This is a genomic window from Prolixibacteraceae bacterium (assembly GCA_019720755.1).
GTDB classification, from domain to species: domain Bacteria; phylum Bacteroidota; class Bacteroidia; order Bacteroidales; family Prolixibacteraceae; genus Halosquirtibacter; species Halosquirtibacter laminarini.
On sequence record CP081303.1, the window covers coordinates 2,710,557 to 2,768,227 of the forward strand.

49 protein-coding genes (2 of these 49 cut by a window edge) are annotated in these 57,671 nt (G+C 35.8%); 15 read left to right on the forward strand and 34 right to left on the reverse strand.

Going from position 1 to position 57,671, the window contains the following annotated elements:
• A protein-coding gene (locus K4L44_10570) for a hypothetical protein (GenBank protein ID QZE13032.1) crosses the window boundary here: on the reverse strand, nucleotides 1-222 show its 5' end (the start). Its footprint begins 768 nt before the window's first position; 222 of the gene's 990 nt are visible here — the first part of the coding sequence; it begins with the start codon at nucleotides 220-222; its stop codon lies beyond the left edge, outside the window.
• 222 nt (nucleotides 223-444) lie between these two features.
• Here K4L44_10570 and K4L44_10575 point away from each other — a divergent pair, with 222 nt between their 5' ends.
• Entirely contained in the window at nucleotides 445-1,536 is a 1,092-nt protein-coding gene (locus K4L44_10575; GenBank protein ID QZE13033.1) for an ISAs1 family transposase, read from the forward strand.
• Here K4L44_10575 and K4L44_10580 read toward each other — a convergent pair.
• The 5 genes from K4L44_10580 to K4L44_10600 all read right to left on the reverse strand — a co-directional run bounded on the left by K4L44_10580 (nucleotide 1,529) and on the right by K4L44_10600 (nucleotide 7,740).
• A complete protein-coding gene (locus K4L44_10580) occupies nucleotides 1,529-2,296 on the reverse strand; it encodes a hypothetical protein (protein QZE13034.1) in 768 nt (255 codons plus the stop codon). The two genes, K4L44_10575 and K4L44_10580, sit on opposite strands and share 8 nt — an antisense overlap.
• A 1,086-nt stretch (nucleotides 2,297-3,382) precedes the next feature.
• On the reverse strand, nucleotides 3,383-4,483 hold the full coding sequence (gene ychF / locus K4L44_10585) for a redox-regulated ATPase YchF (protein ID QZE13035.1): 1,101 nt from the start codon (nucleotides 4,481-4,483) through the stop codon (nucleotides 3,383-3,385).
• Nucleotides 4,484-4,714: 231 nt separating this feature from the next.
• The gene (locus K4L44_10590; GenBank protein ID QZE13036.1) at nucleotides 4,715-5,923 is read right to left on the reverse strand and encodes an anaerobic sulfatase maturase; all 1,209 of its coding nucleotides are present in this window, start codon (nucleotides 5,921-5,923) and stop codon (nucleotides 4,715-4,717) included.
• A gap of 424 nt (nucleotides 5,924-6,347) precedes the next feature.
• On the reverse strand, nucleotides 6,348-7,061 hold the full coding sequence (locus K4L44_10595; protein ID QZE13037.1) for a tRNA threonylcarbamoyladenosine dehydratase: 714 nt from the start codon (nucleotides 7,059-7,061) through the stop codon (nucleotides 6,348-6,350).
• A 22-nt stretch (nucleotides 7,062-7,083) separates the two neighbouring features.
• Complete coding sequence (locus tag K4L44_10600; protein QZE13038.1) at nucleotides 7,084-7,740, reverse strand: TatD family hydrolase; 657 nt, start codon at nucleotides 7,738-7,740, stop codon at nucleotides 7,084-7,086.
• Between the two features lie 196 nt (nucleotides 7,741-7,936).
• Between K4L44_10600 and K4L44_10605 the strand changes: the two genes are divergently transcribed.
• The gene (locus K4L44_10605; GenBank protein QZE13039.1) at nucleotides 7,937-8,494 is read left to right on the forward strand and encodes a 1-acyl-sn-glycerol-3-phosphate acyltransferase; all 558 of its coding nucleotides are present in this window, start codon (nucleotides 7,937-7,939) and stop codon (nucleotides 8,492-8,494) included.
• Between the two features lie 50 nt (nucleotides 8,495-8,544).
• Nucleotides 8,545-10,236 (forward strand): tetratricopeptide repeat protein, encoded by a 1,692-nt coding sequence (locus K4L44_10610; GenBank protein QZE13040.1) that lies wholly within the window; start codon nucleotides 8,545-8,547, stop codon nucleotides 10,234-10,236.
• 176 nt (nucleotides 10,237-10,412) lie between these two features.
• On the opposite strand, the gene K4L44_10615 is transcribed toward K4L44_10610, so the two are convergent.
• The 6 genes from K4L44_10615 to K4L44_10640 form a co-directional block, all read right to left on the reverse strand.
• Nucleotides 10,413-10,877: a MaoC family dehydratase gene (locus K4L44_10615; protein QZE13041.1), complete on the reverse strand. Its 465-nt coding sequence runs from the start codon at nucleotides 10,875-10,877 to the stop codon at nucleotides 10,413-10,415.
• Between the two features lie 240 nt (nucleotides 10,878-11,117).
• Complete coding sequence (locus K4L44_10620; GenBank protein ID QZE13042.1) at nucleotides 11,118-11,294, reverse strand: (2Fe-2S)-binding protein; 177 nt, start codon at nucleotides 11,292-11,294, stop codon at nucleotides 11,118-11,120.
• A gap of 133 nt (nucleotides 11,295-11,427) precedes the next feature.
• A complete protein-coding gene (locus K4L44_10625) occupies nucleotides 11,428-12,549 on the reverse strand; it encodes an AhpC/TSA family protein (GenBank protein QZE13043.1) in 1,122 nt (373 codons plus the stop codon).
• Between the two features lie 96 nt (nucleotides 12,550-12,645).
• Nucleotides 12,646-13,794, reverse strand: coding sequence for an endonuclease/exonuclease/phosphatase family protein (locus K4L44_10630; GenBank protein QZE13044.1), 1,149 nt, complete (start codon nucleotides 13,792-13,794; stop codon nucleotides 12,646-12,648).
• A 21-nt stretch (nucleotides 13,795-13,815) separates the two neighbouring features.
• Nucleotides 13,816-14,535, reverse strand: a complete 720-nt coding sequence (locus K4L44_10635; GenBank protein QZE13045.1) for a 16S rRNA (uracil(1498)-N(3))-methyltransferase — start codon at nucleotides 14,533-14,535, stop codon at nucleotides 13,816-13,818.
• 61 nt (nucleotides 14,536-14,596) lie between these two features.
• Nucleotides 14,597-15,094 (reverse strand): hypothetical protein, encoded by a 498-nt coding sequence (locus K4L44_10640; protein QZE13046.1) that lies wholly within the window; start codon nucleotides 15,092-15,094, stop codon nucleotides 14,597-14,599.
• Between the two features lie 301 nt (nucleotides 15,095-15,395).
• On the opposite strand from K4L44_10640, the gene K4L44_10645 reads away from it, so the two are divergent.
• Complete coding sequence (locus K4L44_10645) at nucleotides 15,396-15,971, forward strand: PhnA domain-containing protein (GenBank protein QZE13047.1); 576 nt, start codon at nucleotides 15,396-15,398, stop codon at nucleotides 15,969-15,971.
• 202 nt (nucleotides 15,972-16,173) lie between these two features.
• On the forward strand, nucleotides 16,174-18,006 hold the full coding sequence (locus K4L44_10650) for a DUF3413 domain-containing protein (GenBank protein QZE13048.1): 1,833 nt from the start codon (nucleotides 16,174-16,176) through the stop codon (nucleotides 18,004-18,006).
• A gap of 339 nt (nucleotides 18,007-18,345) precedes the next feature.
• On the opposite strand, the gene K4L44_10655 is transcribed toward K4L44_10650, so the two are convergent.
• From K4L44_10655 to K4L44_10710, 12 genes are all read right to left on the reverse strand, one after another.
• Complete coding sequence (locus K4L44_10655; protein ID QZE13049.1) at nucleotides 18,346-21,528, reverse strand: DUF4981 domain-containing protein; 3,183 nt, start codon at nucleotides 21,526-21,528, stop codon at nucleotides 18,346-18,348.
• Nucleotides 21,529-21,749: 221 nt separating this feature from the next.
• Nucleotides 21,750-22,106, reverse strand: a complete 357-nt coding sequence (locus K4L44_10660) for a hypothetical protein (GenBank protein ID QZE13050.1) — start codon at nucleotides 22,104-22,106, stop codon at nucleotides 21,750-21,752.
• Nucleotides 22,107-22,961: a hypothetical protein gene (locus K4L44_10665; protein QZE13051.1), complete on the reverse strand. Its 855-nt coding sequence runs from the start codon at nucleotides 22,959-22,961 to the stop codon at nucleotides 22,107-22,109. It abuts the gene before it with no gap.
• Nucleotides 22,962-22,986: 25 nt separating this feature from the next.
• A complete protein-coding gene (locus K4L44_10670; protein QZE13052.1) occupies nucleotides 22,987-23,715 on the reverse strand; it encodes a hypothetical protein in 729 nt (242 codons plus the stop codon).
• Between the two features lie 5 nt (nucleotides 23,716-23,720).
• Entirely contained in the window at nucleotides 23,721-24,209 is a 489-nt protein-coding gene (locus K4L44_10675) for a T9SS type A sorting domain-containing protein (GenBank protein QZE13053.1), read from the reverse strand.
• Nucleotides 24,210-24,633: 424 nt separating this feature from the next.
• Complete coding sequence (locus K4L44_10680; protein ID QZE13054.1) at nucleotides 24,634-25,110, reverse strand: DUF4268 domain-containing protein; 477 nt, start codon at nucleotides 25,108-25,110, stop codon at nucleotides 24,634-24,636.
• Between the two features lies 1 nt (nucleotide 25,111).
• A complete protein-coding gene (locus tag K4L44_10685) occupies nucleotides 25,112-25,651 on the reverse strand; it encodes a hypothetical protein (GenBank protein ID QZE13055.1) in 540 nt (179 codons plus the stop codon).
• Nucleotides 25,652-25,777: 126 nt separating this feature from the next.
• Complete coding sequence (ftsY, locus tag K4L44_10690; GenBank protein QZE13056.1) at nucleotides 25,778-26,731, reverse strand: signal recognition particle-docking protein FtsY; 954 nt, start codon at nucleotides 26,729-26,731, stop codon at nucleotides 25,778-25,780.
• Between the two features lie 124 nt (nucleotides 26,732-26,855).
• The gene (locus K4L44_10695) at nucleotides 26,856-27,008 is read right to left on the reverse strand and encodes a DUF4295 domain-containing protein (GenBank protein QZE13057.1); all 153 of its coding nucleotides are present in this window, start codon (nucleotides 27,006-27,008) and stop codon (nucleotides 26,856-26,858) included.
• An 8-nt stretch (nucleotides 27,009-27,016) separates the two neighbouring features.
• The gene (gene rpmG / locus K4L44_10700; GenBank protein QZE13058.1) at nucleotides 27,017-27,199 is read right to left on the reverse strand and encodes a 50S ribosomal protein L33; all 183 of its coding nucleotides are present in this window, start codon (nucleotides 27,197-27,199) and stop codon (nucleotides 27,017-27,019) included.
• A 14-nt stretch (nucleotides 27,200-27,213) separates the two neighbouring features.
• Entirely contained in the window at nucleotides 27,214-27,456 is a 243-nt protein-coding gene (gene rpmB, locus K4L44_10705; protein QZE13059.1) for a 50S ribosomal protein L28, read from the reverse strand.
• 565 nt (nucleotides 27,457-28,021) lie between these two features.
• Entirely contained in the window at nucleotides 28,022-32,149 is a 4,128-nt protein-coding gene (locus K4L44_10710) for a DEAD/DEAH box helicase (protein ID QZE13060.1), read from the reverse strand.
• A gap of 277 nt (nucleotides 32,150-32,426) precedes the next feature.
• On the opposite strand from K4L44_10710, the gene K4L44_10715 reads away from it, so the two are divergent.
• On the forward strand, nucleotides 32,427-32,666 hold the full coding sequence (locus K4L44_10715; GenBank protein ID QZE13061.1) for a hypothetical protein: 240 nt from the start codon (nucleotides 32,427-32,429) through the stop codon (nucleotides 32,664-32,666).
• 578 nt (nucleotides 32,667-33,244) lie between these two features.
• Here the strand turns inward: K4L44_10715 and K4L44_10720 are convergent.
• The 5 genes from K4L44_10720 to K4L44_10740 all read right to left on the reverse strand — a co-directional run bounded on the left by K4L44_10720 (nucleotide 33,245) and on the right by K4L44_10740 (nucleotide 40,972).
• Nucleotides 33,245-34,249 (reverse strand): SDR family NAD(P)-dependent oxidoreductase, encoded by a 1,005-nt coding sequence (locus K4L44_10720; GenBank protein QZE13062.1) that lies wholly within the window; start codon nucleotides 34,247-34,249, stop codon nucleotides 33,245-33,247.
• Between the two features lie 49 nt (nucleotides 34,250-34,298).
• The gene (locus K4L44_10725) at nucleotides 34,299-35,417 is read right to left on the reverse strand and encodes a GNAT family N-acetyltransferase (GenBank protein QZE13063.1); all 1,119 of its coding nucleotides are present in this window, start codon (nucleotides 35,415-35,417) and stop codon (nucleotides 34,299-34,301) included.
• Nucleotides 35,402-36,580, reverse strand: a complete 1,179-nt coding sequence (locus K4L44_10730) for an aminotransferase class I/II-fold pyridoxal phosphate-dependent enzyme (protein ID QZE15995.1) — start codon at nucleotides 36,578-36,580, stop codon at nucleotides 35,402-35,404. The genes K4L44_10725 and K4L44_10730 overlap by 16 nt, the downstream gene beginning before the upstream one ends.
• Nucleotides 36,581-36,677: 97 nt before the next feature.
• Nucleotides 36,678-38,507 carry a sulfatase-like hydrolase/transferase gene (locus K4L44_10735; protein ID QZE13064.1) on the reverse strand — a complete coding sequence of 610 codons (1,830 nt, stop codon included), beginning with the start codon at nucleotides 38,505-38,507 and terminating at the stop codon, nucleotides 36,678-36,680.
• A gap of 11 nt (nucleotides 38,508-38,518) precedes the next feature.
• Nucleotides 38,519-40,972 (reverse strand): DUF5686 and carboxypeptidase regulatory-like domain-containing protein, encoded by a 2,454-nt coding sequence (locus K4L44_10740; protein QZE13065.1) that lies wholly within the window; start codon nucleotides 40,970-40,972, stop codon nucleotides 38,519-38,521.
• 1,207 nt (nucleotides 40,973-42,179) lie between these two features.
• On the opposite strand from K4L44_10740, the gene K4L44_10745 reads away from it, so the two are divergent.
• Both K4L44_10745 and K4L44_10750 read left to right on the forward strand, forming a co-directional pair.
• The gene (locus K4L44_10745) at nucleotides 42,180-42,386 is read left to right on the forward strand and encodes a hypothetical protein (GenBank protein ID QZE13066.1); all 207 of its coding nucleotides are present in this window, start codon (nucleotides 42,180-42,182) and stop codon (nucleotides 42,384-42,386) included.
• A gap of 542 nt (nucleotides 42,387-42,928) precedes the next feature.
• The gene (locus tag K4L44_10750; GenBank protein QZE13067.1) at nucleotides 42,929-43,390 is read left to right on the forward strand and encodes a hypothetical protein; all 462 of its coding nucleotides are present in this window, start codon (nucleotides 42,929-42,931) and stop codon (nucleotides 43,388-43,390) included.
• A 134-nt stretch (nucleotides 43,391-43,524) separates the two neighbouring features.
• On the opposite strand, the gene K4L44_10755 is transcribed toward K4L44_10750, so the two are convergent.
• Entirely contained in the window at nucleotides 43,525-43,893 is a 369-nt protein-coding gene (locus K4L44_10755) for a type II toxin-antitoxin system RnlB family antitoxin (GenBank protein QZE13068.1), read from the reverse strand.
• Between the two features lie 600 nt (nucleotides 43,894-44,493).
• Here K4L44_10755 and K4L44_10760 point away from each other — a divergent pair.
• From K4L44_10760 to K4L44_10770, 3 genes are all read left to right on the forward strand, one after another.
• Nucleotides 44,494-45,438 carry a hypothetical protein gene (locus K4L44_10760; GenBank protein ID QZE13069.1) on the forward strand — a complete coding sequence of 315 codons (945 nt, stop codon included), beginning with the start codon at nucleotides 44,494-44,496 and terminating at the stop codon, nucleotides 45,436-45,438.
• Entirely contained in the window at nucleotides 45,435-46,532 is a 1,098-nt protein-coding gene (locus K4L44_10765; protein ID QZE13070.1) for a DUF3696 domain-containing protein, read from the forward strand. Before K4L44_10760 ends, K4L44_10765 begins: the two co-directional genes overlap by 4 nt.
• A 122-nt stretch (nucleotides 46,533-46,654) precedes the next feature.
• Nucleotides 46,655-47,455: a hypothetical protein gene (locus K4L44_10770; protein QZE13071.1), complete on the forward strand. Its 801-nt coding sequence runs from the start codon at nucleotides 46,655-46,657 to the stop codon at nucleotides 47,453-47,455.
• Between the two features lie 204 nt (nucleotides 47,456-47,659).
• On the opposite strand, the gene K4L44_10775 is transcribed toward K4L44_10770, so the two are convergent.
• The 3 genes from K4L44_10775 to K4L44_10785 form a co-directional block, all read right to left on the reverse strand.
• Nucleotides 47,660-47,848: a hypothetical protein gene (locus K4L44_10775; GenBank protein ID QZE13072.1), complete on the reverse strand. Its 189-nt coding sequence runs from the start codon at nucleotides 47,846-47,848 to the stop codon at nucleotides 47,660-47,662.
• A gap of 726 nt (nucleotides 47,849-48,574) precedes the next feature.
• Nucleotides 48,575-48,775: a hypothetical protein gene (locus K4L44_10780; protein ID QZE13073.1), complete on the reverse strand. Its 201-nt coding sequence runs from the start codon at nucleotides 48,773-48,775 to the stop codon at nucleotides 48,575-48,577.
• A gap of 1,393 nt (nucleotides 48,776-50,168) precedes the next feature.
• On the reverse strand, nucleotides 50,169-50,834 hold the full coding sequence (locus K4L44_10785; protein QZE13074.1) for a hypothetical protein: 666 nt from the start codon (nucleotides 50,832-50,834) through the stop codon (nucleotides 50,169-50,171).
• A gap of 700 nt (nucleotides 50,835-51,534) precedes the next feature.
• Here K4L44_10785 and K4L44_10790 point away from each other — a divergent pair.
• Together K4L44_10790 and K4L44_10795 are read left to right on the forward strand one after the other, a co-directional pair.
• Nucleotides 51,535-52,362, forward strand: coding sequence for a CPBP family intramembrane metalloprotease (locus tag K4L44_10790; GenBank protein ID QZE13075.1), 828 nt, complete (start codon nucleotides 51,535-51,537; stop codon nucleotides 52,360-52,362).
• Nucleotides 52,363-52,376: 14 nt separating this feature from the next.
• On the forward strand, nucleotides 52,377-53,972 hold the full coding sequence (locus K4L44_10795; GenBank protein QZE13076.1) for a TIGR00366 family protein: 1,596 nt from the start codon (nucleotides 52,377-52,379) through the stop codon (nucleotides 53,970-53,972).
• Between the two features lie 630 nt (nucleotides 53,973-54,602).
• Here K4L44_10795 and speA read toward each other — a convergent pair.
• Nucleotides 54,603-56,501: a biosynthetic arginine decarboxylase gene (gene speA, locus K4L44_10800; protein ID QZE13077.1), complete on the reverse strand. Its 1,899-nt coding sequence runs from the start codon at nucleotides 56,499-56,501 to the stop codon at nucleotides 54,603-54,605.
• 266 nt (nucleotides 56,502-56,767) lie between these two features.
• On the opposite strand from speA, the gene K4L44_10805 reads away from it, so the two are divergent.
• Nucleotides 56,768-57,373, forward strand: a complete 606-nt coding sequence (locus K4L44_10805) for a hypothetical protein (GenBank protein ID QZE13078.1) — start codon at nucleotides 56,768-56,770, stop codon at nucleotides 57,371-57,373.
• Between the two features lie 2 nt (nucleotides 57,374-57,375).
• Nucleotides 57,376-57,671 carry the 5' portion of a uracil-DNA glycosylase gene (gene ung, locus K4L44_10810; protein QZE13079.1) on the forward strand. Its footprint extends 367 nt past the window's final position, so only the first 296 of its 663 coding nucleotides appear in the window; the start codon lies at nucleotides 57,376-57,378; the stop codon falls past the right edge of the window.

Sequence of the window (57,671 nt, forward strand, 5' to 3'; positions counted from 1 at the left end):
AACGTCAGATGCTGCAATACGAAATTTTAAGTCTTCAGGTGTAGAATCCGTCTCTCCTCCACGGAAAAACAAAAACCTAAACACAAAGTCATCACCAGACCAGAATTTTTCAATTAATTTTTTACCTCGAGCAAATCCACCACCTCGTTCTGTAAAACTTGTTCTGAGTTTCGGATCCTGAGGTTCATAATCGAGACCATTAACATCGTGTAATTGATTCAAACTTTTACATTTTAAAGCTGGAGAAATTCTAAAAGCAAACAACTCCTCTCTTATATTATTATTGACAGATGAAATGGTAGTATTTTTACTGTTTAAATCATAATACAGGGCTTTTCCATAAAAACTAAAAAAGTCATCAAAAAGTGTTTTATTTGAATAACGACAAACATATAAAACCTTTAAGATGACTAAAAAAACGAAGTTAAGGAATACTATGAATATTTGAAAGAAAATTTAGTAGATCCTAGAGATACACGAGGGAAGAAGCATGATTTAGAGTTTGTCCTTGTAGGTATCACTCTATCAATTATTACTGGAAATACCTTGCTGTCTGAGATTTCTCGTTTTCTAGAGAATTATCATTCTATATTACGCAAGATCGTTGGACTGCCAAAATGTAAACCTATATCATATAGTCAATTACGTCGTATAATATCCTTTTTAGCTTCAACTAATTATCAAGAGGTTCAATCAAGCTATTTTGGATGGCAGAACACAAAAGATGATGATGACTGGATTTCTTTAGATGGCAAAGAGCTACGAGGAACAATAGCTAAGAGTCTAGGGCAAAAACGAGGTCTAAATATTGTATACGGCATAAGTCAAAAGGATAAAATATCTACAGCCGCAACATTTTATGAAGGAGCTAAAGAAAGTGAAATAACGACGGTAAGAGAGCTCTTAAATGATCTATCTTTGGCATCTTCGAACTTAACATTTGATGCGCTTCATACACAGTTTGAGACTCTTGAGAAATGTGAAAGTGCCAAAGGAATCTACATTGCACAAGTAAAGAATAACCAAAAGAATTTGAATGTAGAATTACGGAATCATGAACAGTCAAGTGTTGAGTTTATGAGCCTTTCAATTGATAATAAAGGACATGGAAGAAAAGAAACAAGAACTTACTCTTTTTATGACATCAGAAAGGTTACACTTGATGAAAAGTGGGTTCATTGTGGAATCAAGAGTTTAATTAAAGTCGATAGAGATCGCCTAATAGTAAACTCGAATAAAAGGTCGATAGAAACCTCATATTATATTAGTAACCGAGATTGTAATGAAATACATCCACATAAATATGCGAAAGCTATTAGGGGACACTGGACGATAGAAATGAGTAATTATATAAGAGATGTTCTATTCTCTGAAGATAATATACGATGCTCCAATAGAAATCAAGCAAAAGGAATGGCAATATTAATTACAACGGTAGTTAATTTAATACAACGAAATAAACCTAAAAACATTAAGGCTCAGAGAGAAAAGTTCTTATCTGATATTAGAAAGATGGCTTCTCTTTTTGTCATTTAACATTTTTATGAAAATGCCCTGAATCATAATAGAGATATTCTCTTGGATATAAAACAGGATGCTTCTCATTATATGCATCAATTAATCTTTGATCTATGACATCTGTACTAAGATATAGATACGGCTCAAAGCCCATATCATAACCGACAGTATCAGCTCTATATTTTTCATGATAATATTTCGATTTTGTAGACGTAGTATTATATGCTGGGTTGTAACAATCATCAACAAAGTCATAAACAGCCTCACTTGATTTGGTAGCAGGAGATCGCAACACGACTCTTGTATTATTTTTTACAACCAACAATGGGTTCGTTGGAACTTCTGTTGACAACAAAGCATACACAGAATCCCCATTACCAAATACGGTGTTCGATTCGTTTCCAAGATCAGGAACAACACCGACATGATTATCCGAAATATCCCATTCTTCAGCACTAAAGCCTCCAAGATAGGCCATATCAGGGATATGAATATTGATTAGAGGAGCACTCTTTTCTATTTGATCTAATGTGTTTACATCTTCAGCATACACGTCTAATGCTTGTTTGAAAGTGACACCAGCTTCTACCTCCATATTTTTTACTTTACCATAAAGAACATGATAAGCATTATCAAATTTCTTGAGTGACTCACGATGGATAAAAGATCTTACAGCTTCGTTATTATAAACAGCCTTCGAAAGTATCTGTGCAAATTTTCTTTGTGCTTCCCCCTGCGATATCGGCTTTATTACCTCAAAAGCACTCTTATCCACCATTGGACTTTCGGAGTTTATCTCTTCTTGTTGACAGGATAACAATCCCCCCCTAACACAAATAGTGTTAAAATTATTTTTTTCATATTAAACTATATTAAATGTAATCGATTGCAAATCTAATTTATTTAATATAATTAACAAACAATTTATAATAAAAATAAATCTTAACATACTGATTTAATACGAGCCAATGGGGTACAAACACACAAGGCCTCTAATTATATTTAGAAAATAGTTGAATATTGAAACAGACAATTCGTTTGGAGTTCTAACGATAAAAAGGCACTGCAACATCAAACCCGATTCCTTCATTACGAAACATATGAAGTATTGTTATTTCAAGTTTCATACAGGATGAACAGAATCTTGGATCGGATAGATCAAATATAGGGATCAGTTACCCTTTGATTACCCTGAGAGTAACCAAAGGGTAAAGGAAAGGTAAAGGAAGGGTATAGGAACCCCGAAGCAAACTAGTTTAAATTTATAATCAAATGATTATAATATAGAGAAGTATTCTATCCAAAAAAGAGCATTGGGATGGGGTATTTTATCGAATAGCAATAGATTCGTCTAAAAGTTACACCTTCCTAATTTAATCTAAAGTGAACCCAAGGTGTTGACACTTCTATATGTTGAGATATCAATGGTAGTATCGTAGCTGCACACCAATATGTTTGCCATGATGTTTCAATCCATTGTGTCATCCAATATGATATATTACTTTTGTGGTTCTGCATTAAAATTTGACGAAGCGAGGGCAAACACGTCGGTTTGCAACTATCCTATATGAATAAAAAGAAATCTGTGTGTATCTGTATTATCTGTGGATAGATCCATCTAAATATTAAATAATGGAAGAACATATAGCTATGTTTGTACAATGCTTTAATAAAACAAGTGATTACTGTGACTTGATAAAGGCTTCCTAAACTTGTCTAAAGGCTTAGCAATCGATATTGAGATCAGTCCACCTAAAAGAATCCCTGACCTCATATTTTCAAGAGGCAAGAGGTAAAACGAAAAGAGAGGATATCCATACTTGATGGATATCCTCTCTTTTATATAGGTTCAATGGAAAACCGATTATACATTAAAACGGAAATGCATAATATCTCCATCTTGTACGATATACTCTTTTCCTTCGATAGAGATCTTTCCCTTGTCTTTACAAGCAGCTTCAGATTTCAATTCAACGTAATCATTATATTTAATCACCTCAGCTCTAATAAAACCTTTCTCAAAATCAGAGTGGATCACTCCTGCAGCTTGAGGAGCCGTAGCACCTTTAGGGTAGGTCCAAGCACGAACCTCTTTTACTCCAGCAGTAAAGTATGTCTCTAAATTAAGAAGATTATATGCAGAACGGATTAGGTGAGCAACTCCTGGCTCTTCGATACCTAGATCATCAAGGAACATTTGACGCTCCTCATAAGTATCCAACTCAGCAATATCCGCTTCAACGGCAGCAGCAAGGATCAACACTTCAGCATCCTCTTCTTTTACCGCTTCTTTAAAAGCATCAATATGTGCATTACCATTTCTCAAAGAGTCTTCGTCGACATTACACACATAAAGGATTGGTTTTGTTGTCAATAGATAAAGATCTTTTGCAACTTCCTCTTCTTGCTCTGTTAACTCAACCACACGAGCTGATTTGCCCTGTAGAAGCGTCTCTTTATATCTTTCTAATACACCAGACAATCGAATTGCAGCTGCATCTTTACCTGTCTTAGCCATTTTTTGAGCCTTAGTCAAACGAGCCTCTACGGTTTCAAGATCCTTCAACTGAAGTTCTGTATCAATCACCTCTTTATCGCGAACAGGATCAATAGACCCATCCACGTGTGTGATATTTTCGTCTTCAAAACAACGCACCACATGAATAATTGCATCTGTTTCTCTAATATTCGAAAGAAACTTATTTCCAAGACCTTCTCCTTTACTAGCTCCTTTTACAAGACCTGCAATATCCACGATCTCCACAGTTGCTGGTTGAACACGCTCTGGATTAACCAACTCCTCTAGTTTAATCAATCGATCATCAGGAACGGTGATTACCCCAACATTTGGTTCAATAGTACAGAAAGGGAAGTTTGCTGATTGAGCTTTCGCATTTGAAAGACAGTTAAAAAGAGTTGATTTTCCCACATTAGGAAGACCAACGATACCACATTGTAGTGCCATTTATGCTTAAAGTTTAATTTTTTTCTTACTCAAAATTTTATGCAAAGGTAATTTTTTTTCGCTTAAATAGGTTCTATGCACTATAAAGAAAAGAGGGTAATAGGTTCTACCCGACAAGAATATAGAGCATACCTACATAATATATGTACAAAGGTTAGATCGATTCTCCAATATTATATGAGAAATAGATCTAACCTTTTCATATCATTATTGCCCTCTAATGAGGTTATTCTACTTTACAAAATCGTCAAATGCATTGTAAGTATTTCCTTGTTGGGCACTACTTTGCTGTGCTTGCATTTGGGCTTGTTGCTCTTTCCATTGCGCAGCCATCGATTTCATAACAGGATCTACATGCTTGAAGATCATTTTGTAAGCAGTACAGAATCTAGGTTGACGATTGTCTGAAGGATCTTTTACTCGATCTTTTGTACATCCTCCATAACATTTTGTGTACCACTCACACATCTTGCATTTTCTTGGGACATTGGCTTTCGCCGCACCAAAAGATTGTTGTCTTTTAGAGTTCAACATATTGATAATACGATCATGTTGAATATTTCCTAGTTTAAACTTAGGCTCCACAAAGAAGTCACAAGAGTATACATTTCCGTTATGCTCAACGACAACATATGGACCACACTCCTTCATCAGGGCACACTCTGGTGCCTCCATTCCCACATAAGAGTGAAAAATAGATTCGAAGAAACGGATGGAGGTCGTCGGTTGACCATCTTTAAAGTCATTGATCCATAGATCGAAAAGTTCAATCATAAAATGTCCATAATCCACTGGATCTAATGAAAAAGGAGCAGCCATAGTAGGATCGTTTTTATCGGTCTCTACCACTGGGATAAACTGCATAAAAGTCAGTCCTAATCCTTTATAGTAGTTATAAAGTTCCTCTGCATACTGCGAAGAGTAGTCTGTAATACAACACATAGCATTTACAGAGACGCCCTCTTCGAGCAACATCTTGGCATTACGCTCTACACGTTCCCAAGTACCTTTTCCTGCTTTATCGAAACGATATTTATCGTGAATATGTTGTGGACCATCCAAAGAGAGTCCTACCAACCAATCATATTTTTTAAGGAATTTAGCCCAGTCACTATTCAGCAGCAATCCGTTTGTCTGGAGACCATTTCCTACACTCTGTCCATGACCATACTTAATCTCGAAGTCGACCGCCTTTTGAAAGAACTCCACCCCCATCTGGGTTGGTTCTCCTCCTTGCCATCCAAATGAAACCGCTTCGTCTGATTGCTGCATCACCTGTCTAACCATCTCTTCTAAAGTATCCTCAGTCATTCTATGAACTTTCTGTTCTGTAAAAAGATCTGCTTTCTCTAGATAGAAACAGTAGGTACAGTTTAGATTACAGTCTGGTCCTGTAGGTTTTACAAGGACTGAATTTAAAGGTTTATATTTTTTTGCCATTATATGTTTTTTTGTCAGTTCTATAAAAAGTCAAACACTTGTGTCCTACAAAAATAAATTAATTCATTATAACATAAGGGTTCCTTTCATACGACTTTATACAAATAAACTAAAGTGGGATACCATTAAGAGTTAATAAAAATGAAATTTAAATATTATGATACAATCATGTTAACAACGACTGTTTGAGGTAAAAATATGTGGACAATCAGAATCTTATTATGTACAAAATAAGCACAAAACAGAGAGAGTGAATATCATATAAAGCGTCCTAAAACATCAGTAGATTACATGATAATGTTACAAATAATTTCATACCCTTACATTTTTTCATATCTTAGCAACGTTTTATAGGTTAATCTATGGTGGTTTTGTTTCCATCATTATTAGATGAGGGATGCTTATTTTAGCGTCCCTCTCTTTTTTATTTTCCCAATAGATTTCGTAGTACAACAGAGGCAACGGCACAACCAAAAGCAGGAGGCATATAAGAGATAGTGCCTACTACAGATGCTTTATGCTGTCCTCTCTCTTCTATCACTCTTGAGATATCAACCTCTTCTGGAGAGAAAACAACAGGGATTCCTTCTCGAATATCTAACTTCCCCAGACGTTTTCTTACTTGACGTGCTAGTTTACAGTTAAAGCTATTGGAAATATCCGTAACTTGAATTTGTGTTGGATCGAATTTACCACCCGCTCCCATCGAACTTACAATAGGAATATTGCGTTCCACGCAATTTCTGATAAGATTAACTTTTGGCGAAAGCGTATCAATACAGTCTACCACATAGTCAAAATTATCGGACTCGATTAAAGTATTCATATAATCTTCTTTAATAAAGTCATTCACCACTCTAACCTCTAGCTGGGGGTTAATATCAAGAAAACGCTTACTCAGCACCTCGGCTTTAGGAAGTCCGGTAGTGGATATTAATGCTGGCAATTGCCTATTTCTGTTGCTTTCATCCACACAATCCCCATCCACAATGGTAATCTTACCAACCCCTGCTCGGCATATCGATTCAGCGGCATAAGCCCCCACACCACCTAGACCTATAATCATTACATTCGCTTCTTTTAAAGCCTTCATTGGCTCCTGGCCAACCAATATCTCTGTTCTACTAAACCAACTCATCTTCAATCAACATTAAACATTCTCACTTTACAGTGAATATTTTATAAAAGTTTTCAAAGATAATTTTTTTCAGACTATTTACCGCAATCCCTGATTTTGCACTATATAACTCATACACAGACAAAATATCATTCTCAGAGTTGTCAGTCTCAAGAAAAAGGCGATCAAGAGGGACTAACTGTAAAGTATCCATCTTAGAAGCCCATAGAATCTCTCGAACACCCAAAGAGAAATATATATTCATATTCTCTAACGACTTCATGATAGACCCCTTCGGTTTGAAGGCATGAATAATCCATGGTGTAGAATTAAGTGATTTAAATCGTAAGAGGTCATGGTATGCCTTTACCACATGCAATAGTACAGGCATCTCATTCTTGTTCGCCATCTCTAGAAGCGACTTAAATAGATACATTTGAGCTTCTCTATTTTTATTTTTTACATAATCCAACCCTATCTCACCTATGGCAATACAATTAGGAGAGTGAATCCGATTTTGAATTAAAAAAAGGGCACAGTCTGTTACATGATTATCAATATCCCAAGGATGAATACCCAAAGAGAAGTAAGAAGATTCATCAATCGTATCATAGATTGAGTAGCTTGAGAGAGTCAAAATATCTCTTTCCTCTGTATTTATAGCATGATGAGTATGAATATCTATTAATATACAGTCCATAGATCATCATATTTATTAAAAAAAAGTAGTAGATGGTACATTCATAAATAAATTATGTTTTATTTTGTAGTTTGAATATAGAACAACTAGTGAATGCAAGATAAATTTATTATTTTCATTGTATAAACATTTTAAGACAAAAACAGTTGTATAGAAGTCAGAAAACTTAAAAAGATAGGATAATAATATTTTATATATGAGACGTACATTTTGTAAATTTTTGATTCGAATATTAGGATGGAAAGTGGTGGGGTCAAAAGTTGAAGACAAAAAATGTATTATTGTTGGAGCTCCTCACACAAGCTTATGGGATTTTGTTATATGCTGGATTGGCTATACTTCCATGGGACCTAGTCCGAATGTGATGATTCGATCAGAGTTTTTTAAGTTTCCTCTTGGAATAATCATAAAACCAATGGGGGCACTACCCTTAAATAGAGAGAAGGGATCTAATTCATTGAAACAAATTGTTCGAACTTTTCAACAAAGAGAGACAATGAGATTGGCAATCACACCAGAAGGAACAAGAAAAAAAACAACCAAATGGAAAGGTGGTTTCCATGCCATATCAAGGCTTGCAAAAGTACCGGTATATATTGGTTATTTTGATTTTAAAAGAAAAGAGATGCGGTTCGATATCCCCTTTGAGACGACCTCAAATGTTGAAGAAGACCTCGAGAGATTGAAAAAATGGTATCACGACAAAGGAGTCGTAGGTTGCCACCCTGAACAGTTTGTAACTGGATACGAATAAATCTAATTACAAGGTTCTATGCTTATTAAAAACAACAAATTCTAAGATATATGAGATTAAAATTATACCTTATACTATCTATTCTTCTATTTGCTTCGGTTGGTTATGGTCAAACTTATGAGACCATATCTTACAATAACTATGACGATGAATCTCTATTTATGCTAGGTAGAGATGCGTTAGAGGCAAACAACTATGGAGAAGCTTATGAATACTGCTTGGAATACCTTTCCCAGCGTAGAAAAATATCTAATGAAGAGTACATCAAAGGCTGTATTCGCTTAGGAAAACTCTTTGAAAGCGAGTACAATGATATTTTGGCAATCACCTTTATCGAAAAAGGGGTGAAGGCAATTCCTGCCAATCAACCTAATAGACAAGCAGTGCTTCTTCGAAAATTAGGCGATCTATATCTTAAAATTAAAGACCTTAATAAAGCATATGAATGTAGTTTCGAAAGCCTTGGACTTTTTGAGGATATAGGAGATAAAAATTCCTCTGCTGATCTACTGAATCGTTTAGGTAATATCTACCGAGAGAAACATCAGGTTCATAAAGCATTGTCATACTTTAGAAAAGCGGAGACAATCTACCAAGCAATCGGAGATTCTGTCGGTTTAGGAAATAACTATGCAGACATTGGACAGCTCTACACAGAAGAGAAGATGTTCACCTTCGCTAAAAGCTTCCTTAAAAAGAGTTTACTTCTGATCAAGAATGAATCCAAAAATAGAATATGGATTGGAAGAATAAACTACTATTATGGTTTGGTATACTTCTGGGAGAAAAAATATGACCTTGCCGTTACTCGTTTCCAAAAATCGGTGCGCTATCTTTCATCTCATGAAAATAGTGCAGAGTTAATATCTGCCCATGCAACAATGGGACGCATATTTACGGATCAAAAGAAGTTTAAAGAGGCTTCAAATGCTTTTCATGTATCGTATATCCTGCAAGATAAGCAGATGAATGAGCAGCAAATTAGTGAGCAACTGAAACTAAAAGTGCAGCTTGAAATAAGCATGAAAGATGAGCAATTGAAGAAGATGATGCTCGAGACCGAAAAAGAGAACCAAGAAGAGAGATTCTTTAATGTTCTCACATATTCTGTCTTGATTATCTTAATACTGCTCCTTATCTTGGCACTTACACTCACTCGCTATAGAGTAAAAACCTCGAAACAAACAAGTGAGATCCTTCGTCATGAGAATGAATTGAAGGTGAATGAGAATAGACGTTTAATTGCGGAAAATGAATCGGCTCAAGCGCTTGCTAAGCTTAATAATCTTGAAAAGATAAAGCTTCAGAATGACTTGAAGCATAAAAAGCAACAGCTTTCGACTCACTCAATACACCTATTGAATAAGAACAATGCATTGATTAATGTACAAGATAAACTGAAAGAGTATATCCGTTCTAAAAACAAAGATGTAGATGAATTACATAAACTTGTAAGAGAGATCAATGAATTTATCAATCTAGATAAAGATTGGGAAAACTTCAAACTTCACTTTGAGAGCGTCCACGAAGGATTCTTTAGACGTTTGAAAGAACTATACCCTGGACTGACTCAAGACGAACTGAAGTTATGTGCATACTTAAGAATCAACCTATCTTCTAAAGAGATTAGTAAGATCTTAAATATTAATCCAACGTCCGTAAACAAAAGAAGAAATCGTCTACGTAAGAAGTTAGATATCACTCCTGAAGTGAATCTTGTAGACTTTATCATGAGAATATAATTAAAAAACCTCTATAGAGAATATTCTATAGAGGTTTTCTTTTAGAACAAAGGATGCCGATGGAGTTATAAAATGCCATAACTTTATAGCTAAATCATCGATATGTTACTTTGTATAAGAAGAGTGCAAAAAAAGAGATAGGATTCATCTATCTCTTTTTTTATGGGATCCATTTATTAGTTAAAATGGTATAAGAAGATTAACTTCCCTGTTAATGCAGGTTTACGTTGATCCTTAATTTCTAGGGTTACATCAATCTCAGCCTTTACAACACCTCGAAGATTCACGACAGAATCAAGTACTGCAACAAGTCGAACCTCACTATTAACAGTAACTGCTTGAGCAAACTTTAGTTTATCAATTCCATAGTTCACCATCAATTTGACATTCTTAAACTCAGCCACCTGCTCCCATAGAAATGGTAGTACAGAGATATTTAGATAACCATGAGCAATGGTTGATTTAAAAGGACTCTCTTTTGCAGCACGCTCTGGATCAGTATGAATCCATTGATGATCTAATGTTGCATCTGCAAAAAGATTTATCTGCTCCTGTGAAATCTTCAAATAATCTGAAATACCTAATTTCGCTCCTTCTAATGCCTTAAATTCTTCAAAGCTTGAGACAACAATCTTTTCCATATCTAATTTTAATCAAATTGTAATTTTCCTCAAAGATAAATCAATTTAATACAAGAAAATAGGGGGATTGATAGTTTTAGAAACATGTTAACAAACTCACCCCCTATAAACTCAAGGTTTTTTATAGACTAAACGAATCTATTGTTTTAAAAATTCATTCCTCAATGGGGGCTGTTCAGGTATACTAAAACAAGAAGAGCTGCCAATTAAACTGACAGCTCTTTGAATATTGTATAACGATTATGCGCTCTCAGACAAAAGTCTCTTAGTAATCTCGTCGAACTCTTGACTACATCTACCACATCCATGACTCGCACCAGTCTCTTCTGCAACCTCATCTACAGTGGATAGACCACTTGCTATAGCGTCTTGAATATCATCTTTTGATATACCAAAACAAGAACATATAATTTCCATAATAATTTCCTTTTTCAACTACAATAACTTAATACAATTCAAATATAAGTAATTATTTGCAAATAAAAGACATAAAGGTGTTTTATTATAAAATCTATGTAGCATTTAACAAAAGGAACTGAAAGACTATATATTAAAGAAGTTCATCTAATTTCTTAAATAGTGCATCTCCTCTTAAATTACGTGCAATAATGCGACCGTCTCTATCTACCAAAAGGTTCGCAGGAATAAATTTTATTCCATAAAGATCCGCGACCGAATTCTTCCACCCATTAAGGTCTGTAACATTCATCCAAACGATCTTATCTTGTTTAATTACTCGTTCGAGAGAGCTTCTATTCATATCTAATGAAACCCCTAGTACCCCAAAGCCGGCTTCATGATACTTATTATAAGCTTTCACAATATTTGGATTCTCCACACGGCAAGGACTACACCATGAAGCCCAGAAGTCGATTAGGGTATATTTATTCTTTTTGTACTCATCAGAAAGACGAACCATTTCACCTGTCAGGCTCTTCATAGAGAAGTCAGGAGCAATCGCACCAATTTGTGTTCTTTTAAGAACCTTCAATCTGTTTTCAACCCAATAACCTTCGTAAGTCTGACGAACTTCAGGAGAAAGTATATAATACAGATTCTCCAATTTGGTTAGATCCAAATAATATGAAAGGACACTTAAAACATAAGGGGAAACATAAGAAGATGCATTATCAGTAATATAACTGACCTGATAGTTCTTTAACTCATTCTCTTTATTCTCCACATTCTTACTCAACTTAGTGATAAACTTCTCATTATTGATCGGATCAATTAACAGTTCATTATATTTAGAACGCAGCTTCTTTACCTCTGACTCAAGCGAATCATTTTTCAAGTAAAAAGCACGGTAACTTTCTTGTGTTTTCGAACCTTTGATTTCCACATGCTTAATATCATTGATATCTCCATAGATCTTAATCTTACTATTCTCAACAAAAACAATAAAAGCACCTCTAAGATTATCCCCTTGACCAAGATAACATAGCGTTGGTTTCTTCACTACTCCATCGAAGGTAAATTCGTTATCATAAACTTCAGTGGAATCTACTTTTATGGGACCATCTACCCCCATCACCTGTAGGTAAATATATCCGTCCTTTAGTCCTTCTACATCTCCTTTTATCACATACCTCTTCTCCTTATTGCAAGAAGAGAACAAAAGACAAAAAAGAGCTATTAGTAGATATGCAAATTTCGTATTTTCTTTTCTCATAAAGTAATATAGTAAATTTAACTGCCAATAAGTTAATACAACTGCAACACAAGATGATAAACATATAATTGTTTTGCAATTAAAACAAATTTAAGCCTATTTTAATACAACATCAGACCAAACTAAACGATGGTCTGACGCATTTTTACCAAAAGTAAGCACTCCTAATGCGTCTGATTTCTCTTTCCAAAAAACACTAGTTTCCAACACAATTAGGTCCGCAGAAGGAAGCACATAGTCAATACGAAGGCCAAACACATTGGTATCTTGATTGTCGGGGCCTTTATGACTCCACTTAAATGTTTTATTATACTCTGTAGCTCCTTTACTAAATGGGATTTTATCACCAACAGCAACTTCACTATTTAATGTTTCACTTTGAAGTAAAGAGACGATTGCAGAGTCGAAACTATCCCCATCGACAGGATCCGCATTCATATCTCCCATGATCACAAATGAAGCATTCGGTTTCAGTCCTCCTTTTGTTCCTTTATCGTCAACCATATAACTCTTATGCTCCACATAGTCTTTAATTAGACGGATCTCATCGTAATTACGTTTCCCATTACGATCCTCCTCTCCATCAAAAACAGGAGGTGTAGGATGAGCAATAATAGCATGTATTACATGGTTATTTATCTTTATTGGAACATCTACATGATTTTTAGAAGAGATTCTTAGGTCCTCTTTCTCTGTATCATTAAACCATTGTGAGCCGTCCTCCAATACTGGCCAATTAGGATTTGGCATCTGTTTCCATTTAAAATATTGGAATGTTCTTACAGCATCTTTGTCGATAGGATACTTTGATAAAATAACAAAGGCATACTGTCCCTCAAAGGCACCAAATCCATATCCATCTTGAGGAAGGCTTAATTTATTATCTTTGTTTATATCAGATTCTGAAAGAACTCCTGTATTAGAAGGAAACATCATAAAATAGGGGTAGTGCACTGCCTTGTCTCCCTTCTCTAGGTACTCCTTCATAAAGAGCCTTAATCCCACACCTTTGGCATCATAGTCAAACTCCTGAATACAAAGCACATCGGGATTTACCTCTTGTATTATAGATGCAACATTTTGAGCTTGAACAGAGCCTGACTGAAGATCCTTTATCAGCATCCCCTTCTCAGGACGGTTTAGAGCACTATTAAAAGTAGAAAAACGAACAGTCAACTCTTTTTTCTCACAAGAACTTAAAAAAGTTATAGTAAGAATCTGAAATAGAAAAAAAAGCTTCTTCATATTGTTATAAATTTTGAATAGTTAGTTTTTTGTAGACTTCAGATCTTGCAATACAGCAAAACTACTTACAGACATGAGTGCTGCTGTTTCGGTACGAAGACGCTGCTCTCCTAAAGAGATTTCTCTGTAACCGTGAAGTTTTGCAAATTCCACCTCTTTCGACGTAAAATCTCCTTCAGGACCAATAAGAACTTTCACCCTATCACTCAAAACAGTCCGAACAAATGAGACACGAGGAGCATCTTCTTCACAATGTGCAATAAACTTCTCTCCATCGAAAGGTTCTAACACCACCTCTTTAAAAGATATGAGATCATCGACTTGAGGAAGATAGGCCTTTATTGATTGCTTCATTGCAGAAATTGCAACTTTTGTCAACCGTTGAATCTTAACCATCTTTCTCTCAGAGCGGGAGCATAAAACAGGGGTTATACGATCCACACCGATTTCGGTTGCCTTCTCGATAAACCACTCAATACGATCAATATTCTTTGTGGGTGCTACGGCTATCTCAATATGATAATTTCTCTTTTGAAATTCCTCTGTCTTTTGAATAATTTCCAAAGCACAAGCTTTAGGATGCGCATTGATTATACGAGCTTTAGCAAAGACTCCTTTACCATCCACAAGCTCAATAATATCTTCTTCTTTTAAGCGCAAAACCTTTACACAATGCTTTGACTCAACCTCATCTAACACATAACGATCTTCCACAAGATCTGGAGTATAAAATAAGTGCATAATTTATTTCTGCTATTTTTTTTCAAAAATAGCAGGAATAAACAACAAACCATCCTATTTCTTAAGGAAATAAAGAAAAAATAGGTTCTCCAGATCTAACCGAAAGGTCGATCCACTCGCACACATTAAATTCAATACATATGGCATTTGCAGTAGACAACCAACAATCTAAATCTTTAGCTAGTTGGTTAGATAACATCGAAAGCATTGGATTATGTCCAACAACAAGAAGTGTATCTTTATGAGAAGGAACCCACTTTACGATCAGATCCAAAAAATCGTTTGTGGTCAAATCTTCATATAATTGATGAGAGATCGCACAACTTTCATCTGCAATATTCAGGCGATTCTTATATATCTCAGATGATTGATATGCTCGCTTAGCATCACTCCTAATCATAAATACATTCGACAAAGTCATTGGGGCACTAACAGAAACCTTTGACGATACTTGCTCTGTATTATAAACCCCTTCAGGAGTTAACTGTCTATCAAAATCATCTACATCCCACGATGCAGATTCGGCTTTTCCATGTCTTATAAAAACGATCTTCTTCATTCTCTCTATTTATCATTCACTTTCCTAATTTAGTCAATGATATAAATAAAAATAACTCTTTCTTCTTAATTTCATAAAAATATTCAAACAAGCTTCTCGATGAACATAGAATTGTCCTACAAAGATATTCACATAATAAATCACACAACAAAAGATACGATGTCAATAATTAGAACAAAAATGAATAGGCCTTGGTCACTATTATCTATTTTACACCTATTGAAATTCATCACAAACTAGCGTACATTTGCGGATCTTTAGAAGAAGATGAATTATACATAACAATTAAAAAATAATGAAAATGGATCAAATACTGATAACTAGAAGTGAAAACAAATGTGAACTATGTGGAGCAACAGAGAATCTATCTAGCTATCAAGTACCTCCTGTAAAAGAAAACAATTCAGATAAAGCAGTATATATTTGCGACACATGCAAAAATCAAATTGAAGGGAATACAGATTTGGATGCGAACCACTGGAGGTGCTTAAATGATAGCATGTGGAGTCAAGTTCCTGCAGTTCAAGTAATGGTATGGAGAATACTTAATCGTATAAAAGCAGAGGTATGGCCTCAAGACCTTCTTGACATGATGTATATGGACGAGGAAACACTTCAATGGGCAAAAGCAACTGGAGAAGACCAACAAAACGAAGAAGGAGCTGTCAAGCATATCGATTCTAATGGTGCTACCCTAACTGATGGAGATACTGTAACATTAATTAAAGACCTAAATGTAAAAGGGGCAGGCTTTACTGCAAAAAGAGGAACTGCTGTTCGAAACATCTCTCTCGTACAAGACAATCCAGAGCATATTGAAGGAAAAGTGAGTGGACAACATATTGTTATTCTTACCAAATTCGTAAAGAAACAGTAGCCACATAGCGCTCTATTTCGTTTTAAACAGGCAGTACATTGTTCTTCAAATCAATATACTGCCTTTTTTTTCACAGTCTACGCAAAGAAAGATCAACTAAATATTTAATTAGTTTTTTTACATTAACTTAACAATATTATCTACATATCGGTTAAATTATGTATACTTGTACAGTAATTATAAAAACATAATCTAACCTTTTATGAATTGGCATAAAATAGCTAGAAAAACATTCATTTTTTTTCTATTAAATGCAGTGGTCAGTCTGCTAATCTCTACAAGATACTTAAACAACATAGACAGTGTCACCTGGATATCAGGTTCTTTTATCACAGTGGCCTCTATAGGACACTTCTTTGCAATCACCTCTCTACTATTCTTAGTTCTACTTCTTCCGATAAGAGTAGGGTACAAATATCCCAAGGTCCTAAACACTATATGTATTTTGATTGGTTCTTTTGCACAAACCGTGCTCTGTATCGACACATTTGTATACCAACTATACCGCTTCCACATCAATGGTTTTGTATTAGGATTGGTATTTGGAGAGGGAGCTGGCGAGATATTTCAAATAGGAACCCAAACTTATATTACTGCAACTGCCGTAATACTTGGGATTGTTGGACTAGAGTCTCTGCTTCTATTCATAGCGAAAAAGATAGCAAATAAAGAGGCAAAGAGCGCAGTAAGAAGGATTGCCTACACTGGATTATCTTTCATCCTTATAACAAACATTAGTTTTGCCTATGCTGATGCAATCATGTATAGGCCTATCATGAAGGCAAAATTCATCTACCCTCTCTTCTACCCGTTGACTGCCAAATCTTTCATCTACAAATATATTGTTGATAGAGAGAAGATAAACCATAATCCAGAGATACACCTCTCTAAAAACAGAGAGATCAACTATCCCAAAGAGGAGATCGTAACACAAAAAGCCAAAACGAATATCATTGTTATTATGATCGACTCTTGGCACCATCAGTGTATGACGCCTAAGATTACTCCAAATATCTATAACTTCTCCACACAGAACCTTGAGTTTAAGAATCATTATAGTGGAAGTAATGGAACAAGAGGAAGTGTATTTGGCTTTTTCTATGGTATCCCAGCCTTATATTGGGACGACATGAAAACAGGTGAAATTTCCCCGGTATTTTTTAATACGTTAAAGAAATATGGATACAATATTCAAACATTTCCTAGTGCAACCCTAAGATACCCAGAGTTTGATCAAACAGTATTTTTAAATATCGATAATCTAAATATAAAGACGAAAGGGAAGAAGGCCTCTGATAGAGATATTCAAATCACTAAAAATTTCATCCAATACATAAAGGATAAAAACAATACCAAAGACCCTTTCTTTAGTTTTATTTTTTATGATTCAGCACATGCTATTGCACATCCAAAAGATTATAAAGGTCCTTTCTCTCCAGAATGGAAATATCCTAAATACGAGAAACTATCCAACGATTTAAATAGAGAAAAATATTTTAATCTATACAAAAATACCCTGCATTTTGTCGACAATCAAGTCAAAGAAGTGATCGAAGAGATAAAGAAACAGCAACTTTTGGACAACACAATGATAGTCATTACAGGAGATCATGGACAGGAGTTTAACGACAATCACAAAAACTATTGGGGACATGGAGGTAATTTTACCGAGTTCCAAACGCAAATACCTATGATAATTCATATTCCTGGAGTGGAACATAGATCATACGAACACTTTACTACCCACTACGACTTTGTTCCTACAATGATGCAAGATATTTTTCATTGTAAGACAAAAACCTCAAGTTACTCTGTGGGGAAGAACTTCTTCTCAGAAGAGGATCGTATGCCTATCGTTATGGGAACAAAAACCAATTTTGCTTTTAGAGAGAAAGACAGGATCACTTGTGTTAACTATGATGGGACATACGACCTGACGGATCTATCTCTAAATCCACTAGAAGAGGAATCCATTCACGCAAAAGCATTAAACAGTGCGCTTAAAATTACCAATCAATATTATGGGGAACAATAACCCATTTCACACAAAAACACTTAGGGGGTATCCAATAGGATATTCCCTTTTTTTATCGTTTAAAAACATAGCCAATAAGAGAGCATATAAAAAAATTACGATACAATAAAAACACTCACTCCATCACTATCATAAGATAAACAGAGTGATTATCTACAACTTAAAAACATCCAACGCTTCCACTCCTTATTCCCCTTTCGAAGTATTTACATATTCGACTCTCTAAAAATCTATATCCCCCTCAACACCAATAACGATCACGAGATAATATATAAAAAACGTAAAGAGGGTGCCCAAATAGATTGAACACCCTCTTTTTATTTTATATGATAAAATAATCTATAGAATAGGCTCTATCACAAGATAAAGCTGCTTCTGCTTATCATTCATTCTATACTGCTTCATTGGTGGGGGACCACAACTAGCACCTCCTAATCCTTGATGTTCTACATCGATATTTACAACCGTCTCCGCATAAGGAGTCAGTTCATAAGGATGGTTGGCATCATAGATTTCAGAAGGGGTATTGCGAGAAGCATCAAAGTTAAATTTCTTATCACTAGAAACTTTCATTCCTTTTCCTGCTCTATCCACAAAAGCAACCCAACGTACGTCGCTTCTATTACCACTATCTTGTGGTTTGATATATTTCTCCTCCAAGTTGTCTACCATTTTGTTGTAAACACCCATAAAAGCAGATTGTTTTCTATCACGATACGACTCCCACGGGCCTCTACCATACCATTCAACCGCATTAAACTGAGGTTCTAATTCGAACTCCAATCCTAGGCGAGGCAAAGAAGCACCAAATTTATCAGGAGCAAAATCCGAAGTAAGTTCGATAGCACCAGAAGGATAGACCACGTAAGTCATCTTCGTTTCTAGCGTATATCCTTTCTTCGCGATGGTCTCAATGGTCATCTTCACCTGTACAGCCCCGTTATCAAGAGGTTTAAACTTAAATGAATTACATTTGAAAGAAAGGTCGTTCAATCCAGCCTCTCTCCAATTCTTAATTACTCCATTCCCGAAGTGGAAATCATTATCTACAGGAGCTCTAAACAACTGAGGAACGACCGCTTTAAAGTGATTTGCTGTACGGATTGCACCATTTTTTTGTTTTGCAGCCTTCGACATATCCATATCAATAAGTTGCTCCTGACCATACTTCAAGTGAGTTAGCACACCATACTTCTTATCGAATGACACTTCAAATGTTTTACCCAAAAGCGTCAACTGCTTCTTTCCATCTTCCACATTTACAGCACCAAGAGCATCATGACGTTTCACAAAGTCAAAAGAACTTCTATCTTGTAACAACAACTGCTGATGTGCCACCACATGATCTACTTCAGACCAAAGATTAGATTCTTTAGTAATCAACGAAATATTCAAATAGTAGTCAGCGCTACTGTCTAGTTCAGTTGCTTCATAAGGAACAGCCACACTTGAACTCTCTCCTGGAGCAATAGAAGGCATCTCTTTATATCCTGAAGAGACACAAACTCCATTCTTCAAATACTCCCACTTCACACGATACTGAGATAAGTTAATAAACTGATATTTGTTCTTAATAGTAACCTTCTTAGATCCATCTAAAGTGAAACCTACATATTGGTAAATCTGCTTCACCTCTTCAAGTTTTGCAGAGATAGAACGATCCGAAGGAATCACCCCATTAGCACAGAAGTTATTCAAGTTTGGTTTATCTCCAAAATCACCACCATAAGCATAGAAATACTCACCAGGCTTACCAGGAACCTCTTTGCGAATCCCTTGATCGACCCAATCCCAGATACATCCACCAACAAGACGAGGGTATGTTTCGATAGCATCCCAATACTCTTTTAAGTTTCCGATTGCATTACCCATCGCATGTGCATACTCACAAATAAAGAATGGCTGAGAGTTGTTCTCTTTTCCCTCTTTAATAAGGTCCTCTACAGAAGGATACATAGTAGACTCCACATCTGCAATCTTATTCATTCGCTCGTAGTGAATCGGGCGAGAAGTATCTAGAGCAAGAATTGCATTCTTTCCAGCAACGAAGTTACGTCCAGGACCAGCCTCATTACCTAAAGACCACATCACAATCGAAGGGTGGTTTTTATCTCTTTCCACCATCGACACTTCACGATCTACATGGGCTTTCTCCCAAGAAGGATCATGTCCCAAACTCTCTTTTCCATAGCCATAACCATGAGACTCTACATTTGCCTCATCCACGACATACAAACCATATTGATCACATAGCTCGTACCAGTAAGGATGATCAGGATAATGACAAGTACGTACAGTGTTAATATTATGCTGCTTCATTAGAACAATATCACGAATCATCGACTCTTTTGAAACCGCTCTACCATCAATAGGATCGTGTTCATGTCTATTAACCCCTTTTAATAAGACACTCTTTCCATTCACCCAAAACTGCTGGTCTTTGATCTTAATATCACGGAAACCAACCATATGTTTTACCACTTCAATACGATCACCTTTAGTATCTTTCTGATCGATGATCAAAGTATAAAGGTTTGGTATCTCTGCAGACCAAAGAAGAGGATTCTCTATCTTCTTCGATATATGAACAATCTTATCTTTTTTAGTAGAACCAGAAGAAACTTTTCCTGACTTCAATGCCACCTTCTCTCCAGAAGGAGTCAGTAGATAGGCATCATAAGCGATTACACCCCCACGACCTCTAAATTTCAAATCTAAATCGATATTTGCCTCTTGATAACTATCAGAAAGCGTAGTCTTAAAGAAGAAATCTCTCAGATAAGTCTTAGGGCGTGCAAAAAGAACTACATCTCTATAGATACCAGAAAATCTCCAAAAATCCTGATCCTCCAGATAACTACCATCACTCCAGCGGTATACCTCTACAGCAATCTCATTATCTCCCTTTTCAAGATATTTAGTAATATTAAATTCCGCAGGAGTCATCGAACCTTGGCTATATCCGACCTTTTGTCCGTTAACCCATACATACATTGCACTCTTCACTCCTTTAAAATGAAGAAAGATCTCTTTCCCATCCCAATTAGAAGGAACCGTAAAAATTCTTCTATAAGATCCTACAGGGTTCGGATATTTTGTTTTGGTCCAAGAAGCTGGTGTAGGAGTCATAATATTCGGTGCATCCTTTGCCATCGGATACGTTACGTTCGTATAGATAGGCACTCCATATCCCTTCATTTGCCAATTTGAAGGAACTTCGATATCATCCCAATGCGAAACATCAAACGATTTCTTGTAGAAGTCAACAGGACGATCCTGGGGTGCTTTCACCCAATGAAATTTCCAAACCCCATTTAGAGTCTTCACCAAAGAAGAGTTTAACTCCTCTCCGACTAAGGCTTCATCTAAGTTCACATAAGGAACCAGCGAAGTATGGGCAGGCTCTTTGTTAATACCAATAACATGCTGATTCTCCCAATCATGTTGTTTCGACTTCGCAAAGGAAGTAGAAATAGAAAATAGCATAAGAACTGCTAATTTAGCTTTCCAATGTGTAATCATTCTTTAGTTGTTTTATAAGTTTATAATTCAATCTTACTTACAAGTATAATGCTTTTTATCCTTAAATAAAAAAGCATTATGATCTTAATTATGAAACTATTAATACAACAGATTATTCACATAGTATACCTTAAATTACATGTAAAGTCTTAGTGGTAAACTTTATGCAACAATAAAGTACAACATTACGCCCTCTCTTTACCTAATCTGCTATAAAGAAACTATTTTGTACCCATTACAATAAAAGTAAAGCCTCCTGTCATAATAGCACCATTAATTGGATCAATTACCTTAATGATAACACTGTTTGTAGTAATACTCTTTATTTCCGTTGTAAAATAACGAGGACTACCCGATACTAAATTAGACACAACAACTGGTTTTTCAGAAAAACTCTGATTAAAAGTAATAATATAGTCATTGCTTCCATTTTTATTTGCAGTAAAACCAACTCCTGACACAACATTTCCACTTGAATTAACTTCTCCTTTGATAATTCGAGTAACAGATTCAACAGCTTCAACTGACCCTCCACTAGAGGAATTTGCATCTTTCCAAATAGGGACCCCATTACTCATTTATAGAACCTGACCTTCTCCCCCTGCAGGAACCAATCCCCATTCATATCCATTATAATACATCAAGTCCCCTTTTTGGTTTCCATCAATCTTGATCATTGGCGCTTCAGCAGATCCAGTTAAATTACCAGAAAGCCGAATCAATCCTTCATTATATATCGTAGCTGTCATATATGCAGGTTTGTACTCAGCAATAATATTGTGAACGTAAGCAGTAGTTGCAAATTTTGATGAAATATCAGTAGTTCCATGTGTAAGAGTAGTAGTCCCAGGTGGCAAAATTGGGCTCCCTGTAAAAGTTGGAGAATCAATATCCGCTTTGCTTATAATATCGGTTGATTTTATATACCCTTTGGCAGTAACGATGGCATCGACCTGAATAGGAGTTAATGTAGTATTATCTAGATACCCACTCAAATCAATAGAAGTAGCACTACCATTACGAGTTATCTTTAAAATATCACCCTCTAACGACAAATCTTGAATCTCATTGTTCGCATCGTCATCCTGTAGATCTGCTACCTTCAGATATCCTACAGCAGCTATAATATTTTTCACCTCTTCAGTAGTAAGTTGTGTATTCTCATTATCCAAATACTTACTCAAATCAATAGAGCTAGCAGTACCGTTACGAGTTATCTTTAAAATATCACCCTCTAACAACAAATCTTGAATCTCATTGTTCGCATCGTCATCCTGTAGATCTGCAACCTTTACATATCCTACTGCAGCGATAATATTTTTCACCTCTTCAGTAGTAAGTTGTGTATTCTCATTATCCAAATACTTACTCAAATCAATAGAGGTAGCGGTGCCGTTACGAGTTATCTTTAAAATATCACCCTCTAACGACAAATCTTGAATCTCATTGTTCGCATCGTCATCCTGTAGATCTGCTACCTTCAGATATCCTACAGCTGCTACAATATTTTTTTACCTCTTCAGTAGTAAGTTGTGTATTCTCATTATCCAAATACTTACTCAAATCAATAGAGGTAGCGGTGCCGTTACGAGTTATCTTTAAAATATCACCCTCTAACGACAAATCTTGAATCTCATTGGTAACATCACCATCTTTTTCTTTGACTGCAATATTCTCTTGATCAATAATCTGCGATGCTTGAATTACGATACCATCGGATTTGTCCCAATCAGAAAATAGCGGATCTGATTCATTTAGTGTACCACTAATAGATTCTGCCGTTTTTGCATGTAATGCATAAGGAACACTTAATAGTTGGCTCACCCCTACCAAAGTGTAGTCACTACCACCAGTAATATCTGTTTCCACTTTAATAAAGAATACCCCTTCTGCCCAATCAATATTGGAAAACGGATCAGAAGTGCTCCCGGTTCCTATTTGAATCGAAACCAATCCATTTTTATTACTTATAATGTTATGAGTTTCTGTATAAATCGTTGCCCCTTCAACGGAAGATTTGAGGATACTGACCTTCATACCAACTTCTTTATTAACATGCAATTCACCTTTACCATTTCGGATGACTGCTTGATAATTTATGGCTTCTGGACTTTGAGCAAATATAGAAAAGGTAGTGCTACAACTTACCATTAGTAAGAGTAAAAGCTTATGTAAAATTCTATTCATATCAATTAGGTCTTTATAATCTTAAATACTTTCAATTTTATATTTCGTCTCATGACATACAAAAAGAAAACTCCAGATAGATAAGAGCTCATTTCAACTCTTGTTTTACCTGAAGTGATACTACTGGTACTTAGTAATTTACCTTGTGAATCGAATAATCGATAAGATAGCTGTTCATAACGATGGTTTCCACCGACTTCTATTTGCAGAAAATCTATCACAGGGTTCGGATACGCTGAAATATCGAATAAATCAATGTCTTTAACATCAACCCCTACTAAAATCAATATTTCATATGGCTGATGTACCCCACTAGAAACATATCCATTTTCTATAGAACTATTGACTACAGCTTGACCGATAGAATAACTTATTGTTGCCCCATTAATCCCCAAGATCTTTTGTCCACTACTATTACATGAACTTTGTGCAATTGCTGTAGTAGCAGAAAAGGCAAATAGCAAACATGTTAAAAAGTAAATATTCTTTATCATCCGCAAATCAAGTTAAAATTTATATTTAGTTCATTAAATCAGTAGACTCTTCTTAAAAGAAACCAATATTTACCATATACATGATGAAGAAAACACTTTGAAAAAAAAACTTAAAATGATGCGAATAAATAAATTCATCCCAAGTATACAGTCCAATTGGCATGTAAGAAAAATCCGACTATTTAACTCACACAAAGAACAGACAATGTTAAAATTAGTTCAATTACTAAACCCCGAAGTCGTCTGAGGATTCATTATACACACTGAAAGAAGAAGAAAAATGACGACACAACCTGCCCCATTACCAATAAGTGAGCTTTTACTTTTCTTATTATCTAAAATCGTTTTAAACAAAAAAGAGGATACCCAACAAAATTGGATACCCTCTTTTAATATTTTGAATAGTGAATAAAATTTAAGGATACTAACGGTAAAGGTGTTTCACCCTATCTTCAATCACATCTTTTATCTCTATAAAATTATCTTGAAGCCTCGTCATGTTTTCATACAAGAAATCCATAATCTTAGGCCAATGTTTTGGTTTATGAATATCCACATCTCCCATAATAATAGAGATACGTGATACCATCTGTCCATTCTCTTTCTCGTACAACAATTCCCACTCCAAAGGCTCTTCAAAGCCATCTTCTATAAGAAGTTTAAACTGCACTAAGATCTCATAAATCAACAATCTTTTATCCTCACTTTTAACAGTCACATCCAGACTCACACTTGCAAATCGGCGATCTACTTCAAAGCGCAAATCAATTTCTTTGATTCCCGTGTGATCCAACATCCATTTAGAATACACACTTCGTTCTATATTATGCTGTTTGGTATATAATTTAAAATCGTCCCAAAACTTGACAACCAAATCCCTCTTCTCTTCTCTACTATACATACTATGATTCGTACGACTCTGCTGGTTTAATATTTGGGATGATTTGAACTAGATCTAAAAGCAATCCCTCTTTCTCTGGGGTTGTATCTGGAATTGCTGATTCAATTAAATCAACCAAATCTTTCTTCTTGGAATCATCCACGATGCCCTCCATGTTTTCGATCACAGTAAATGCCTCAAAAGCCACAAGGAACTCTTTATGCAAAACAAGATCAACAAAAACAGAAATATGAGGACAAAAGTCCATCCCGTTCTCCCAACATATCGACACCAAATCTTTCTGTACATCAGCATTTGGAGCTTGTTTAATAGCCTCTATAATATATGGGATTGCCTTTGTATGTTTTATATCTGCAAACAGCCCTAAGATGGAACGAACAACCAAAGAGTCGTTTGTCGAATTTAAAACACCAATCACTTCTGGAAGAAATGAACTATCTCCATGCTCTCTCAACATTGCAATGGCTTCTGCAATTCTCTCTTGATGACCAGATTGAAGCAATGCTACAATCTCGCTCTTATTTATTCCTTTCTCTTTCATAGTACTTTTAATTACAGTTGAAAAGACGAAATTGTTCGATTATACCCCCAATTCATCTCCACTTTTTTCAACAAAAAAAAGAATGCTATCCATAGCATTCTTCCTATATCTAGTTCTAGAAATATACTATCCAAACAACGAATCCACAAACTCATTGCGATAGAACACTTGTAGATCCTCCATACCTTCTCCAATTCCAATATATCTCACTGGAATCTTAAACTGGTCTGAAATACCAATCACGACCCCTCCTTTGGCTGTACCGTCCAACTTAGTAACGGCCATACTTGTAACCTCCGTAGCAGCAGTAAACTGTTTTGCTTGTTCAAAAGCATTCTGTCCAGTAGAACCGTCCAACACCAACATCACCTCATGAGGTGCATCTGGAATCACCTTATCCATAACTCTCTTAATCTTAGACAATTCGTTCATCAGATTAATCTTATTATGAAGACGACCAGCAGTATCAATAATCACTACATCTGCATCACTATTTAAAGCAGATGATAGTGTATCATAAGCAACAGAAGCTGGGTCCGAACCCATCTGTTGTTTTACAATAGGAACACCTACTCTCTCCGACCAAATCTGAAGTTGATCAATCGCAGCTGCACGAAATGTATCGGCAGCCCCCAACACTACTTTCTTACCAGCTTTCTTATACTGATAAGCCATCTTCCCGATTGTAGTTGTCTTTCCAACCCCATTCACCCCAACAACCATAATTACATAAGGCTTTTGTGGAAGAGGAGATTCAAAATCCAACACGGTATCTCCAGAATTATTTTCCTCTAGAAGAGATGAAATCTCGTCACGCAAAATTCCCTGCAGCTCTTTTATTCCAAGGTACTTGTCTTCAGCCACACGTTGCTCCACACGCTCAATAACCTTCAGAGTAGTATCCACTCCCACATCAGAAGTAATCAACACCTCTTCAAGATTATCCAACACCTCATCATCCACTGTTGTTTTACCAACAATAGCACGTGAAAGCTTTTTAAAGACACCCTCTTTAGTCTTTGCAAGTCCTTGATCAAGACTCTCTTTCTTCTTTTTTGAGAAAAAATCGAATATTCCCATTAGATATATTATTTGATGCTTATGATACAAATATATTCAATACTTGACATATAAAAAAAGCTCTTATCAATAAATAATTGATAAAAGCTTTCTTATTTCTTTCCTTTATAATAAAAATAGTAGATTATTTCTTAAAGAAATCCTTTACTTCTTCATTAGGAACGATACTCTCAGAAAAAGTATATGAACCTGACTTCTCTGATTTCACCATCTTGATTACTTTAGCGTAACCTTTACCAGCACCTTTTTGAAGTGATGCAACTGCTTTTTTAGCCATACCTCAAATTATTTTATTTCTCTGTGAAGAGTTACTCGTTTCAAAATCGGATTGTATTTCTTCAACTCCATACGATCTGGAGTATTCTTACGGTTCTTTGTAGTGATATAACGAGAAGTACCTGGCATACCACTCTCTTTGTGCTCAGTACACTCCAAAATCACTTGAACCCTATTACCTTTCTTAGCCATCGTCTAAGTTAAAATTAAAAGTTAGTAATATAGCCTTTTTGTTGTGCATTTTTCAATGCAGCAGCTAGCCCATTTTTGTTGATAATACGCAAACCTGCTGCTGATACTTTAAGAGAGATCCAACGATCCTCCTCAGGAAGGTATAGTTTCTTTGTAAATAAGTTTACAAAAAACTTTCTTTTAGTCTTCCTGTTCGAGTGAGAAACATTATTTCCCACCATTACTTTTTTACCGGTTATCTGACAAACCTTTGACATTGTCAATAATTTTTTATTCCGTCCTAATTCTTAATTATCCTCAAAGTCTCTATCTTTCAATAAAAGAGAAATATTCAATGTGGTTCGTCCTCCGACATCAAACACTTTTATTTCAACAATAGTTCGACTGATGAACAATATCGTTTTTAAACAACTGCGTGCAAATATAAAGCAAATATTTGATTTACTGATATAACAAATAAAAAAAAGTTCATTTTTTTCACTCTTTTAATAAGCTATAATCAAAAAACAACCACAATACCGCCTTCATCTACATCGAAATACAAAATACTAAAATCTGATTCTACAAAAAACAATCTCGTATATTCATTAATTTCTATCTAAAACAAAGCCAAGTGACGATACGCTCAAGAAATCGCAACAATCAGAAATTCATTTTCCAAATTCAACACTGCTGTTAATCCACTAATTTCACCCATTAAAATTGTTCGTGAACCTAAAACACCTAAACAAATTACTGTCTTACTTATAGGTGTTTTGGTTCACACAACAAATACATCAAAAAAAAACAAACATCTAGCTTCTAGACATACGGAGCAAGAAACTACAAAAGTAACGATCTAAGATCCTCTAGATCAAGAGTAGATGAAGTATCTGTTCCCTCTAGAATTTGATCGGCAAGATTTCTTTTGGTTTCATGTAGCCCTATAATCTTCTCTTCGATGGTTCCTTTGGTTATCAAGCGATAAACGGTCACAGGCTTATCTTGCCCCATACGATGAGCGCGGTCTGTAGCCTGATCTTCAATCGCTGGATTCCACCACGGATCCATATGAATTACATAATCGGCTGCGGTAAGGTTTAACCCAACTCCACCAGCTTTCAAGCTGATAAGAAACACTTTGGGAGTTCCCTCTTGAAACATCTGAATCTGTTTATTACGCTTAGCCTTGCTCATAGTACCATCCAAATAACAATACTCATACCCCAATCTTTTCACTTGAGATTCGATCATTTTCAAATACCCCGTGAACTGACTAAACACAAGCACTTTATGGTCGCCATCAACAATGGTATTCAGAAGAGTCTCAAAATCTCTTAGTTTAGAACTATCTACTTTCATTTCACCATCTACCAAAGCACTTGACAAACATGCTTGACGCAATCTTGTAATCTCAGCAAGAACTTGGAATCGTGCTTTTTGCGGCTCTGCATTCTCTATATTCTGCTGTGCCATAATACGACAAGCCTCATAATAATCTTTCTCTTCACTCGATAATTCTACCTCTCGAACAATCTCTGTCTTTTTGGGAAGCTCGGTTAACACTTCACCTTTCGTTCTTCGCAGCAAAAAAGGACGAAACAATCTCTTTAAAAGCTCTCTATTCTTATCGACACTCTCGCCATTAAGATACTTCAACTGAAAAGATTTGTAATCGCCTAACAAACCTGGTATTAGAAATTGAAACAGATTCCAAAGCTCTCCCAAGTGGTTCTGTACAGGTGTTCCTGTTGCTGCAATTCGAAACTTTGCTTCTAGATTCATCACGGCTTTAGAACGAGAAGTTTGGTTGTTTTTTATGGCATGGGCTTCATCCAAAGCAACCACATTCCAAGTTCTACTTTCCAACAAGGAGGTATTCGATTGCAACACACCATAGCTTATAACAAGGACATCACTATGGGTTAAAGACTGAATAAATTTCGGTCTATTCTTTAATGGAAGGATCTTGCAATTTAACGCACAAGCAAATCGAGAAATCTCTCTCTCCCAGTTCGACACAACAGAAGAAGGAGCAACCACCACAGATGGTCCTTGGGCTTTATATTTATCGAGTAGTGCGAGAATCTGAATTGTTTTACCCAACCCCATATCATCAGCCAAACAAGCACCTAAACCTAGTTCATACAATTTACACAACCACTGAAAACCTTCCTTTTGATAGCTCCGTAACTCAGCCTTATACTCCTTGGACACCACAAAATTCTTTCTATCTATTTTCTGGATCTTCTCATGATGTTTCTTCCAATCAGAACTCACCTTTACATCCTCATGGTCCATCCAATCGTCAAACACGTCCATTAACATAGGATGTATTCGAAGTGATTCGTTATCCTCTGTAGAAGTTACTCCCAAAGCAGCAACCTTTTGTATCTTTTTCTGTAACGACTCACTCATTGACACATAATGACTTTCATCCAATTTAATAAAACGATTGTGTCCATTATTGGTGCGTTTCATAAGCTCCACCAATGAAATAACATTATCCTTATCCAATTGCCATTGACTGCTCAAATCAAACCAACCATTGCTAGATTTTACCTCGACATTTAGATCTTTTTCAGTAATAGTATTTGACAATTTAAAAAACTCTCCTTCTGGCCATAACATCGTCCATGAAGGAAAGTTCTCTTTGACAAATGTCATCAACTTTAAAGACTCTAGTATATCACTTGAAGTTAATGAAAGATCTTCCTCCTGAAAGTCAAAATCCGTATCTTTAAATGCTTTAATCACCTCTCTACGCAGCTTGATCTCTTTCTCTTGATCTGTTCGAACCAAAAAAGAACGCCCTGTGCCTTCAATCACTAAATCTCTTGACTCGCACGCAATCTGACTCAAATAATTCTGAATATCATGATGTTTAATCATAAAGTCGACTCTCAACAGATCACCAATAGGGCACATCTGCACCATAGGTCTTGCGACACTCTCCTGTACAGATACAGTCGCTTCATTCGGATCACCATCGATAAAAAGCTTGGTTGAAAGCCCTTTTAAACTCACTTGAAATTCAGACCATTGTTCTTCTGGAACTTCAATACAATTTCCACACTCTACCAATATTTTAGAGAACTTAATCTCTATATCCGATGCTTTGGTCACAAAGACATTGGTATCACTGTCAAAATAATAAGAGTAATTTTTTTCAACCTCTCTATTTCCCGTAATATAATAGATATTTTTACTCTTAACTATTTCAACAATAAAAGGATATTCTGTGATCTCAATCCGGTACTCATAATCTTTGTTTGAATAAACATGAGGATGTTTTCGCAAAACATATAACATTTTCCCAAAGCAGGAAGTGTTCATGTCACCATAGCGATCTTCTTCATAGCAATTGGCTACCTCTATATCAATAATACTTGCAGAGGATGGTGGAGAAGTATTCAGCTTTGAAAATGAAAGCTTTCTTCCTTTATTTAATCCTTTTGCACCATAAGATCGCTCATAAGCATTCAGCTCCATATAGAAACCGAAATCACTCAAAATCCACATCACACACGAATTGGAATGTTTAGACTCTTCCATACTGAGCGACTGTATCATTTTGAGCGCCTTAACCCACGGCTCCTTTTTATCTAAAAAGTGATAGGTATAGAAGTCATCTTTTAGAAAGAAATCAAAAGGGATTTTATCTTCTGAGTCTTTTTCTGTAGAAACAATCTCATTACACTCCACCAAAACACGTTGAATATATGTGTTTTCTTTCAATCCTTCAATCTCATCTCTATTGCTTTTAATAATTCTAATTATGAGAGATGGAAAGCCTAGCCATCTTGCAACCCAAACACCTATAATCCACGGAATATCAGCAAAGTCTTCCAACTCTTGATACAAATTTAACCAAGCGCTTCGACTATTGAGCTCTTTTCCCTGATGGGCTCTAGCATAAAGTCGTAAAAACTTATAAGACAAGAAATAAAACGCTTCAATTCTATAGGTGGGTACTTTATAATTTGAAATCCCATCATTGGCAAGAGAAAGAAGTGCTTTAATCGATTTATCATCATTATTTTTTACCAAAATAAATGCGATAAATAGCCCACGAAGACCAGGAACAAACAACTTCTTTTTGGTATGGTTCATATGACCATTAGTCCATTGATTAAGTTCATTTATGGGGACAGATCTCAGGGAACCAAGATTATCAAACCAAGGCAATTTATATTCATTAAACTCTTCTCCTACACGCTGAATAAGCTCACCTATATACTTCTTATTACCAACAAAAAGAGGAGCTCCAATCCTTTCTTCATAAGTAAGCTTCTTTAATTCGGTTAAACGAGGATGAATCTTTACTAAACTAAATAAGATTTTATTTGGCGTATAAGTGACTATAAGTTCGATTATCCGACTTATGACCTCAGGCTGAAAATGATCAGAACAAACATCGATTTGCACCAAAAGTTCATCTAAGATGGCCTCATTAGAGTAAAGCATTGGTAAAGCAAACAGTTTATCAGCAATCCTTCTCTGATTCTCTATTATTCTATATAAATCAATAACATTGTGACTCTCATCTCGTTTCAATCCAGAAACAAGAAAATCAACACAAAACCTAGGTTCACAAAGTTGTAAAGCAACAAATACCTTCCCTTCAAAAGACAATTGCTCATCCTTTTCGATGGCTTTCATCATCACCACTCCAAACTCACTATCACTATAAAGTTTTCCATGAACCTCATCTTCCCAATTGTTATAACTAAAAACAACACATCCATCCTGATCCTTATGTAATATTTTTATCTCAAGTAAATCTGAGATAAAATGTTCTAATTTAGCTAAAGTATAATTCTTAGAAACTTCGCATTCTAACTTTAAACTCCAAAGGCATCGTTTGAACAGTTCTACATCACACACTTCCATAAGTTCCATAAAGTGACATGCATAGCAATAAAGCTCAGACGCATATTTATTCTTATTTATTTCAACATTAGATCCCATTTTCTCTTTTTTTGGATTGTAACCATAAAACAACAAAAAATTCGTCATAGTCCACTACAAATCTGACTACAATCAGTATCTTAACTTTTTTTTAATCTCTTACACCACAATATTTAGGTGTTTGTTCACACAAATATTTGACTTCCATTAATTTAGTTGTTTTATTTTATTACATCATTAATTTTCAACACTTTAAAGATTAGGATGACAATATTTAAGCAAATCACTGATAAAACAAAAGAGATATACTTCCTGTATTGAGAAAGCCCTTTACAAGATGTCAAATATTGGACGAGTAAGACGTAATTTTATAATTGAGACATTTTGCCTATTATTAAGCATTATAGGGAAAATAAATTTTTTACAATTGGCTCGTTATGGCACCAAAAACGAACTGACCTATAGAAAACAATTTGCGAAGTCTTTTGATTTTATGGAATTTAATCGTCATTTACTTGAAGAGTGTTATATAAAGGAGACAGCACCTCTTTGGCTTGATTTAAAATATTCACAATAGTGCCATCTCCTACTTTAAATGATGTAAGCTCTTCCACAAGAACCAATACGATTTAAAGGGATATAATCCTCAATGTACAAACTTACATTTAAAGAATGCAAATGAGAACCTTATTAAACAGCAGCTTTGATATTCGAAGGGATACAACCTTTATGTATTCACACTATTTTTATGATTATTGGAAAGTTTATCTTCAATATCTTTCACTTTTTCATGAAGTATAGCATTCTCTTTCGATAAAGCTCTGACTTTTGACATAACGCTGTCTATTTCTTTCAATAACGACTCAACCTGCATTTTTAATACTCGATTCTCTTGTTATAAACAAGCCACTGCTCTCATGATTACAAAGATTCATTTATCTTGAGAACTTAGAAAAAATGAATACTCAAAGTAATCAACAACACAGCCTATCATTATCAACATGGGCACTAAAACAACGTGATAGAGGATTTTATTAGGTTTTTCCACTCAAAAAGAGCCTGAATATTTACAATATGGTTACCCGTTTTTTTTCATATACACGATTCATGGAAGAACCACAAAAAAAAACGAAATTAAAAGAGACAGTATCATCTTCATAAGAGTCCCTCTTTTTGGTACCAAGAAAGTACATTTTTAAGGCCTGATTTAATATTATACTTAGGTTTAATCCCTAATTCCTGATACAAATGATTATTATCACAAGCCCAATTCATTGCAGTAAGTTCTTTATATTTGTCCCTATTCAGATTAGATGGAACCTTAAAGATCTTTATTTTCAACTCCATTATCTCCACAATGAATTTGAGAATAAATTTTGGGATCTTAATTCTTAATGTTTTCACGTTTAACACTGCTTTGGCTTGAAGCATAAAATACTCTACGCTATAAGTGTTCCCATCAGATACTTGAAAAATTCTATTTATGATATTAGACGTGGTGACATTCTCAATGACTGTTACAAGATCTTCTACATGAATAAAAGAGAGCTGTTGCTTAGGATTAGCCAGATATGGTTCAAGTCTCCATCGTATGACACTAAATATCTCAAGAAAATCTTTATCTCGAGGACCATACACCGCAGTAGGCCTGATAATAATATAGGGTATAGTAGATTGATCTTGTAAAAATATTTCTGCTTTTCTTTTGCTACGTCCATAAGCCGTCACAGGATTTGGTATATCCTCTATGCCAACAGGTTTTCCTGAAATAGGATTTCCAGGCCCCATCGCAGCAAGGCTACTAATAAAGACGAACTTTTTAGGAGAAGTTGACAAGTGACTTAAACTATCATACAAATTCTGAGTACACCGAAAGTTTACTTTATCATATTGATTTTGAGTCGTTGCAATAGTAACTCCTGCATTATGAATCACATAATCAATATCAACTCCACTCTCATTTAATTCATTCCACACCTTAACCAAATGGTTTGGATCTGCTAAATTGAGTGTTAGAAGCTGAATCTTATCGACAGGAAGCAGGTTCAATTTACTTGAACTACGGACTCCAGCAATAACATGGTGCCCTTGAGCTAGACACTTCTCGACAAGGAAACTACCGATAAAACCAGTAGCTCCAGTAATTAGAATATTAGCCATATAGTGAAGTTTAAGTTTTCCCCAGAGACCTACTCTGGGGAAAATAAAGTTATAGAGACTTGATGTAACAACGTCTTCTTTTATGTTGTTCTCCGTTAAAGAAACGCCACATTTGATGTATTTTTTTGTTATCCTCCAATTCGATATTGGTTTCAGCTTTTGTGATACCTAGATCGAATGCACCCTTGGTAATATCATGCATAATGATTGCATTCACCCCTTTTCCTTGATACTCTTTATCGACAGCAATAAGATAAAGGTCTGCACAATCATTTTTCTTTAAGGCACGAAACATATGAAACACCCCCATTGGAAAAAGTTTCCCTCTTGCTTTTTGAAGTGCTTTCGTAAAAGAAGGCATACTAATACCTACACCAACAATTTTATCATTATGATCCATTACCACCCCTATCATCTTGAGGTTTACGAAACTAAGATACGTTTTAGTATAATACTTCTTTTGAGCCTCATCAAGTTCTATATAGCCATACAGATCTTTATAAGAGTCATTTATCAGCGAAAATATCTCATCTGCATGTTTCTTTAGCTCTCTACGAGAAGAGAAATATACACTTCTCAAATTATGGATTTTTTTACAACGAGACGAAAGCTTACCGATACGACTCAATACTTTCTCCTCGGGATACAAAAGAAACTCAATCCAATCGGTACTTTTCGAGAACTCTAAAGCATCAATATGCATTTCATAATAAGGGAAATTGTAATTTGTCGCCATTGTACCATCACGATCATGACCTTCAATTAACAACCCTTGACGATCCATATCGGTAAAGCCCATAGGGCCATGGACAATATCCACCCCTTCACTCTTCAACCATTCACATGCTTTCTCCATTAGCAAGTGAGAAACATTTTTATCATCAATAAAGTCGAACAAACCAAATCGACCAATTTTTTTATTAATCTTCTTTTGCTCTCTTGTATTAATAATAGCACAAATACGTCCTACAATTTTATTTTGTTTCCAAGCCAAGAAATATTTGACACGACAAAAAGAGAGTGCTGGATTTTCATCACTCAGACATTTTTGTTCATCTAAATGGAGGGGGAAAGCTACTTGTTTATTTTCCTTATAGAGATCCGTATAAAATTTGATAAATTTCTTTATATCTTTTTTAGAAGAAACTTCCTTTATCTCAATTGACATAATTCACCTTTTAAAATATTATGTTCTTTGAGAACTGCCGCAATATTTTCGATTGCAAAGTCAATTTGTTCTTTTGTATGAACCGCAGTAAGAGAAAAACGTAGCAATGCATCATTCTCTTTAACTCCAGGAGCTACAACAGGATTTACATATATACCTCTTTTTAAAATATCTCTCGCTATTTGAAATGTTAGTACACTATCACGAACATAAATTGGAATGATGGGAGTTTCTGCCATACCAATATCGAATCCTATCTCTTTCATACATCGTATTGCATACAATGTGTTATCCCAAAGACGCAATCTATGAGAGTCATCTGAACGAATAACACGAAGTGTTGCCAAAGCAGAAGCCGTAGATGAAGGAGGAAGACTTGCACTAAACATATAGGTTCTAGACGCATGGTTAAGATATTCAATGATATCATTGGATCCTGCCACAAATCCACCAACAGAAGCCAAAGATTTGCTAAAGGTACCCCCAATAAGGTCTACTTCATCCGTTACTCCATAGTGAGAGGAAGTTCCCGCACCATGATTGCCAATAACTCCAATAGCATGGGCACAATCTACAAAAGTGAACGCATCATGTTTTTTTGCGACTTCAACAATTTTATCTAATCTAGCAATGTCACCATCCATAGAGAAGATACCGTCCGTTACAATTAGCTTAGTCCCCTTTTTAGAAGAGATATGATTTAACTTCTGCTCCAAACTCATAGGAGAATTATGACGGTATTTTATTCGTTGTGCCATACTCATACGACACCCATCAATAATAGATGCATGGTCTAGTTCATCAATTAATATATAATCGTTTTTACCAACCATAGCAGGAATAACTCCCGTATTAACCTGAAACCCTGTAGGAAATACAATAGTGCGTTCTTTTCCTAGCCATTCGGCTAATTCATTTTCAAGTTTATGGTGAAGGTCAATAGTACCATTCATAAAACGGCTTCCTGTACAAGAAGTACCATATTTTTTAATTGCTTGGATACTTGCCTCCTTAACCTCAGGATGGTTATTTAATCCAAGATAATTGTTCGATCCAAACATTAAAACCTCTTTCCCATCAATGATACTAGTATCCGATTGATTAGAAGAAATTTCTTTAAAATAAGGATACATATCTGCTTCCTTAAGCAGTCTTGCTTGCATTATCAGATTATTGTTTCTGACAAAATCATATTTACTCATTCTTTAAAACGTTTTAATGATTTAAATAAATTGTTCTATATAGAAGATATGTGTACTCTTAATGTTGATACTTTTTTATCCAAGATCTCAGAATATCTATATCAGCAGTGTAATCGCTCTTATTTGCAACTAAATTATACTCTTCCAATGGATCAGATTCAAGATCATAAATTGCAATAACACTCTCTCCATCATATTGATACAACATACGATCCATTGTAAATTGATAACACTCGTTGATGATCGAAATTGAAAACTTTGGTTGATCTGGGTCAAAAAGATTATGGCCTGGAATGTCTACGGAAACAGGGATATTCAGATACTCCATCACCGTTGGATAAATATCTATTTGTTGCGCACTTTGACAATCGACTCCTTTCAAGTCATTCCCCGGATCAAAAAAAATGAGCGGAATATGAAATGCTTTTTCTGAAGTTGCATAATTTTTATGCCAAGCTTTAATGGAGTGATCGGCAGTAATAACAAAAAGAGTATTGTTATACCACGGCATTAGACTAACTTCTTTAAAAAACATACGTAGAGCATGATCTGTATAAGAAATCGTTGGCTCAATACCATTCTCTCCTTGAGGAAATTTCCCGTTATATTCAGAAGGTAACACAAAAGGATTGTGCGATGTAAGGGTGAATACAGTGGAGAAGAAAGGTTTGGGTCCATTGTCTAGCTCATGAGCCATATATTTTAGATATGGTTCATCCCAAATCCCCCATGTCCCATCAAAATCTCTTTTTGGGAAAGGATACTGATCTAATCCACGATAATTAGCCACACCACTAAATTTGCAAAAATCACGAAACCCCATTGTGGCATTATGTGAGCCATGAAAGAAATATGTTTCGTATCCTAACTCGCTTAGTTGTTTTGGCAATGTAGCAACAGGTTTCTTCTCTTTTTGCAGAATATATGGTGTTTGCATTGCAGGGATTGATGCAAAAACTGCAGGAAGTGCATCAATACTTTTACGACCATTCGCAGTCGCATGAGAGAAATAATAGCTGTTCTGCATTAATGAGTCCAAAAAAGGAGTATAACCAACTCCTTCTGAATTCAACAACTTGGAAGCTTCAGCAGTGAAACTTTCCAAAATGATCACGATAACATTTTTATTCACAGGGACTACTGGCGAAACAATATTTTTCTTCTCTACCGACCTATTATCAGAAATCTTTATACAAGGATATAGAGCAGACTCCCATAAAGAATATGCAGAGTTTAGAGATATAGAAGCAGTAATAGGTTCATGAAGAGAAGATACCGAATCTACGGATCTTAAACACCTCGAAGATATATCAATGCATCCTTTCATACCAATACCCCACATAAAAACAAAGCATATCACTATCGGATAAACGTTGTTATTTGTTTCTTTTTTGTTCTCAACCCATGTTTTGGATCTCTTGAAAACTAGAAACAGAACAATCAATAATATAAATAAAAGAACAAAAGCATACCAATAAGTAAAAAGAAACTCTAGTCCTAAACTTTCCATATTCGCCTGCGTTCCCAAATAATCAAAAATCGAAAATGTGATTCTTTTCAACGTAAAAGCGAAATAGAAAACATCGACTAAGTTTGTAATAAGAATAACCGTATTTACAATAACAAAGAGCGTCATCAATACAGATTCTATGATTTTATTATAAGTATATCGATAAAATTGAAGAAAAAGAATCAATAATGGCGTATTATAAAGACATAAGGTTGCGATATCATATCTTAAACCAACTAAAAAAATAGGAATATACTTTTCGATGGAGACATTTTGAAATAATGAATAGTTAAATAACACAAATAAGATTCTACACAACTGAAGAATCAGTAGCATCGAACCCATCAAAAAAGTGACTCTCTTTACAGATTTAATCATTTTAATCGTTTTTAGAACGTAACCTCTATACGACATCGTATTCCACTTCTATCAGAGAAGCTATCAAAACTTTTATCTTTATTAATACGATAGACATATTCAACACGAAGACATTTGAAAATATTTGTAACACCAACACTTGTCTCCATGTATGGGACATTACTAGATGTTGTAAAGAATGAAGGAATCTCCATCACACTATTATGATTTCCCGTTAGCTTTCCATAGTATGCCTTAAACGTAAACATTTCTCTAAGATTTAGATTCTTAATCAACGGAATCTTGTTAAAAAGAATTCCACCAGTATTATATGCTAAATGCGTATTTAAGTATATATCACTGATATAAGAAGTGTGATGTAAAAGGTTATAGTGATATCTAGCAGAACCAAGATCTCTCGAACCTTTTGTCATATTCAATACCGGATATGGGACATCTCCTATAATACCACCAAATTCAATTAATGTTTTCAAAAAGGTTGGTCCAATATTAACTCGATTTTTAAATGATATGTTCAACTGAGCATAATACCCAGACTTTGGCACATCTAAATTATTTATATTGTAATGCCCCAATAGCATTCCAACATGAATAATAGGTTTTTCATTACCATAATAAATTCTAGAAAAAAACAATTCATCATAATCTTGATCAAATGAAAAACGAGTATCAAACAATATGGATTGCGTATCAAAATATGGTAACGATTTTCCATCAGAAACAAACGGAACATTGAGATTGCTATAATTTCTATTTACAGAACCTCTCCACATAAAACCTAAGCTCTTCGAAACTTCATACTCAAAAGCAAGATCTAAATGTTGATTTTTCATCACATATGGATTCGGTTCAAATGAAGTATAAGAAGAGATGATATTCCCACCCCCTTTTTGATATGGATTCTCTTGAATAAATTCCATAAATTTATTTCGTGTTAGATCGAAATAATCATAATGATATTTACTCGATATAATTGCTCTTTTAGGAGATCTAAACTGATAGCCGATATTTGCACCATAGTCAAAGGCTTTACTTTTGAAACCATAGCCAAGATATCCTCCGACAGTAAAATTATCAAACATCTTTGCACTTGTTCGTAAAGGAAGTGTTACCTTGCTACCCTCAATCTCATTGGTGGAATAAAATGCAAAATAGGGTCCGATATCTATTTTATTTAGATTATAATAACCATTAAGTGTCATTGCACCAAATCGATCGATATTTTTAAGAAGAACATTATTTTTTAATTTATTTATGCCTACTTCAGCCTTCTGTTCCATACTATCCATCGGGGCATAAATACGAACTGACTGAAGTATAGAATCTTGTCTTCCTGTCGCAACTAAATGTGTTGAAACCCCTTGTTTTCTTTGGTCTAACACACGATAAGTATTGACCTTTTGAACCAATAGAGGCTTACCATCTAGCTCATCCTTTTTTTTGAATATAGAAAGATCTAACTTCACTTTTTGCTGGTTATAAAACCATTTCCCTTGGGCATCTTTAGCATAATTGACTGATACAGAAAAATTATTCACAAAATTAATGTTGGCTTCATTAGGGAGTTCTGCGTGTACCTCTGTTAAAGACCATGTTTCACTATCCACCCAAAAGTATCCAGAGAAAGTGATATTTTTCTTACTTTTTGGAAAGAACTTGAACTTATACTGCTTGTACTCACCATCTGAAATACTGTCTGTTAAATATGTATTATAATATAGGGATGACAGTTTTGAAATCGGACTAGGAAAACCACGTTGAAATACAACAATTTGACTCTTATAGAAATTTACATCTGAAGTTAATCGTTTGTTAAGCACTCCCTTGATTTGATCCTTCACCTCTGTCATCACTGCATTATTTTGACTCAAAATAACGTGCAAACTATCTTTTTCTCCTTTTTTGTGTCGATAACAATCGGTGATATTCTCTTCTAAGAAGAAAGGCATCATCACAGTAGAATCTGAAATGCTTATCATCGCATCCACCTGATTCTTGAAAATCTTTGAATTAGATATACTCTCTTTGTTTATATTATTAAGAAATACTGACGTTCGAGAATAATCACGAAAAGAGACATTTCTGCGATTGTCAGGATTGTTCTTTTTGCGGTTTTTTATGATCTTTCTAAGAAGTATTTTATCATACGATTTATTGGGAACAACCAATACCGTTTCCAAATTAATATTCTCCTGTTCTAAAACAATTTGAATGTCTTGTTTATATGAAGTTACATTGTAAGTCATGGAGTTATAGCCAAGATAACGCACAACAAGCTCAGCAGGGAGAGAGGGGATCTCTAATTTAAATTCTCCATCTACATTTGTAACGACACCGATATAGGTGCCTTTAACAAGTATTTGAACAAAAGGCAGAGCTTCTTTTGTCTTTGAATCCACTATCTTTCCCTTGATCCCTTCACCAAAAAGATGAAGTGTAGAAAACGAAAACAAAAAAGTTAGCACAGTCACTAATTTTAACATATAATGCAAAAATGAAAGTTTATAAATATAATTAAAATTGATTCTCTTTGCAACATCCTATTGCATATATTTCCTTATAATAACTGCGAATATAGTTTAATAGTATTTAGGTTTTATATTATTAACTTTCATAAACACTTAAACCATATTAAAAATAACATATAGCAACAATTCACCTTTAAAGGCCAATAGATACATGTCTCAAACCACAACTTACATAATCAATTAAATAACCACTCATGTTATTTATAGGCTAACTTCGATTCACTTAAATGACAGAGACTTAAAAGACATTTACTAAGCATTTTTATGGTTCTTCCATAAATCGCCTATATAAACAAATGACTTGAAAATATATCCTATAGTTACTTCTTACACAAAGCGCTATATACTATGATTACCAGCATTATATGCAAACCAAAAACTCAAAATACAATTAAGAAATGCTACCGTTAGTTTACCATATACATGTTCCATTATTCCTTTTGTAGACCTTATCTTACTAGCTCTTTGTATTTCTGTTTTCTCGGTTAACCAAGAGAACATTGCTTCAATAGTTTGTCTTACTTTAGTCACAGTTATATTATATAAATCATCTACTGCTTCTTCTCTTTGTTGATCATAAGTATTTCATTTACTGCATTAATAGGAGTTAATATTTCTGAATTATACAGTTTTTCACTTGCTGGCAAAATTCATTAAGCATGTATATTTTATCTCCGAAGAAGGTTCTGTTTCTCATCCCCGACTACCTCTTCTTGTAAACAACAATATCGTTCACATACACAGGAGTAAAAAGAATTTACTCAAAAATGGTAAAATATCTTATCGTCTCATTCCTAGCATATGGAGTTTCATTCAATAACAGCAAACGACTTTCGAAGAACAATATCATTTATTGGCTACTTCGTTGACCACCTTGCTTTTACGATTACAATAGCACATTATAATTGGCATAACATTGATCGATAATACAATCAATAGATTGAGTATCTTCAAGTAATAACTCAGACAATCTAGTAAAAGCTCCACAGAAACGATTAAGGCGATTACAGAATACTTGATATGATCCTAAATTTGGAAACCAGTCAGACAAGTAATCACATACAGGGCTTGTTTATGAGTTATTTAAATGATAAAAGGTCAACTATTCATATTATATTTTGATTTGTAAAAACAGATATAAATTATGAATAACGATCTTTCAAGTGCCGAAATTAGAAGATTCAATGATAAATCACAAGTTAAATTAGAAGATAATCGGAGTCATGTAGGACCTAAGTACGAATTTGCTTTTGTGATAACGCTGTTTATTATCTCGATTCTGATAAGCTATAATCATCTAAGGATGAATAAAATTCATCGTAATATGGTTCGTCATTACGAGAAACTATAATAGTTAAAACAACTTAAATATTTTAAGAAAAGAATTTGTATACAACACTGATAAAATACACGATTTCTTTGCTGCTTAAATCTCTTGAACAAGCCCTGTAAATTTTTATTAAATTGAAAACAAAAAAGGTTCTTCCATGAATTGCGTATATGAACAAAAAACGGATAAATATATTCTATAGTAATTTCTTCTATAAAGCGCTAATGACTAAGAATACCAGTAGTATATATGTGAATCAAGGGTTCAAAACATAATTAATAAATAGTGCCGTGAGTTTACCAAATACATGTACCATTAATCCTTTTGTAGACCTTACTAGCTCTTTGTATTTCTGTTTTCTCGATTAACCAAAAGAACATTGCTTCAATAGGTTGTCTTACTTTAGACACAGCTCTGTTATATAAACCATCTGCTTCTTTTATTTTTTTTATTTACGTTAAGTATTTCATCTACTGCATTAATAGGAGTCAATATTTCTAAATTAGACAATTTCTTTACTTGCTGGTTAAATTCAATGATTCGTTACTACTCGAAGCTTAAGAATGAGGAATAAACATTTGAAAAAAAGTCTGATCCCGAATAATGCATCTCAACGAAACAAAACCAAATACATTGATCAAGATGCAGCTTTTCATCTTGATCTAAACAAAACAGGAAATGACTTAAAAGTCTTTATTTCTATCAAACACCTTCAACACGACTTTCAGTGCTTTTCGGAATGGAGCAAAAAAGAGATGAAAGAGTTCTGGAATTTCAACACAAAACTTCATGAGTTGACATGGAAAGATGTTTACGCTTCTGCTCGAAAAAGCAACAAGTCTGGTGTAGGATATACAGTAATCCCAATCAAAAATTACCCAGACTCCTCTTTCAAGGAAAATCTATCTCAAGATATTACAATATTAGAATTAAGAGTGAATAAAAAGATTCGAGTTCATGGATTTCGAAACAGTTCCGTCTTCTTTCTATGTTGGTTAGATAAAAACCATAAAATAACATCGTAAGATCAGATCTCTCCCTGCCCCTGTAAAAGACATTATAAAATAGGCTCGGCTAAAAGTAAAAAAAGATACTGCACAAAAACAGACTACAATTAAAACCCTAAAAATAAACAACAAGAGATAAGATCAAGAAAGAGTCAGTTCATCTTCTCAATCTTCTTTTTAAACAGAAATCTTTGAGGCATCGTTAAAGAAGAGTGCTCTATCAAATGCATATTATTTGAAAAAAACATATTAGATTGACGCTCTACTATTTGATCTAATCGAGACAAGGGTTGAAACGAATTCATCAATATTCCTTTCTCAGCAACAGAAGCCGTAAAGAATCTATTTCGCATCCCATTCTTCATCAACAGATCCATAATCAGATATCGTACATGACTAAAATGAATCTTGATAAAGTCATTTAATTCTGAAAGGTAGTATTCAGTACGCATATAACTTTTAGGGACAACCAAAATTGTCCCCTTATAAATCTCTTCAATATGAAATAAACTATTTGTCATATCTTGCTTTAAATACTTCATCAATCCACTTCAAACCTTCAATCACAATATTGTGAGCTTCGCTAAATTCTAACAATTAAGCAAAACAACTACTTCTAATACAATTAAACATATAAAACCTTACACGCAAACTTTTAATCCTTGTATTTCAAATACAAAATAACATATTGCAATATAGCACACTGTATATGAAATACAAAATTCAATAAACTAAAATCGATAGATACAAAAATGAAATATAAATATGTAATAGAACTGTACACCTACAGAATTAAATTCCATCCCCAAAGACCATAAATCAATTCACATCAAAGAATCATACGAAAACCAACAAGAGGTTGCCTAATTGGGATAAATCCCCACAACACTACGAGCCCTAAAACGTTCTTTGGACTTCATGATACAATTGTTATCAACAACATGGAGTGATTCCTACATAATGAAAATCACTCAGACAACAATTATAGAATCCGCTCCATAATAACCTATCGAAACAGAACAAATCATCGGTTCCGCTGTATACCTTTTTAGAAACAGATGTACCCAAACAAGCGGTAAAAAATGCTATAAATAATTATATTGGGGGAAATTACAGAATAGATGCATCCATCAAACGTTAAAATAGGACAGAATGAATATCGAACCTATCAACTGATCACGTTGATCGAAGAAGGAAAGATACATTTCGAACAAAATATCGAATGGAACACTCGACACCAAAGCATGTCGATAGAGTCCATATTGTTAGGACTTACGATGACACCATTCTATGTAGACGCATCAGATCCAAATGCATGGTTTCTATTAGATGGGAACAAACGCCTGTATTCTCTATCTCGCTTTTTGAAAGGAAACTTTTGTTTGAACTCTTTGGATTTCTTTCCAAATCTCAATGGATGCTATTTCGCCGACCTCTCTTTCGGAATACAAAGAAAGCTCACTGAAGCGATGTTCAAAGTCTATACCATCAATCAAGGAGTCAGTGCTGAGATACGCTACAACTTAGCTTTACGCATCGTGCCCGATTTACAAAAACAGCAAAACTACCGATATATAGAGACCTTGCTAGACTCACAATGCAGGGAGGCGTTAAAAGATTGGCTGAATGGTAGTAGTTATGATTTTATCAAAAAACAATTTGACACAAAGTCTTCTTATCGATTCGTATTAGAATATTTCAGGATAAAAATGTCTCTAGAAGAAGAGGCAAAGATCAATTTAAACACCCCTATAGAGCAAATTGTATTTCGATTAAATAATAAGGGAGTTCACGGTTTATCTTCATGGAAGCGTGGCATGGAACGAATATCCTATCTTTTTAAAGACACAAAACACTCCTATCTAAATAAGAAGACCATCCCTATTTGGATCTATATTCTAGGAGAGTATATGGGAAGCAGTCAATATGAGGAGATAAGTCACCATAGAGACATTTTTCTAGAAGAGTGGGCCAATTTCTACTTAAAGAAAGAGAACAGTCGTTTGTTTACAAAAGCAAATCCAAAAGAGATTTATAATAAAATGATTAAATGGATCGATCAATGATTAAACGTATAAAGATAGAGAATTTCAAAGCACTACAGGAAGTAGATCTTACCACTAAAAAGTTGAATATTTTTACTGGATTAAATGGAATGGGAAAATCTACGATACTCCAATCATTGCTGTTGCTAAGACAATCGTTTCAACCCCCATTCGACACCCTCTACCTAAACAACCATCTGATCGAATTAGGAACATTTCGAGAGATATTCTGCGAAAACCCTTCTAGCAATCAACTCTCGCTGATGTTACAGTGGGAAGAGGGGAGCCAGCTATCCATTGAGAGAACTTATGATACCTCTTTAGAGAGTCAAAAATCCATAAAAGGAGAGGCTTTAGACAACGAATCGTTAAAAGAACATGCCCTTTTCGCCGAGGATACATTCAAATATTTGAGCGCACATAGGATGAAACCATCAGATGTATATGAGATGAATGCATCCCTTATAGATAAACGCCAATTGGGCAATGAGGGTGAGTTTGCACCACACTACTATCATCTAAACAAAAATGAGAATATAGGCATCAAGGCGTTGGCATTCGATGAAGACGATCACATTTTCTCTTTAGAACACCAACTAAACCAATGGTTGGGAGTGATTAGCCCAAAGATTATTGTAAATACAGAGAGTGTCAATGGAAATATGATTCAGTTAACCTACTCTTATGTGACGGCACATGGCAACACCTCTAGCTATCTACCAAAGAATGCAGGTTTTGGTTTAACATACGTATTCTCCGTTTTAGTCGCACTCCTTACAGCCAGAGAGGGAGATATCCTTGTGATAGAAAATCCTGAATCGCATATACACCCCAAAGGGCAGACAGAACTTGCTCGTTTAATGGCTTTGGCTGCTAAGAGTGGGGTACAGATATTTTGTGAAACGCATAGCGATCATATTATCTATGGTACAAGAATTGCAATCAAAGAGAGAGAGATTGATAAAGATGAGGTCACTCTCTATTATATTGACAGAGATGATATCGAACATTTCTCTGTAGCACACAAGATTGAAATAGACAAATATGGACGTTTAGATCGCAATGCAAGAAAATATTTCAATGAGTTCGAGAGCCATCTAAACCGATTGATGTGATGATAAACGACCTCTATTTCAACGAACTCTCGTTAGATAAATCTTTTGTACTCCTTCCCAAAGATAGAGAGGAGGCAAAAGCATTACTTCTATAATTTATTCATACGACCTTATCTTATGTCTTGGCCAAAGGTGTTGATGAAGACATTCAAGTTATTGTTCATGAACAATTTCCTCTTCTTACATCCTTCGGTCTATCTGATCATTACACAGTAAAAGAGGCACTATTGGAGCTATATGAAGAAGAGAAAATCTCCGAAACAGAAAAAGAAAAGTTTCAGATGCTCTTAGGTGACTCTTTTTCTACCTCGTGGAACGGAACCCATATTTTTCAAGACAGAGAGGTCTTTGGTATAGGAAAAGCCAAAGAAGAGCAAGGCTATGTCGTGAGCTTTAACACACATTTTAAAGAGAGTGATTACGACTGGAGTCACTCTCAATATAGAATCCAAAGAACTCATCCCAATGAAGCGTATGACTTTGAAAGAAATATCGCATCATCGAAACATGTGTTTTTGAAATATCAGATATGGAAACAAAACAGCACAAAATCAAAACCAAAACATTCGAACCTACTGCCCAACAAAGCCTCAAGCGATCATATTCCTGAAGCTTATGGCTTTTCAAACTGGAAGGGTTTCTATTCTAAAATCCAATCTGTAAATAAAAGCACCATAAAACAGATATCTAAGATTGTCGCCATCGTTAATGGCTGGAAAGAGTCTAAAGATTGTCCAGGACAACCACGGCTACTCTTTCAGTCTAAGAAACTATATTTGGCAACCGATACCCAACATGCTACTTTCGAAGTATATTTTGGAAAGAGAGATCATCGAGGAGAGATCTTTTATCATGAAGACATTATAAACGAAGACAAAAGAGATCCCCAAAGAGGTATTTGTGGTAAAAAAGGGAAAAAATAGAATCAGGATAAAAGGCCTTTAAACAAAGGTGATTTGCAGTTTGCAGTTTCCATTTTACAAGTTTTCACCACAAATTGCTTCATCAATAAATGATGTAACAATTATTGATGCTGCAACACCTGGGAGTTAGGAATCGCATGCTTCCTATGGTTATTTCAACATTTGGTTGCTTCAATATATTGAAGACTACAGATTCAAGGAATATTACACGAAGTCTCGTGCAATCACGAAGCGGGAGCTTCGAGGATCCCAGGTGTTGTTACCACATGGGTTTGCAGCTACTATACCACAAATTATCACCACAAATTGATTCGTAAATAAATGACTATCAATCATTGATGCTGCAACACCTGGGAGATAGGAAGCTCCTGCTTCCGTTGGTTGCTTCAACATTTGGTTCTTCAATATATTGAAGACTACAAACTCTAGGAGTATTGCACGAAGTCTCGTGCAATCACGAAGCGGGAGCTTCGAGGATCCCAGGTGTTGTTACATCGTATTGAAAACACGAAATTGACACAAATTATATCGACATATGGCCCACATAGGAAGATTTCCCTTGTTGGGGATCGTAAAACAAAATCAAAAACAATACCCTAGATACTTACATATCAACACACTAAAAGCGCTAGACCAAGGCTTTATTTTCCAATCCTTGAAACTACAATGAAACAATAAATACTACTTACTACACCTTTTTTAACCCCAAGTAATTCCACAATATAGATCATCAGATCACAGACACTCTATATAATCGAATATTTGCCTACGCTTGAAAGTACTAAATTAGATAACTCTCATAGAAAAATGACACACCCACAATCTAGAATTCACGATAATAAAAAAAATCAATAGACATGCTTCTTTTCTATTACCAGACGAGTACGCTTTAAAAATATAGTCAACGGTACTAGATGTTCGTTTTCTATCCTGTTTTAGTTTATGTGTGTCGATTGCTGTTCAAGTTTATATGATAATCTAAAAGAAAAGGGTATCAACTAAATTACAAATGCAATGACAACACAGACCAAAAATGTTTTCATTCATTAATCAATTTTACATGTGTAATTGTGAGCGACTTTACCTACTCACAATTACTTATTTAAATAGTCAAACATTTCAGATTTGCTTCTTTTTTAACACCCAATTAACTATGGAAACAATAACATACATCATACTTATTATTATACATACTCCAATAGCACTCATTAATCCTCCTTTATGTGTGCCATTAGGAATATCAATTATGACTCCAGATAAATACAATGCAATAAGGCATCCAGTAATAATGCCCCATGATATACCTTTTACTTTTTTCATATGTTTAAAAATTAGTATCGTGACACAAGTATCAAGACACAAGACTATAATCATGCATCTGTCTGTTTGGTACTTAATCATGATAGTTTCATCGTTTCAAAATTTAATATCGTGAATTCTAGATTGAGATGCAACACTTTTCATAATTATTTACATCATCGTTAATAAATAACAACCACAATGTAGGTTACATCAGAACCATGCAAATTCATCGTGGTAGCTGCGAACCCATGTGTTCGCCCTCATTAGGACAATTTTCATGACATTACAAACAAACCATACCACAAAATGACACTTCAATAAATAACAACAAACATGGAAACATCATGATTGACACATCATGGCAAACACATGGGGTTGCAGCTACTATACCACAAATTATCACCACAAATTGATTCGTAAATAAATGACTATCAATCATTGATGCTGCAACACCTGGGAGTTAGGAAGCTCCTGCTTCCGTTGGTTGCTTCGATATATTGAAGACTACAGAATCAAGGAGTATTACACGAAGTCTCGTGCAATCACGAAGCCCTTCGACAAGCACAGCAACCACCCTTCAACTTTAGGGTGCTGAGCTTGTCGAAGCACAGCAACCTGATTGAAACAAAAGCTCCTAGGTGTTGTTACATCGTATTGAAACTTCGAAATTGACACATCATGGCAAACAGATGAATTTGAAGCCATCATGCATCAAATCGAATATTAATAATACGAATATCAACCCATCGTTGCATCAACACCTGGGAGTTAGGAAGCTCCTGCTTCCGTTGGTTGCTTCAATATATTTCAAACTACAGATTCAGGGAGTATTGCACGAAGTCTCGTGCAATCTCGAAGCCCTTCGACAAGCTCAGGGACCACCCTTCAACTTTAGGGTGCTGAGCTTGTCGAAGCACAGGAACCACCCTTCAACTTTAGGTTGCCGAGCTTGTCAAAGCACAGCAACCTGATTGAAACAAAAGCTCCTAGGTGTTGTTACAACGTATTGGAACCTCGAAATTGACACATTATGACAAACAGATGAATTTGAAGCCATCATGCATCAAATCGAATATTAATAATACGAATATCAACCCATCGTTGCATCAACACCTGGGAGTTAGGAAGCTCCTGCTTCCGTTGGTTGCTTCAATATATTTCAAACTACAGATTCAGGGAGTATTGCACGAAGTCTCGTGCAATCTCGAAGCGGGAGCTTCGAGGATCCCAGGTGTTGTTACAACATATTGAAACTTCGAAATTGAGACAATTTATATCGACCGATGTCGCACCTAGACAAGGCAATGCCTTGTCTCTACCGTTGAAATATTAACTACTACCATTGGGCTATATTTGAAACACAAACAACCTCAAATGATCGCAGCTTGTGAGCACTATCAAATATTATATTTCATTCATCTTCTACATATCGAAACTCCTTGGGTTCTGAATTCTGTCCTGTGAGGCTTAGATAGCAACTTCTATAGTAGGTTTGACCAAACGTATCATAAAGCATTATCCAGAAGTGTTGCACGACGTTTTCGTGGGGCGCAGCCCATAGTGGCAATCGAAGAGGTTGGGCCTCTTGAAATGACAACATACTATGACGATGTGGAACGATCTTCTCCTCCCCCTCTGCATGAATCACCATCAAAGATAGGTCGTTGCTAGACCAACGTGGATGTAGATCTACCCACAGGTCTAGATGGGTTCCTTCTAGCTGTGCTTTGATCGAGCGAATACCTCTCTTTGGATTGCTACTGAGCTCGACTTTCGAAGGGTGAAAACATAACGTAGGATAGTCTCCACTGAATGCGTTTCGAAGAATCGAAGATCGTGCCTGAACATGTCCATTTAAGAAGGGGCTATCTGTAGGGTAGGTAGCATGAACCACCTCTTTGATTCCTCGAAGAAACTGCATGGTGATTTTCATCTTTAACTGTTGGGTGAGTTGTTTTGGAGACTGTTTCTTTCTTTTTTTAGGACAGGATCTAGCTAATTCCACCCCATTTATGTTGTAGCGTACAATAGAGCCAACCAACCCTGACATTTGTCCATCTTTAAATATGGCCATCATTTTTATAGTTTAGTTATACAATTATGAAATGTCCCACATTGGGATTTAATATTTCTTTAAACGGAAATACTTCAGGATAATACATTCGACCTACATGAATCACAAAATCTGTTTTTGATTTTTGACTTCATCCTGATTAGAGGATGAGGACATGTAATATCCATCGTATGGGAGTCAAAAAAATTGAAGACTCAGGTTTATAAAAGCCAAGACCTATAAAATCGACAATACAAAACCCTAAACCTCAACTAGATGACACATTTAAGTTACGTTTTTTTTTCAACAAAACCCCTTATTTTCATCACTTTATCATTCATATATCCTTTTGTCTTACACACTTTTCTGGACAGTGCCTTCATCGGGATTAATAAGGACCAAACAGTTATTTTATTCATCTTTCAAGCGAATCTCATTCATGCTTCATTCACCGAATCGATGAAGAATCGATGAAGAATCGATGAACAAACCATGAACAAACCATGAACAAACCATGAACAAAGTACCTATCAATCCCCTATGAAACCTTATGGAAACCATATGGAATTCATGTTAAATCCGATAGTCAAATCAGGCCTAGCAACATGGAAAATAGATAGCAAAAACAAATAACATTTGTTATATTGTAGGAAGAGGTGTGATTCACTATCTTCGTTCGGTTGGTGGGGATACATCCACGACTTTATTGAAAACAGATACGAATATGACGCAACAAAAGCAGTTCTATCCCAATATATGGGCCTCTTTATTTATTATTGCCCTCTATACTTTTATTCAAGCAGCAATAGAATTGCCTATTGCATTATACGATTTGAACCACAAAACGGCATATTTAAACAATCCACTGATAAGCTATCCTATCTTTATCGGTTCGACTCTTTTTATACTCTATTATGGTTATAAAAACTCGGGCTTTTCATTCAAGGAGGTATTTCCGTTCAAAATGTTTCCGATATGGATTTTGCTGCCTTTTGTATTGATGGATGTCTCGCTTCAATATTTTATGAACGATGTTAATCTATGGGTGAATAGTATTCTTCCTGTTCCTGACTGGTTTAACCAACTGTTTGCACGTATTTTTGAGAGGGCTCCTTCTCAATGGATGGGAGTAGCCAAAGTGGTGGTGATAGGGCCCATTATTGAGGAACTTATCTTTAGGGGCATTGTGATGAATGGTTTTCTACGCAACTACTCTAAGACAAAGGCAATCTTGATATCTGCCATTCTATTTGGTTTTTTCCATATGAATCCGTGGCAACTACTTCCTGCATCTATTCTAGGAGTGGTGTTAGGAATGTTACGAGCCCAGACAGGATCTATATGGGCAGCCATCGCTGGACATAGTATCCACAACGGATTGGTATATCTATCGATTGTCTATTATAAAGAGTTGTCTTCCATCTCGATACTCACAAAATCGGCACAAAATAATATCATCCATACTTTTGTCATCTGTTTGATGCTTCTAACCATTATATTTGCAACTAGAAAAAACAATCAACTAAGTTGGTTTAAGAGACCGACACAATAAAAAAACAGATCTATATGCTTAAGAAAATACCCCACACCTATGTGATCATTTTTGGTATTATACTATTTTCCGCTGTGATGACATGGATAGTCCCAGGCGGGGAGTACAACAGAGAGGTCATCGATGTGAATGGTGTGCAACGTGAGGTAGTTGTAAACAACTCTTTTCACTATACGGATAGCCAACCCCAGACATGGCAAGTGTTCTCCTCTTTCTTTCAAGGTTTCACCAATGCTGCGGATATCATTGCCTTTATCCTGATTATTGGCGGGGCTTTTTGGATTATCAACGACAGCAAATCGATTGATGTAGGGATTACCTCTTTCTTAGACTCTTTAAAACGATTCGAACATATTGGATGGATACGAAAGATTGGCGTAGACAACATCATCTTTGTGATGATTATGTTGCTATTTAGCATCTTTGGGGCCGTCTTCGGGATGAGTGAGGAGACCATCGCCTTTATCATCATCTTCGTACCGCTCTCTATCAAGATGGGCTACGACTCAATTCTTGGAGTCGCTCTCTGTTTTGTGGCAGCAGGATTGGGATTTGCAGGAGCAATCCTCAACCCTTTTACCATCGGTATTGCCCAAGGGCTATCGAATCTTCCACTCTTTAGTGGGATTGAGTATCGTCTGTTTTGTTGGGTCGTAATCAACTTGGTAGGCTTTACATTTATTCTTCGTTATGCCAACAAGATTAAGAAGAGTCCTAAGAGCTCTTTGGTATACGAGGAGGATCAATACTGGAGAGACAAGAAGGATGCAAGCGAGGATACCATTGAACAGTATGTTCCCAAAGCAGCTTATGTGGTATATGCACTGATTTCAGCCTTTCTTGTAGCGACTTCGTTCCAACACCCAACCACCGTGTTAAAGATAGGACAGTCGGAGATCACTCTTTATGCATTTCCTATTCTCTCTGTGCTATTCATTGTATTGGGTGGACTCTCATTAAGGAAGACCGTACACTATTTTGTATTGAACATCCTATTCTTTACTATTCTTCTATTGATCGTTGGCGTGATGGGATATGGCTGGTATGTAGGAGAGATCGCCTCTCTATTCCTTGCCATGGGTATCTTCGGTGGGATTGCCGCAGGAAACAACGGAAACAAGATCACCAAACTATTTATCGAGGGCGCAGCAGATATTCTGTCGGCAGCATTAGTCGTTGGTTTGGCAGGTGGGATCATCGTAATCTTAAGACAAGGGCTTATTATCGACACCATCTTGCATAGCATCTCTACCGCCATGAATGATATGGGGAAAGTATCTTCGGTTGGAATGATGTATTTCTTCCAGTCGTGTTTGAATATCATCATCCCTTCAGGCTCTGGAAAAGCAGCCCTTACGATGCCTATGATGGCACAGTTTTCGGACCTTATTGGAATCTCTAGACAGGCCACTGTAATGGCCTTTCAATTTGGAGATGGATTCACCAATATGATCACCCCAACCTCAGGTATTCTTGTGGGCGTACTAGGAGTGGCCAAAATTCCTTTCCCTAAATGGGTAAAGTGGATTACGCCACTGATGGTGATATTGATTTTGATCGGTTTTCTACTACTGATTCCAACAGTCACCATGACACTGAATGGATTTTAAATAGAAGAAAGAGGAACTAAGAAGTTCCTCTTTTTTTGTATTCAAACATCAAAAAATTCTCTCTGAGACATGCCTCATCATGATGTATCAGAGAGAAATATCTTGGATCAGGCGATATTTAAGGTGAATCCAACAAAACCGCAGAAACAGATATCTTTCTTATATTCATATATGGTAGCTATAAAGCCATAAGAATAGCAATCCCGTAAATATGTTTCTACCACACAATATCTTGTAACATCAATAAAGAAGTGTCAACACAATGTAACCTCAACAAAGAAGCGACAACACAAAGTAGTATCAATAATGAAGCCTCATCACAATCTAGCATCAATACAATGTAACCTCAACAAAGAAGCGACAACACAAAGTAGTATCAATAATGAAGCCTCATCACAATCTAGCATCAATCACGAAGCGTCAACACCTGGGAGTTAGGAAGCTCCTGCTTCCGTATGATGTATCTATATGTTGCATACTACTATTTTTGCACGAGGTCTCGTGCACACGAAGCAGGAGCTCCGCGGTTCCCAGGGGTTGCAGCAACATCTTGTATCATCAATAATGATGCATCATCACATTACATCGTAAACAACGATGCAACAATAATGGTGCATCAATACCTTTTTGTCACTCTTTTTCAAGGTAGGTGTAGCCATAAAGACCTGATCGATATATGGCAAGAAACTCACGCCCCTCTTTTGCCGTGATTCGACCTGACTTGACAGAAGAAGTTACCCAAGTCTCCACTGCTCTGACGAGTTTTTTTGGGTTGTATTGGGCATAATCCAACACCTCAGCAACTGTCTCTCCATCGATAATTTGATCAATAGAATAAGCTTCGTCCGTAAGAGAGATATGCACCGCATTGGTGTCGCCAAAGAGGTTATGAAGATCTCCTAGAATCTCCTGGTAAGCCCCTACTAGAAATACACCAATATAGTAGTTCTCCCCCTCCTTCAAAGAGTGCACAGGCAAGGTCTGAGAGGAGTTGGTGGTGACGATAAAGTTATCAATCTTACCATCCGAATCGCAAGTGATATCCTGAATGGTAGCATAGTTATCTGGATTCTCCGTATGACGTTGAATAGGGACAATAGGAAACAACTGGTCTATGGCCCATGAATCAGGAAGAGACTGAAAAAGAGAGAAGTTACAGAAGTACTTATCAGCCAAACGCTGAGGAAGGCCCTCTAGTTCGTTTGGAATATGTTTCAGTCGTTGAGACATCTTCACCACCTCTCTAGCAATAGACCAAAAAAGACGTTCAACCAAAGCTCTCTCTTTGATATCCAACAATCCTAAGCTAAACAGATTTAACGACTCTTCTCTAATTTGTAAGGCATCATGCCAATCCTCTAAGAGGTGTGGCTGTGAAAGCTTGTTTAGAATATTACAAAGGTCTCTAACATTTTCATGTATCTCATCTGACAGCACCTCCTCTTTGTTCCATTTAGGCAGTGAAGTGGATTCTAGTACGTCAAAGATCAACACAGAGTGGTGTGCTGTTAAGGAGCGTCCTGATTCGGTGATGATATTCGGATGAGGCAATTCGTTTTTATCGCTGGCATCGACCATCGCATACACTGCATCATTCACATACTCCTGAATGCTATAGTTTACACTGCTATCAGAGTTTGAAGAGCGTGTCCCATCGTAGTCCACTCCTAGCCCCCCTCCGATGTCAACATACTCTACCCCGATACCCATCTTTCGAAGTTGCACATAGAATTGGGCAGCCTCTTTAAGGGCTATTTTAATACGACGAATCTTATTTACTTGGCTTCCAATATGAAAATGGATCAACTTAAAACAGTCCACTAAATCATTCTGTTCCAAAATAGAGACAGCATCCATCAACTCACTAGTATTCAAACCGAATTTACTAGAGTCGCCACCAGAGCTCTCCCATTTTCCACTACCAGAGCTGGAGAGTTTTATTCGGATACCTATATTAGGTCGAACATGAAGTCTTTCGGAAACTTCGGCAATCAGCTTCAGTTCATTGAGTTTCTCTACCACGATAAAGATACGGCGGCCCATCTTTTGGGCAAGAAGTGCCAATTCGATATAGTCTTCGTCTTTATAACCATTACAGACAATCAAAGAGTCGGTGTCGGTATTATTTGCAATAACGGCATGTAGTTCTGGTTTAGAACCAGCCTCTAGACCTATATTAAATTTCTTTCCATGGGAAACCAACTCCTCTACGACAGGCTGCATCTGATTCACCTTTATAGGGAAGATAGTATAAGCGTTCGCTTGATAGTGGTTCTCTACAGAGGCTTGACGAAAACATCGGTACATCTCCTCTATACGACTATCTAGAATATCTGGGAAACGCAATAGCACAGGAGTAGCGACATCTCTCATCTGCAACTCATCGAGCAACTCCTTCAGGTCGATGGCTCGCCCATCTCTACTCGGAGTTACCTGTACATTTCCTTTTTCGTTGATCGAAAAATAGTTAATACCCCAGCCCTGCATATTATACAGTTCTAGTGAATCCTCCACATTCCACTTTCTCATTTTTATAACAATTAACCGTAAAAGCGTTCGCTTCTACTTAGATAATAACTGAAAATAAAGGAGGGGACCATCCCTACCATTGATTGCAAAAGCAATGTGCAAAAATACAAAAAAAGAAGAGGCATGGCTTCCATTTAGATTATTTAATGAAACAAAGCACACTTTTTCAATATCCATCAAGAGAGAACAAACGTTTTTTGAGTAGCAGGAGGGCTTCTATTTCATCGATATAAATGATACTTTTGTAGGGCAAAAATATTCTTAACATGGACTCAAGTAGATATACCGAGATACGGTCTCAGATGCATCAAATCTTTCAGCGAGCATTCCAATGGGATCGTATTCCACAAGCCCAAATAGTGGGTAGTGCACAAAAATTAGGTTTATGGAAAAACAACACCCTACACTTTCCTGAAGAGGAAGATAGGGCTATCTTTTTTGAATATTGTTTTTACGAGAAACTATCTCCTCAGGGAGCACAGATTGTACAATATACAAACGAGAATGAAGAGAAAATAGCGGCATCGATGACCCAAAGCATCCACTCTCTATATGAGGTGGTGGCATGCAAAAGGGAAAGCAACGAGGTGATACTTAAAGATCTCTTAAACCCCAAAGGAGGAGAGATATCGATGGTAGACATCAACCTTTCGCATGCCAATGCCGAAGAAATGATCTTTTACACCCGACTACTCCCTTTTGAGAACCACCATATCTCCACAGGACTAGTGCTAACCTTCTCGAAAAAATCATGCCACAAGACAATCATAGAGAAAGAGAAGATAGAGCTAAAGAAGAGACGCAAACTGTCCTCTCCAGAGAGATATCAGTGGGCATTTTTAAGCTATGTAAAACACACAAGAAATAGTTAACGATGGAAGTAAAAATGAATAACTCTTGGAAAAGAGTATTGCAGACAGAGTTTGACAAAGCCTATTTTGGAGAGCTTGCGGAGTTTGTAAAACAGGCTTATAAAGAACATACGGTATATCCTCCTGAAAAAAACCTCTTCGAGGCATTCGAGCTTACCCCATTAGAACAAGTGAAGGTGGTCATCCTTGGACAAGACCCATACCATGGTCCAAATCAAGCCCATGGACTATGCTTTTCGGTAAACGAAGGAATCACACTTCCTCCATCTCTCCGCAATATCTTTAAAGAGAGAGAGTC

What these genes read in the sequence shown, in the direction of transcription:
- K4L44_10580 (QZE13034.1), bottom strand. Translation starts at nt 2,296, where the DNA reads ATGGTGGATAAGAGTGCTTTTGAGGTAATAAAGCCGATATCGCAGGGG.
- ychF (QZE13035.1), bottom strand. Translation starts at nt 4,483, where the DNA reads ATGGCACTACAATGTGGTATCGTTGGTCTTCCTAATGTGGGAAAATCA.
- K4L44_10590 (QZE13036.1), bottom strand. Translation starts at nt 5,923, where the DNA reads ATGGCAAAAAAATATAAACCTTTAAATTCAGTCCTTGTAAAACCTACA.
- K4L44_10595 (QZE13037.1), bottom strand. Translation starts at nt 7,061, where the DNA reads ATGAGTTGGTTTAGTAGAACAGAGATATTGGTTGGCCAGGAGCCAATG.
- K4L44_10600 (QZE13038.1), bottom strand. Translation starts at nt 7,740, where the DNA reads ATGGACTGTATATTAATAGATATTCATACTCATCATGCTATAAATACA.
- K4L44_10605 (QZE13039.1), top strand. Translation starts at nt 7,937, where the DNA reads ATGAGACGTACATTTTGTAAATTTTTGATTCGAATATTAGGATGGAAA.
- K4L44_10610 (QZE13040.1), top strand. Translation starts at nt 8,545, where the DNA reads ATGAGATTAAAATTATACCTTATACTATCTATTCTTCTATTTGCTTCG.
- K4L44_10615 (QZE13041.1), bottom strand. Translation starts at nt 10,877, where the DNA reads ATGGAAAAGATTGTTGTCTCAAGCTTTGAAGAATTTAAGGCATTAGAA.
- K4L44_10620 (QZE13042.1), bottom strand. Translation starts at nt 11,294, where the DNA reads ATGGAAATTATATGTTCTTGTTTTGGTATATCAAAAGATGATATTCAA.
- K4L44_10625 (QZE13043.1), bottom strand. Translation starts at nt 12,549, where the DNA reads ATGAGAAAAGAAAATACGAAATTTGCATATCTACTAATAGCTCTTTTT.
- K4L44_10630 (QZE13044.1), bottom strand. Translation starts at nt 13,794, where the DNA reads ATGAAGAAGCTTTTTTTTCTATTTCAGATTCTTACTATAACTTTTTTA.
- K4L44_10635 (QZE13045.1), bottom strand. Translation starts at nt 14,535, where the DNA reads ATGCACTTATTTTATACTCCAGATCTTGTGGAAGATCGTTATGTGTTA.
- K4L44_10640 (QZE13046.1), bottom strand. Translation starts at nt 15,094, where the DNA reads ATGAAGAAGATCGTTTTTATAAGACATGGAAAAGCCGAATCTGCATCG.
- K4L44_10645 (QZE13047.1), top strand. Translation starts at nt 15,396, where the DNA reads ATGGATCAAATACTGATAACTAGAAGTGAAAACAAATGTGAACTATGT.
- K4L44_10650 (QZE13048.1), top strand. Translation starts at nt 16,174, where the DNA reads ATGAATTGGCATAAAATAGCTAGAAAAACATTCATTTTTTTTCTATTA.
- K4L44_10655 (QZE13049.1), bottom strand. Translation starts at nt 21,528, where the DNA reads ATGATTACACATTGGAAAGCTAAATTAGCAGTTCTTATGCTATTTTCT.
- K4L44_10660 (QZE13050.1), bottom strand. Translation starts at nt 22,106, where the DNA reads ATGAGTAATGGGGTCCCTATTTGGAAAGATGCAAATTCCTCTAGTGGA.
- K4L44_10670 (QZE13052.1), bottom strand. Translation starts at nt 23,715, where the DNA reads ATGAATAGAATTTTACATAAGCTTTTACTCTTACTAATGGTAAGTTGT.
- K4L44_10675 (QZE13053.1), bottom strand. Translation starts at nt 24,209, where the DNA reads ATGATAAAGAATATTTACTTTTTAACATGTTTGCTATTTGCCTTTTCT.
- K4L44_10680 (QZE13054.1), bottom strand. Translation starts at nt 25,110, where the DNA reads ATGTATAGTAGAGAAGAGAAGAGGGATTTGGTTGTCAAGTTTTGGGAC.
- K4L44_10685 (QZE13055.1), bottom strand. Translation starts at nt 25,651, where the DNA reads ATGAAAGAGAAAGGAATAAATAAGAGCGAGATTGTAGCATTGCTTCAA.
- ftsY (QZE13056.1), bottom strand. Translation starts at nt 26,731, where the DNA reads ATGGGAATATTCGATTTTTTCTCAAAAAAGAAGAAAGAGAGTCTTGAT.
- K4L44_10695 (QZE13057.1), bottom strand. Translation starts at nt 27,008, where the DNA reads ATGGCTAAAAAAGCAGTTGCATCACTTCAAAAAGGTGCTGGTAAAGGT.
- rpmG (QZE13058.1), bottom strand. Translation starts at nt 27,199, where the DNA reads ATGGCTAAGAAAGGTAATAGGGTTCAAGTGATTTTGGAGTGTACTGAG.
- rpmB (QZE13059.1), bottom strand. Translation starts at nt 27,456, where the DNA reads ATGTCAAAGGTTTGTCAGATAACCGGTAAAAAAGTAATGGTGGGAAAT.
- K4L44_10710 (QZE13060.1), bottom strand. Translation starts at nt 32,149, where the DNA reads ATGGGATCTAATGTTGAAATAAATAAGAATAAATATGCGTCTGAGCTT.
- K4L44_10715 (QZE13061.1), top strand. Translation starts at nt 32,427, where the DNA reads ATGTCAAATATTGGACGAGTAAGACGTAATTTTATAATTGAGACATTT.
- K4L44_10720 (QZE13062.1), bottom strand. Translation starts at nt 34,249, where the DNA reads ATGGCTAATATTCTAATTACTGGAGCTACTGGTTTTATCGGTAGTTTC.
- K4L44_10725 (QZE13063.1), bottom strand. Translation starts at nt 35,417, where the DNA reads ATGTCAATTGAGATAAAGGAAGTTTCTTCTAAAAAAGATATAAAGAAA.
- K4L44_10730 (QZE15995.1), bottom strand. Translation starts at nt 36,580, where the DNA reads ATGCAAGCAAGACTGCTTAAGGAAGCAGATATGTATCCTTATTTTAAA.
- K4L44_10735 (QZE13064.1), bottom strand. Translation starts at nt 38,507, where the DNA reads ATGATTAAATCTGTAAAGAGAGTCACTTTTTTGATGGGTTCGATGCTA.
- K4L44_10745 (QZE13066.1), top strand. Translation starts at nt 42,180, where the DNA reads ATGAATAACGATCTTTCAAGTGCCGAAATTAGAAGATTCAATGATAAA.
- K4L44_10750 (QZE13067.1), top strand. Translation starts at nt 42,929, where the DNA reads ATGAGGAATAAACATTTGAAAAAAAGTCTGATCCCGAATAATGCATCT.
- K4L44_10755 (QZE13068.1), bottom strand. Translation starts at nt 43,893, where the DNA reads ATGACAAATAGTTTATTTCATATTGAAGAGATTTATAAGGGGACAATT.
- K4L44_10760 (QZE13069.1), top strand. Translation starts at nt 44,494, where the DNA reads ATGCATCCATCAAACGTTAAAATAGGACAGAATGAATATCGAACCTAT.
- K4L44_10765 (QZE13070.1), top strand. Translation starts at nt 45,435, where the DNA reads ATGATTAAACGTATAAAGATAGAGAATTTCAAAGCACTACAGGAAGTA.
- K4L44_10775 (QZE13072.1), bottom strand. Translation starts at nt 47,848, where the DNA reads ATGTTGAAGCAACCAACGGAAGCAGGAGCTTCCTATCTCCCAGGTGTT.
- K4L44_10780 (QZE13073.1), bottom strand. Translation starts at nt 48,775, where the DNA reads ATGAAAAAAGTAAAAGGTATATCATGGGGCATTATTACTGGATGCCTT.
- K4L44_10785 (QZE13074.1), bottom strand. Translation starts at nt 50,834, where the DNA reads ATGATGGCCATATTTAAAGATGGACAAATGTCAGGGTTGGTTGGCTCT.
- K4L44_10790 (QZE13075.1), top strand. Translation starts at nt 51,535, where the DNA reads ATGACGCAACAAAAGCAGTTCTATCCCAATATATGGGCCTCTTTATTT.
- K4L44_10795 (QZE13076.1), top strand. Translation starts at nt 52,377, where the DNA reads ATGCTTAAGAAAATACCCCACACCTATGTGATCATTTTTGGTATTATA.
- speA (QZE13077.1), bottom strand. Translation starts at nt 56,501, where the DNA reads ATGAGAAAGTGGAATGTGGAGGATTCACTAGAACTGTATAATATGCAG.
- K4L44_10805 (QZE13078.1), top strand. Translation starts at nt 56,768, where the DNA reads ATGGACTCAAGTAGATATACCGAGATACGGTCTCAGATGCATCAAATC.